The organism is Streptomyces sp. NPDC001401 (genome assembly GCF_042895385.1).
Classification (GTDB): domain Bacteria; phylum Actinomycetota; class Actinomycetes; order Streptomycetales; family Streptomycetaceae; genus Streptomyces.
On record NZ_JBIAWI010000030.1, the window covers coordinates 1 to 56,029 of the forward strand.

General features: G+C 70.6%; 53 protein-coding genes and 5 pseudogenes (1 of these 58 cut by a window edge). 25 read left to right on the top strand and 33 right to left on the bottom strand.

Annotated elements, in window-relative coordinates; all coding sequences use genetic code 11:
* Positions 1–157: 157 nt before the first annotated feature.
* Complete coding sequence (locus tag ACFY10_RS51655; protein ID WP_390672381.1) at positions 158–511, bottom strand: hypothetical protein; 354 nt, start codon at positions 509–511, stop codon at positions 158–160.
* Positions 512–776: 265 nt separating this feature from the next.
* Positions 777–2,306 (bottom strand): FAD-dependent monooxygenase, encoded by a 1,530-nt coding sequence (locus tag ACFY10_RS51660; RefSeq protein WP_390672382.1) that lies wholly within the window; start codon positions 2,304–2,306, stop codon positions 777–779.
* Positions 2,307–2,701: 395 nt separating this feature from the next.
* Here ACFY10_RS51660 and ACFY10_RS51665 point away from each other — a divergent pair, with 395 nt between their 5' ends.
* On the top strand, positions 2,702–4,075 hold the full coding sequence (locus ACFY10_RS51665) for a pentapeptide repeat-containing protein (RefSeq protein ID WP_390672383.1): 1,374 nt from the start codon (positions 2,702–2,704) through the stop codon (positions 4,073–4,075).
* Between the two features lie 52 nt (positions 4,076–4,127).
* Positions 4,128–5,402 carry an IS701 family transposase gene (locus ACFY10_RS51670; protein WP_390672384.1) on the top strand — a complete coding sequence of 425 codons (1,275 nt, stop codon included), beginning with the start codon at positions 4,128–4,130 and terminating at the stop codon, positions 5,400–5,402.
* 99 nt (positions 5,403–5,501) lie between these two features.
* On the opposite strand, the gene ACFY10_RS51675 is transcribed toward ACFY10_RS51670, so the two are convergent.
* The 4 genes from ACFY10_RS51675 to ACFY10_RS51690 all read right to left on the bottom strand — a co-directional run bounded on the left by ACFY10_RS51675 (position 5,502) and on the right by ACFY10_RS51690 (position 8,016).
* The gene (locus ACFY10_RS51675) at positions 5,502–6,383 is read right to left on the bottom strand and encodes an NmrA/HSCARG family protein (RefSeq protein WP_390672385.1); all 882 of its coding nucleotides are present in this window, start codon (positions 6,381–6,383) and stop codon (positions 5,502–5,504) included.
* A gap of 347 nt (positions 6,384–6,730) precedes the next feature.
* A complete protein-coding gene (locus tag ACFY10_RS51680) occupies positions 6,731–7,183 on the bottom strand; it encodes a hypothetical protein (protein WP_390672386.1) in 453 nt (150 codons plus the stop codon).
* A gap of 48 nt (positions 7,184–7,231) precedes the next feature.
* On the bottom strand, positions 7,232–7,438 hold the full coding sequence (locus ACFY10_RS51685) for a hypothetical protein (RefSeq protein WP_390672387.1): 207 nt from the start codon (positions 7,436–7,438) through the stop codon (positions 7,232–7,234).
* 254 nt (positions 7,439–7,692) lie between these two features.
* Positions 7,693–8,016 (bottom strand): hypothetical protein, encoded by a 324-nt coding sequence (locus tag ACFY10_RS51690; RefSeq protein ID WP_390672388.1) that lies wholly within the window; start codon positions 8,014–8,016, stop codon positions 7,693–7,695.
* 421 nt (positions 8,017–8,437) lie between these two features.
* Between ACFY10_RS51690 and ACFY10_RS51695 the strand changes: the two genes are divergently transcribed.
* The 3 genes from ACFY10_RS51695 (at position 8,438) to ACFY10_RS51705 (ending at position 10,739) form a co-directional block, all read left to right on the top strand.
* Positions 8,438–8,677: a hypothetical protein gene (locus tag ACFY10_RS51695; RefSeq protein WP_390672389.1), complete on the top strand. Its 240-nt coding sequence runs from the start codon at positions 8,438–8,440 to the stop codon at positions 8,675–8,677.
* A gap of 153 nt (positions 8,678–8,830) precedes the next feature.
* Entirely contained in the window at positions 8,831–9,778 is a 948-nt protein-coding gene (locus ACFY10_RS51700) for an NAD-dependent epimerase/dehydratase family protein (protein WP_390672390.1), read from the top strand.
* Between the two features lie 67 nt (positions 9,779–9,845).
* Complete coding sequence (locus ACFY10_RS51705) at positions 9,846–10,739, top strand: RNA polymerase sigma-70 factor (protein WP_390672391.1); 894 nt, start codon at positions 9,846–9,848, stop codon at positions 10,737–10,739.
* A 17-nt stretch (positions 10,740–10,756) separates the two neighbouring features.
* Here the strand turns inward: ACFY10_RS51705 and ACFY10_RS51710 are convergent, their stop codons facing one another.
* From ACFY10_RS51710 to ACFY10_RS51740, 7 genes and pseudogenes are all read right to left on the bottom strand, one after another.
* Complete coding sequence (locus ACFY10_RS51710; RefSeq protein WP_390672392.1) at positions 10,757–11,785, bottom strand: aldo/keto reductase; 1,029 nt, start codon at positions 11,783–11,785, stop codon at positions 10,757–10,759.
* The gene (locus ACFY10_RS51715) at positions 11,785–12,678 is read right to left on the bottom strand and encodes an alpha/beta hydrolase (RefSeq protein WP_390672393.1); all 894 of its coding nucleotides are present in this window, start codon (positions 12,676–12,678) and stop codon (positions 11,785–11,787) included. The genes ACFY10_RS51710 and ACFY10_RS51715 overlap by 1 nt, the downstream gene beginning before the upstream one ends.
* A 101-nt stretch (positions 12,679–12,779) precedes the next feature.
* Positions 12,780–13,631 (bottom strand): AraC family transcriptional regulator, encoded by an 852-nt coding sequence (locus tag ACFY10_RS51720; protein ID WP_390672394.1) that lies wholly within the window; start codon positions 13,629–13,631, stop codon positions 12,780–12,782.
* Positions 13,632–13,819: 188 nt separating this feature from the next.
* Positions 13,820–13,954 (bottom strand): annotated as a pseudogene (locus tag ACFY10_RS51725) (MerR family DNA-binding transcriptional regulator); the annotation flags it as partial.
* A 33-nt stretch (positions 13,955–13,987) separates the two neighbouring features.
* Positions 13,988–14,446, bottom strand: coding sequence for a DUF6192 family protein (locus tag ACFY10_RS51730; protein ID WP_390672455.1), 459 nt, complete (start codon positions 14,444–14,446; stop codon positions 13,988–13,990).
* Positions 14,401–14,679 carry a hypothetical protein gene (locus tag ACFY10_RS51735; protein ID WP_390672458.1) on the bottom strand — a complete coding sequence of 93 codons (279 nt, stop codon included), beginning with the start codon at positions 14,677–14,679 and terminating at the stop codon, positions 14,401–14,403. Before ACFY10_RS51735 ends, ACFY10_RS51730 begins: the two co-directional genes overlap by 46 nt.
* A gap of 109 nt (positions 14,680–14,788) precedes the next feature.
* The gene (locus tag ACFY10_RS51740; RefSeq protein WP_390672395.1) at positions 14,789–15,817 is read right to left on the bottom strand and encodes a saccharopine dehydrogenase family protein; all 1,029 of its coding nucleotides are present in this window, start codon (positions 15,815–15,817) and stop codon (positions 14,789–14,791) included.
* Positions 15,818–15,927: 110 nt separating this feature from the next.
* On the opposite strand from ACFY10_RS51740, the gene ACFY10_RS51745 reads away from it, so the two are divergent.
* Together ACFY10_RS51745 and ACFY10_RS51750 are read left to right on the top strand one after the other, a co-directional pair.
* Positions 15,928–16,911, top strand: coding sequence for a helix-turn-helix domain-containing protein (locus tag ACFY10_RS51745; RefSeq protein ID WP_390672396.1), 984 nt, complete (start codon positions 15,928–15,930; stop codon positions 16,909–16,911).
* Between the two features lie 293 nt (positions 16,912–17,204).
* On the top strand, positions 17,205–18,443 hold the full coding sequence (locus ACFY10_RS51750) for a GNAT family N-acetyltransferase (RefSeq protein WP_390672397.1): 1,239 nt from the start codon (positions 17,205–17,207) through the stop codon (positions 18,441–18,443).
* A gap of 11 nt (positions 18,444–18,454) precedes the next feature.
* Here ACFY10_RS51750 and ACFY10_RS51755 read toward each other — a convergent pair whose 3' ends face one another.
* On the bottom strand, positions 18,455–18,670 hold the full coding sequence (locus ACFY10_RS51755; RefSeq protein WP_390672398.1) for a hypothetical protein: 216 nt from the start codon (positions 18,668–18,670) through the stop codon (positions 18,455–18,457).
* Positions 18,671–18,980: 310 nt separating this feature from the next.
* Between ACFY10_RS51755 and ACFY10_RS51760 the strand changes: the two genes are divergently transcribed.
* The 6 genes from ACFY10_RS51760 to ACFY10_RS51785 all read left to right on the top strand — a co-directional run bounded on the left by ACFY10_RS51760 (position 18,981) and on the right by ACFY10_RS51785 (position 29,452).
* Positions 18,981–20,555, top strand: coding sequence for an acyl-CoA carboxylase subunit beta (locus ACFY10_RS51760; RefSeq protein ID WP_390672456.1), 1,575 nt, complete (start codon positions 18,981–18,983; stop codon positions 20,553–20,555).
* Between the two features lie 82 nt (positions 20,556–20,637).
* A complete protein-coding gene (locus tag ACFY10_RS51765; protein WP_390672399.1) occupies positions 20,638–22,377 on the top strand; it encodes a fatty acyl-AMP ligase in 1,740 nt (579 codons plus the stop codon).
* Positions 22,374–26,348 carry an acyltransferase domain-containing protein gene (locus ACFY10_RS51770; RefSeq protein WP_390672400.1) on the top strand — a complete coding sequence of 1,325 codons (3,975 nt, stop codon included), beginning with the start codon at positions 22,374–22,376 and terminating at the stop codon, positions 26,346–26,348. The genes ACFY10_RS51765 and ACFY10_RS51770 overlap by 4 nt, the downstream gene beginning before the upstream one ends.
* A gap of 19 nt (positions 26,349–26,367) precedes the next feature.
* Positions 26,368–27,312, top strand: a complete 945-nt coding sequence (locus tag ACFY10_RS51775) for an alpha/beta hydrolase (RefSeq protein ID WP_390672401.1) — start codon at positions 26,368–26,370, stop codon at positions 27,310–27,312.
* A gap of 122 nt (positions 27,313–27,434) precedes the next feature.
* A complete protein-coding gene (locus ACFY10_RS51780) occupies positions 27,435–28,664 on the top strand; it encodes a PucR family transcriptional regulator (RefSeq protein ID WP_390672402.1) in 1,230 nt (409 codons plus the stop codon).
* Between the two features lie 143 nt (positions 28,665–28,807).
* On the top strand, positions 28,808–29,452 hold the full coding sequence (locus ACFY10_RS51785; RefSeq protein ID WP_390672403.1) for a cutinase family protein: 645 nt from the start codon (positions 28,808–28,810) through the stop codon (positions 29,450–29,452).
* 69 nt (positions 29,453–29,521) lie between these two features.
* Here ACFY10_RS51785 and ACFY10_RS51790 read toward each other — a convergent pair whose 3' ends face one another.
* The 4 genes from ACFY10_RS51790 to ACFY10_RS51805 form a co-directional block, all read right to left on the bottom strand.
* Positions 29,522–31,252 (bottom strand): hypothetical protein, encoded by a 1,731-nt coding sequence (locus tag ACFY10_RS51790; protein ID WP_390672404.1) that lies wholly within the window; start codon positions 31,250–31,252, stop codon positions 29,522–29,524.
* A gap of 550 nt (positions 31,253–31,802) precedes the next feature.
* Entirely contained in the window at positions 31,803–32,030 is a 228-nt protein-coding gene (locus ACFY10_RS51795; RefSeq protein WP_390672405.1) for a hypothetical protein, read from the bottom strand.
* 75 nt (positions 32,031–32,105) lie between these two features.
* Complete coding sequence (locus tag ACFY10_RS51800) at positions 32,106–32,402, bottom strand: hypothetical protein (protein ID WP_390672406.1); 297 nt, start codon at positions 32,400–32,402, stop codon at positions 32,106–32,108.
* Between the two features lie 34 nt (positions 32,403–32,436).
* Positions 32,437–32,835 carry a VOC family protein gene (locus ACFY10_RS51805; protein ID WP_390672407.1) on the bottom strand — a complete coding sequence of 133 codons (399 nt, stop codon included), beginning with the start codon at positions 32,833–32,835 and terminating at the stop codon, positions 32,437–32,439.
* Positions 32,836–32,927: 92 nt separating this feature from the next.
* On the opposite strand from ACFY10_RS51805, the gene ACFY10_RS51810 reads away from it, so the two are divergent.
* Entirely contained in the window at positions 32,928–33,917 is a 990-nt protein-coding gene (locus tag ACFY10_RS51810) for a helix-turn-helix transcriptional regulator (RefSeq protein WP_390672408.1), read from the top strand.
* A 19-nt stretch (positions 33,918–33,936) separates the two neighbouring features.
* On the opposite strand, the pseudogene ACFY10_RS51815 reads toward ACFY10_RS51810, so the two are convergent.
* From ACFY10_RS51815 to ACFY10_RS51825, 3 genes and pseudogenes are all read right to left on the bottom strand, one after another.
* Positions 33,937–34,200, bottom strand: a pseudogene (locus ACFY10_RS51815) (CoA-transferase); the annotation flags it as partial.
* Positions 34,200–34,953: pseudogene (locus tag ACFY10_RS51820) on the bottom strand (CoA transferase subunit A). The pseudogenes ACFY10_RS51820 and ACFY10_RS51815, both read right to left, overlap by 1 nt.
* 238 nt (positions 34,954–35,191) lie before the next feature.
* On the bottom strand, positions 35,192–35,587 hold the full coding sequence (locus tag ACFY10_RS51825; protein ID WP_390672409.1) for a VOC family protein: 396 nt from the start codon (positions 35,585–35,587) through the stop codon (positions 35,192–35,194).
* A 183-nt stretch (positions 35,588–35,770) separates the two neighbouring features.
* Here ACFY10_RS51825 and ACFY10_RS51830 point away from each other — a divergent pair.
* Positions 35,771–36,550, top strand: a pseudogene (locus tag ACFY10_RS51830) (transposase family protein); the annotation flags it as partial.
* Positions 36,551–36,686: 136 nt separating this feature from the next.
* Here the strand turns inward: ACFY10_RS51830 and ACFY10_RS51835 are convergent.
* Positions 36,687–37,100, bottom strand: a pseudogene (locus ACFY10_RS51835) (tetratricopeptide repeat protein); the annotation flags it as partial.
* A gap of 31 nt (positions 37,101–37,131) precedes the next feature.
* On the bottom strand, positions 37,132–37,293 hold the full coding sequence (locus ACFY10_RS51840; protein ID WP_390672411.1) for a hypothetical protein: 162 nt from the start codon (positions 37,291–37,293) through the stop codon (positions 37,132–37,134).
* A gap of 82 nt (positions 37,294–37,375) precedes the next feature.
* On the opposite strand from ACFY10_RS51840, the gene ACFY10_RS51845 reads away from it, so the two are divergent.
* Positions 37,376–38,221: a hypothetical protein gene (locus tag ACFY10_RS51845; protein WP_390672412.1), complete on the top strand. Its 846-nt coding sequence runs from the start codon at positions 37,376–37,378 to the stop codon at positions 38,219–38,221.
* A 375-nt stretch (positions 38,222–38,596) separates the two neighbouring features.
* Here ACFY10_RS51845 and ACFY10_RS51850 read toward each other — a convergent pair whose 3' ends face one another.
* Positions 38,597–38,860 carry a hypothetical protein gene (locus ACFY10_RS51850; protein ID WP_390672413.1) on the bottom strand — a complete coding sequence of 88 codons (264 nt, stop codon included), beginning with the start codon at positions 38,858–38,860 and terminating at the stop codon, positions 38,597–38,599.
* A gap of 439 nt (positions 38,861–39,299) precedes the next feature.
* On the opposite strand from ACFY10_RS51850, the gene ACFY10_RS51855 reads away from it, so the two are divergent.
* Positions 39,300–39,464 carry a hypothetical protein gene (locus ACFY10_RS51855; protein ID WP_390672415.1) on the top strand — a complete coding sequence of 55 codons (165 nt, stop codon included), beginning with the start codon at positions 39,300–39,302 and terminating at the stop codon, positions 39,462–39,464.
* 249 nt (positions 39,465–39,713) lie between these two features.
* Here ACFY10_RS51855 and ACFY10_RS51860 read toward each other — a convergent pair whose 3' ends face one another.
* The 3 genes from ACFY10_RS51860 to ACFY10_RS51870 all read right to left on the bottom strand — a co-directional run bounded on the left by ACFY10_RS51860 (position 39,714) and on the right by ACFY10_RS51870 (position 42,234).
* Positions 39,714–40,766, bottom strand: coding sequence for a threonine aldolase family protein (locus tag ACFY10_RS51860; RefSeq protein ID WP_390672416.1), 1,053 nt, complete (start codon positions 40,764–40,766; stop codon positions 39,714–39,716).
* Between the two features lie 2 nt (positions 40,767–40,768).
* Positions 40,769–41,455, bottom strand: coding sequence for a TetR/AcrR family transcriptional regulator (locus tag ACFY10_RS51865; protein ID WP_390672417.1), 687 nt, complete (start codon positions 41,453–41,455; stop codon positions 40,769–40,771).
* A 524-nt stretch (positions 41,456–41,979) separates the two neighbouring features.
* Complete coding sequence (locus ACFY10_RS51870) at positions 41,980–42,234, bottom strand: hypothetical protein (protein ID WP_390672418.1); 255 nt, start codon at positions 42,232–42,234, stop codon at positions 41,980–41,982.
* Between the two features lie 256 nt (positions 42,235–42,490).
* On the opposite strand from ACFY10_RS51870, the gene ACFY10_RS51875 reads away from it, so the two are divergent.
* Positions 42,491–43,099 (top strand): hypothetical protein, encoded by a 609-nt coding sequence (locus ACFY10_RS51875; protein ID WP_390672419.1) that lies wholly within the window; start codon positions 42,491–42,493, stop codon positions 43,097–43,099.
* A gap of 135 nt (positions 43,100–43,234) precedes the next feature.
* Here ACFY10_RS51875 and ACFY10_RS51880 read toward each other — a convergent pair whose 3' ends face one another.
* Positions 43,235–43,648, bottom strand: coding sequence for a VOC family protein (locus ACFY10_RS51880; RefSeq protein WP_390672420.1), 414 nt, complete (start codon positions 43,646–43,648; stop codon positions 43,235–43,237).
* Positions 43,645–44,229: a dihydrofolate reductase family protein gene (locus tag ACFY10_RS51885; protein ID WP_390672457.1), complete on the bottom strand. Its 585-nt coding sequence runs from the start codon at positions 44,227–44,229 to the stop codon at positions 43,645–43,647. The genes ACFY10_RS51880 and ACFY10_RS51885 overlap by 4 nt, the downstream gene beginning before the upstream one ends.
* Positions 44,230–44,385: 156 nt before the next feature.
* On the opposite strand from ACFY10_RS51885, the gene ACFY10_RS51890 reads away from it, so the two are divergent.
* The 6 genes from ACFY10_RS51890 to ACFY10_RS51915 all read left to right on the top strand — a co-directional run bounded on the left by ACFY10_RS51890 (position 44,386) and on the right by ACFY10_RS51915 (position 50,093).
* Entirely contained in the window at positions 44,386–44,712 is a 327-nt protein-coding gene (locus ACFY10_RS51890; RefSeq protein ID WP_390672421.1) for a hypothetical protein, read from the top strand.
* A gap of 225 nt (positions 44,713–44,937) precedes the next feature.
* On the top strand, positions 44,938–46,026 hold the full coding sequence (locus tag ACFY10_RS51895) for a sugar ABC transporter substrate-binding protein (protein ID WP_390672422.1): 1,089 nt from the start codon (positions 44,938–44,940) through the stop codon (positions 46,024–46,026).
* Between the two features lie 99 nt (positions 46,027–46,125).
* Positions 46,126–47,187: an ABC transporter permease gene (locus ACFY10_RS51900; RefSeq protein ID WP_390672423.1), complete on the top strand. Its 1,062-nt coding sequence runs from the start codon at positions 46,126–46,128 to the stop codon at positions 47,185–47,187.
* A 2-nt stretch (positions 47,188–47,189) separates the two neighbouring features.
* Complete coding sequence (locus ACFY10_RS51905; RefSeq protein WP_390672424.1) at positions 47,190–48,011, top strand: ATP-binding cassette domain-containing protein; 822 nt, start codon at positions 47,190–47,192, stop codon at positions 48,009–48,011.
* A gap of 92 nt (positions 48,012–48,103) precedes the next feature.
* Positions 48,104–48,913, top strand: a complete 810-nt coding sequence (locus ACFY10_RS51910; RefSeq protein WP_390672425.1) for a GntR family transcriptional regulator — start codon at positions 48,104–48,106, stop codon at positions 48,911–48,913.
* Positions 48,914–49,184: 271 nt separating this feature from the next.
* A complete protein-coding gene (locus tag ACFY10_RS51915; RefSeq protein ID WP_390672426.1) occupies positions 49,185–50,093 on the top strand; it encodes a class I SAM-dependent methyltransferase in 909 nt (302 codons plus the stop codon).
* Positions 50,094–50,591: 498 nt separating this feature from the next.
* Here ACFY10_RS51915 and lysA read toward each other — a convergent pair whose 3' ends face one another.
* Positions 50,592–51,926, bottom strand: coding sequence for a diaminopimelate decarboxylase (lysA, locus tag ACFY10_RS51920; protein ID WP_390672427.1), 1,335 nt, complete (start codon positions 51,924–51,926; stop codon positions 50,592–50,594).
* Positions 51,927–51,939: 13 nt separating this feature from the next.
* Entirely contained in the window at positions 51,940–52,275 is a 336-nt protein-coding gene (locus tag ACFY10_RS51925) for an SAV_915 family protein (protein WP_390672428.1), read from the bottom strand.
* A gap of 275 nt (positions 52,276–52,550) precedes the next feature.
* Between ACFY10_RS51925 and ACFY10_RS51930 the strand changes: the two genes are divergently transcribed.
* Positions 52,551–53,117, top strand: a complete 567-nt coding sequence (locus tag ACFY10_RS51930; protein ID WP_390672429.1) for a universal stress protein — start codon at positions 52,551–52,553, stop codon at positions 53,115–53,117.
* A gap of 5 nt (positions 53,118–53,122) precedes the next feature.
* Here the strand turns inward: ACFY10_RS51930 and ACFY10_RS51935 are convergent, their stop codons facing one another.
* On the bottom strand, positions 53,123–55,666 hold the full coding sequence (locus tag ACFY10_RS51935) for a DUF4118 domain-containing protein (protein ID WP_390672430.1): 2,544 nt from the start codon (positions 55,664–55,666) through the stop codon (positions 53,123–53,125).
* Position 55,667: 1 nt separating this feature from the next.
* Positions 55,668–56,029, bottom strand: the 3' portion of a protein-coding gene (locus ACFY10_RS51940; protein WP_390672431.1) for a response regulator. Its footprint extends 322 nt past the window's final position; only the last 362 of its 684 coding nucleotides appear in the window; its start codon lies off the right edge, out of view; its stop codon occupies positions 55,668–55,670.

Below are 56,029 nucleotides of genomic sequence, written 5' to 3' on the forward strand. Positions count from 1 at the left end.
ATCCAGGGCCGCGACTGACGTTTCCCCACGACCAGACCAACGAGCGGACAAGCCAACAGTCACATGATCAACCGCTTCTGTTAGGACCTCTAAGACCCGTCGGACTCGACTCCTGGGGCTGAAATGGGGTTGAAATGGTGCTGCGTGTCACTGCCCGTCAGGCCCGATTGAGCCGGGCTGCGATTCCGTGACCGATCAGCAAATACAAAACCGCCGGGAGTCCATAATTAAGGATGACGCGTAGACCCTCCGTGTCCATCGTGAAAATGTCCTGCGACCACCAGGCCAGCCAGTCCGCCGCTCCCTGCACGAATTTAACGAACACGTTTGCTTGATTCGCGTCGAGCAGAAACAGCAGGATCCACAGGCCCAGCAGACCTGCCGCGGTGTCGGCAATCATGCAGAGAGTCAGCGCCGTCCGGCGTCCGGTGGCCTGGCGGCGCACGGCGCGGTCTGGTCCCGAGGGCTGGTTGTAAGCGGGGTATCCGGAAACGGGGTCTGTGTTGCTCACAAGAAATTCCGATCTGCCGAGGTGCCGTGTCGGCGCGGTCGCCCGGGGCGCAGGAATTCAATCCGGGGCGTTTACCCGCTCCTCCCTCCTTCTGCGTATTGCCGGTGCGGTCGCGTTACACCTCGTTCCGCAACATCCCATATACGGTCGCCTATTCGGGAACTTACCCAAATATTCGGGTGGCGCAGCACATTTGGGGATGGAGGACCTCGACTGGGGATGGAGGACCTCGACGTCCCGGCTCGGCGCTGACCGCTCGCTGCCTTCATCGCTGCTGTGCGGGCAGCCACCTGTCGAGGTACGAGCGCAGGCCCTCCAGGTGGGTGCCGCGAGCGACGTAGCCGAGGTAGCCGTCGGGGCGCACGAGTGCGTGGGTCGCCACCGTCCACGGGCTGTCGTCGCCGAGCCGGTGCACGTCGATCAGGTCGTCCCGTCCCTTCAGCAGCGAGACGAGGTGTTCGTCGCCCCAGAGCGCCGGGGGCCCGGACAGGAGCAGGTGCCGCCCGGGCCCGGAGGTCCGCGCCTGGAGTCCGCGCGGCAGGTCGGGCAGCCGGTCGCCCGCGCGCGGACCGCGCCTCGGAGACCGTGGGCCCGCGCTGGTGGCGAGGCTGTGCCGGTAGTGGATTCCGAGCTCCGACACCGTACGGAAGACGAGGCCGCGTGGCCCGGTGGCCCGCAGCGCCAGCGGCGCCAGGCGCGGCGCGAGCCGTGTGCGGGCGAAGCGGATGACCGGGTTGCCGCTGGTGCCGATGGTGAATGCCCGGTCGGTGAAGCGCAGCACGCGGCGGCCGACCGGAGCGCGCTCGGCCTCGTATGTCTCCAACCATTCCTCCGAAGCCCTGCCCCGGCTTATCAGGGCGAGCTTCCAACCCAGGTTGAGAGCGTCCTGGATACCGGTGTTCATGCCCTGGGCGCCGGCCGGGCTGTGGATGTGGGCCGCGTCCCCGGCCAGGAAGAACGGCCCCGACCGGTAGTGGGCGGCACCCCGGTTGTGGAGGCGGAAGTCGGTCATCCACACCGGGTCACGCAACGCCGGCCGGTCGTCGGCGTACCGGTCGGTGATCTCCTGCAGCAGCCCCAGGGTCACCTGGGTGTCCGGGGCGTCCGGTGGCCGCATGGTGAGCAGCCGCCAGGTGGCCGGCGAGCCGAGGGGGAAGAAGAACAGCACACCGTCCCCGCTCATGTACGTGTGCACAGCCCCGGGCTCCAGCCCGTCGACCTCCAGGTCGGCCAGCAGGAAGGTCTGCGGATAGGCGTATCCCTCGAAGCCGATGCCCGCCTGGTCGCGCACCGTGCTGTGCGCACCGTCGCAGCCCACGACGTACGTCGCCGCTACGGCCTCCTCGGTGCCGTCGCCGTGTCGGAGCCGACAGGTGACGGACGAGCCCGTGCGCTCCAGACGGACCAGCTCGGTGCCTCGCTCCGCCTCCACGCCCTGATCCAGCAGATGCTCGGAGAGGACGCTTTCGGTCTCCGCCTGCGAGAGGAACAGGAGGAAGGGGTACGCGGTGTCGGTCAGCCCGATGTCGAACAGCGGCAGCTGCACCACCCGCCTCGGCAGATGCATCCTGACCTGCATCGCGGGATTGCCGCGTCCGATCAGTTCGTCGGTCACCCCGAACGGGGCCAGTGCTTCCAGGGTGCGTGGCTGGATGGCCAACGCGCGCGACTCACGGACCCGGTCGACAGAGCGGTCGACGATCCGGAACGACGCTCCGTAGGCACGCAGCTGTGCGGCCAGCGCAAGCCCGGTGGGCCCCGCGCCCACCACCAGCACATCCAGGGGTGCCGCCATGAATCCACGATAGTGCGCGAACGCCTCGCAACGAGCCCTACGTGGAGCCGGCGCCTGACGGCTGGGCGAGGATCTTGCCGTACTGCGGGGACACAGTCGGCGCTGATCCTTGTTCATGGGCGGCCTGCCGCACCTGCTCTCCCCCGAACCGGCCCGGAGCGTGCAGCACAGCCGGTGCGAGGGTTTCCCAACGGCTTCAGGCTGATTCGTCAGGGCCTTGGTTGTCGTTCCTGATCCCGGCGCTGCCGGTGGTCCTTGAGAGGTGTGGAATGCTGCGATCCCAGGCACTGTCTCCAGCGGAGAGAGCACGCCTGCCGGACGGACCGCCTGGAGCCTGATGAACACCGCAAACCGACCGCAACACACCGCCCCCGCCGCCGAGTTCGTCACCAGCCGTGTCGACCGACGCTGACCGCACGGTCGACGCGGAAGGCGTCAGGCGGGAGATCCTCGACGAGGCCGCGGGAGCCCAGCCGTACATACTGCGAGGTGCCCACGTCACAGGGGCGTTGCTGCTGGACGGGGCCGAGATCAGGCGGTCCGTGCGGTTCGAGGGGTGCCGGTTCGACGAGGCCGTCGGCCTGGAGGGGGCGACGACGCTCGGGGTGAGCGTCGTCGACTGCACGCTGCCCGGCTTCTGGGCGCCAACGGCACGGTTCGGTGGGCGACTTGACCTGCGCCGGTCGACCATCGGCGGGGACGGGCGCAACGCTCTCAAACTGGTGCACGCGGACATCGCGGGAGGGCTGCGGCTCGACGGGGCACGGCTGATCGCGCCGGGACGGATGGCGGTGGATGCCGGTGGCCTGGTGATGCGGGGCGGTGTGTTCTGCGAGGACGGGTTCGTCGCCGAAGGCGAAGTCAGCTTCCCCGGGGCCGAGTTGCCGGGCGGGCTGTGGATGCGCGGGGCGCGGATCACGGTGGGCGAACCGGACGCGGTCGCCTTCCAGGGGGACAACCTCAAGGCGTCGACCGTACGGCTGTCACGGGGGTTCACCACCGACGGCAGGGTGCGGCTGCGCGGCGTACGGATAGAGGACCTGCTGACCTTCGACGATGCCGAACTGCTCGGCACCGGCACCTCGTTGATGTGCGTGGGGATGCAGGCCGGGGCACTCGACCTGCGGTTCAGGCGCAGGCCCGCGGGCGGCGTGAATCTGCGCACCGCGCACGCGGACCGTATCCAGGACCACCCGTCGACCTGGCCGATGACGCTGGGCCTGGACGGGCTGACGTACGGCTGGCTCGGCGAGACGGCGTCCACACGGCGCGAGGACGTCGAGAACCGGCTGGCGTGGCTGCGTCACCAGCCGGTCTACGTCCCGCAGCCGTACGAGCAACTCGCCTCCCACTACCGCAGGTGCGGCCACGAGGACGAGGCACGGCGGGTGCTGCTCGTACGGGAGCGGTGCCGGCGGGCGACGCTGGGCCCGACGGGCAGAGCCTGGGGCTGGCTCCTCGACTCCACGGTCGGATACGGCTACCGCCCGTGGCTCGCCGGGATCTGGCTGGCGCTGCTCACGCTGGCCGGATCGCTCGTGTTCGCGGCACAGCACCCCGTGGCGAACACGAAGGACGAGGGCACGCCGTTCAACCCGGTCGCCTACACCCTTGACCTGCTGATACCGATCGGCGGCCTCGGCCAGCGCGACGGCTGGCACTGGGCGCAGGGCAGCGTGCAGGGTCTTGCGTACGCGCTGATCGCGATCGGCTGGGTCCTGACGACTGCGGTCGTGGCGGGGGTGACACGGACTCTCAGCAGGAACTAGCAGGACTCCGTTAGGTCTTTTCGTCGGTCGAGTTCAGCGGCATGGTGGGTGTGTGGACGCACATGAAGTGAGCCGTGCTCGGGCGAAGTTGGTGTTATTCGTGGCGGATGTGTTCGCGTCGGTGCCGCGTAAGGACCAGCGGGCGAAGGGCGACTGCTATCTGCGGGGGCTGATGGTGGACGGGCGCCGCAAGTCCATCCAGGCCATGGCGGAGCGGCTGCCGGACGGCAACGAGCAGAACCTGCAGCAGTTCGTGAACCAGTCGACCTGGGATCCGGTGCCAGTGCGGCGGCGGATCGCGGAGCGGATGGTGCCGCTGATCGGCCCGGATGCCTGGGCGGTCGATGACGTGTCGTTCCCGAAGGACGGGAAGATGTCGGTGGCGGTCGCGCCCCAGTACTGCGGAGCCTTGGGCAAGCAGGCCAACTGCCAGGTCGCGGTGAGCGTGCACGCGGTCTCCGACACCGCGTCCTGTCCGCTGCAGTGGCGGTTGTTCGTGCCCCGGGAGTGGGCGGACGATCCGGTCCGCCGACGCAAGACGGGAGTCCCTGAGGAGATCGGGCACCGGGAGAAGTGGCGCCTGGCCTTGGACGTCCTGGACGAGCTGGCCGGCTGGGGTCTCATCTCGCCGGTGGTGGTGGCCGACGCCGGCTACGGGCAGAACGCCGACTTCCGCGACGGGCTGGAACGTCGGAGCATCGGCTACGTGGTGGCGATCCGCTCGGACGTGACCGTTTACCCGCACGATGCGGTGCCCACTGCCCCGCCCTGGTTCGGCAACGGCCGCAAGCCTCAGCCCCGCTACCGCGACAAACCGTCCCCGGTGGCCGCGCTCGCGGCGGACCAGGAGCGGCAGGCCTTCACCGAGGTGACCTGGCGGGAAGGCTTCCGCGGGCCGATGCGTTCGCATTTCCTGTCCCTGCGGGTGCGGCCGGCCGGGGTCAAGTCCCGACGCCTCGCCCAGGCCGCCGCCACAGACGAAAACTGCTGGGACGGCGTCCTGCCCGAGGTCACGCTGCTGGCCGAATGGCCCGCCGGCGCCGAGGCGCCCACCGGCTACTGGCTGTCCAACCTGCCCGACACGCTCTCTCTCGCCGAACTGGTCCGCCTGGCCAAGATCCGCTGGCGCATCGAGCACGACTACCGCGAACTCAAACACGGCCTCGGCCTGGACCACTTCGAAGGACGTTCCTGGACGGGGTGGCATCACCACGTCACCCTGGTCACCGCCGCCCACGCGTTCCTCACCGAACAGCGCCTGGCCCCAAAAGCCGATACACCGGACTCACCCTCTACCAGATCCTCGACGCCATCCAAGACCTGCTGAAGTGCTGGACCGGCACCTGCACCACCTGCCACCGCCCCCTGCCCAGAACATCCACGACCAGCCAGAGCCCAAGAGCCAGAGCAACCTAACGGAGTCCTACTAGGCGGCACCCTCCGACCCCGCCGGCACGGACCAGTGCTCGCTCGCCCATACCTGCAGAGTCGTCAGGTGCGGGTGGCGTGTGCGCAGTGCGGGCAGGTCGGCTCTGAAGCCCACGGTGTTGAACCAGTCGAACATGGCAGCCATCTCCTCGCTGAGGGCGCGGACCTGCTCGATCGGCTGGGCGACGAAGCGCACCGCGCGGCCTGAGACACCGGCGAAGACCTCGGCCATCTGCGGGCCAGTCAGCTCGTCCGCGGCGATCTCGATGGTGCGTCCCAGGTAGTCGGCCGGGGCGTCGAAGGCGTCCGCGGCGATGGCCCCGATGTCGCCCGGGGTGATCATCTGCAGCTTCGCCTGCGGGTCGAGCGCCAGCGTGAACACCAGCTCGCCGTCCTCCCACTTCGGGCCGAGGTGCTCGAAGTTGGTGATGAAGAACGTGGGCCGCAGGATCGTTGCCGGCAGGCCGAGTGCGGCGACGTGCCGCTCGACCTCGCCCTTGCTCGCAAAGTGCTGCACCTGGCCGGGGCGGTCGGCGCCGTCGACGGAGCTGTAGACGAAGTGCGCAACGCCCGCGCGGGCGGCCGCCTCCGAGACGGCCTTTCCCTGCCGCACCTCGCCGGCGAAGCCGTCCGGCCCGGTGAAGGTCTGCACGCTGAACACGCCGTACGCGCCGCGCAACGCCCCGTCCAAGGAGGCCGCGTCATCCAGATCGCCACGGACCAGGATCGCGCCGGCCTCCTTCAACGCCAGCGCCTCGGGCTTGTCCGGGTCGCGCACCAGCGCCTGCACCGTCCAGCCGCGGGAGAGCAAGGCGCGGGCGGTGGCACCGCCCTGCCGCCCGGTCGCCCCAGTGATCACGATGACGCGGTTCTCAGACATCAGCAGACTCCTCGATTGCGCAGGTCCCGGGCTGCCGCAGGCGGCCGCCCTTCGATGCACAGAAGCCTGCTTCCTGAACCATGCTTGAGGTCCAGCCTGTGTGATCTACTTCACTGTCCCCTGTCAGACGTGACGGCGCCATCGAGTTCCCGCCCGGAGGGGAGCGTGAGCCTGGCCACGGTAGTTGGAACCAGCAAAGTGTCGTGACCTGGCGGCCTTGACCCTGCGGGACACGCTGGTTGGAACCGTTTGGTCACTCTTCCTGCAACCTGCGGTGAATGGTCACTTATGTTGGCCTCAGTTCCGTACATCCCGAGCTCGCGACGCCCGTGGCCACTACAAGCGTGTCAAAAACTCCAGCAGTACAGGCCGCTGCCTGAGCTCGCGGCGGACGCCGCGAGTCGGGCAACCCCCTGCAGGATCGCCAGCGGATCGTCGTCGGTCATGTCGTCTCCATCGGCGCGCTTGAGCCTCGTGGTCCAGCGAGCGGCAAGCTCAAGCAGCTCGCTGGAGCTGGCGTTGGCCAACGCCCGGGTCAACCGTCCCGGCAGAACAAACACCTCGATGCCATCGTTCAAGACGGGCGTGACCCAGCTCGGCCACTCCCACGCATGAAGCTGCTCGAGCGGTGGGAGCTCAGCGGACGGCGCCTCGAAATACATGTCCCACTCGACGACAGCACTATCAGGCTCGATGAAGTGGCAGGTCACAGACTCAAAGGCTCGGCCAGGGCCTCTCGGACGCGTCGCAGCAGCAGTCTGGTCATCAGGGGCGAGGAAGAACGCTATATCGGCAGCCACGCCGGCATCATGGCAGTTCACCGGCCTCTCACTTCCGCAAGCTGGCGTTCAGGTCGGCTCCTGGTCCGGATGCGGATAGCCGACCTCGGAGATGTCTTGGGCCAGGTCGGTCAAGCTGACCTCAGGGTTCAGCAACGACACGAGCTCTTGACTCAGCGGCCGCAAGGCATACACCTGGCGCACGGCCTCCAGGTCCACGGCGACCTCGTGGGTGATGGTCACCGTGGCGCCGCGGATGGGGAGGTCGCCGTCCATGACGAGCCATGTGCGGTGCGGTCCAGCTCGTCCCACAGCCGACGCGGCCCGCCCTGGTGCACGGTCGGGGAGTCCCTGCGTTCGGCAGCTGTGGCGCGGACCCAAGAGCCGTCCGCGTGGAGCATGTAGACGGTGCGGGTGCCGTCGTCCGCCTTGTGCTGGCGGTGGTCGATGCCGGGCACGAGGAGTTCGAGGGTGGAGCGGCCGCCTGGTCGACTTCGCCCGCGACAGGCTCCGCATCACTCTCCAGGTCGTCAAGCGGAGCGCAGGCGTTTCGCCTTGCACCGCACTCCCTCGATCTTCGCCGGCACCAGTTCCAGCCCCAGCCGGTGCGTCAACTCCTTCGCCGCCAAGCCCTCCTCGCCGGCCCTCGCGTCGGACTCCAGCACCTCCAGGATCCGCCGGTAGTCCGGCGCGAGCGCCTCCCCGCTCATCCCCTCGTGCCGACGCGGCACCTGCGATCCGGCAACCGGGACCGCCTTCACCACCGGCACAGACAAGGCGTCCTGCGGGCCGCCGGCGAGCATGCCGCCGGTCTCAGCGGGAGCGGACAGGGGCGCACGGCCGCGCCCATCCACTTTGACCAGTGCGCCGGTGACGACGGGATCAGGAAGACGGGTGAGCAGGTCCTGCAGCTCAGCGGGGTCGAATGGCGCATCAGCGGATGGTCACTCCGGCCGATGTCACCGACCGCGGCGCCGCCCGCACCATGCTGCCCCAACTGGCCGCCCGCTACCGCAAGATCAGGCGGCGGAGGAAGGCTGCGTGGCCGTCGTGGCCTGGCGTCCGGAGGGAGGCGCAGGCCCCGCTGGGGCGGTTTCTTCCGCGCCCAGGTGCACCTGCACAAGGACATCCGGTAACGGAGCATCGCTGACGATGCCGAGTCCGTGACAGGCAGAACCTCGCTGGAGTGCGCCCTCGGGCTGCTGCTCGATGACACTTTCCCCGGCCTGGACTCCGTGCTGCGCGGCTGCGCGTGGTGGACCGTCTGCTCGCCGGGTGCCGTATCGGAACTCGGAGGTATCGGGACCCTCCTGGACAGCAGCGCCTTCCACGAGGCGGAGCCGCTGCCCGTCGGCGGGGTATCGCTGCGCCGCCGAGGACATCTGGGACTACGACGAGGAACGCGTACGGGCGGTCTTCCGGACGCCGGCAACCGACCTGCCCGAGGGCGAACTGGTCGAGGGGATCTCCTCGGACACTCCCCTGCTGGTCTTCGAGGACCCGGCGGGGAGATGAGACCGGGTATGCCGGGCCCCACCGACCACACTGTGACCCGCATCACTCCAGTCGACTGTCACGGGATGGTTCGGTCCCCCGTCCTGAGGTCATCAGTGCGCGGCCCCGGCACCCTGCCGGGCCGCCGGGCCACAACTTCAGGAGTTCGTCATCATGCGTGTTCTCGTTGCCGGAGCGAGCGGTGTCATCGGCAGTCGTCTCGTCCCGTTGCTGACGGCCGTCGGCCATGACGTGGTCGCTCTCTCCCGCGGCCCGCGGCGCACCGCCGTGCTCGAAGCGTCCGGCGCGCGGGTTGTCGTCGCCGACGCGCTCGACCGCGATCACCTGGTCGCCGCGGTACGGCAGTCGGCGCCCGACGCGGTCGTCAACCTGCTCACCGCCATTCCCGCCGACGTCAACCCGCGCCGCCTGGCCAGGGACTTCGCGCTCACCAACCGGCTGCGCACCGAAGGCACCTGCAACCTGATGGAGGCCGCCCGTGCAGCGGGGGTGCGGCGGATCGTCGCGCAGGGGCTCTCGTACGGCTATCAGCCGGGCCCCGGACTCGCCAACGAGGACGCCCCGCTGTGGCACGACGCGACCCCGCGCCAGTTCGTGCCGGTGCTCGCCGCGCTGGAGTCGTTGGAGGAGCAGACCGTCGCAGCGGGCGGCATGATCCTGCGGTTCGGGCATCTGTACGGCCCCGGTTCCGCGTACGCCGCCGACGGCGCCTTCACCAGGCAGGTGCGGGCGGGCAAGGTCCCGCTGGTCGGCGGCGGCCACGCGGTGTTCTCCTTCACGCACGCCGATGACGCGGCCACCGCGATCGTCGCCGCGCTCGACCGGGATGCCGCCGGGGTGCTCAACGTCGTCGACGACGACCCGGCCCCGCTGCACAGCTGGCTGCCGGTGTTCGCCGCCGGGCTCGGCGCGCCCGCACCCAAGGGCGCTCCGGCCGTGCTGGCCCGGCTCGCGGTCGGCGGCTGGGGCGTCGCGTTCATGAACGAGCTGCGCGGCGCAGACAACGCCCGCGCCCGCCTCGCCCTCAACTGGCGTCCGCGGTATGCCTCTTGGCGCGAGGCCCTGCCCGCGACGGACACCGCCGCCGCCGAAGCGGCATGATGCGGCTCAGCCTTTGCCGTACGTCCCTGTCCCCGCATCGCACGGAATCCCGACGAAGGGCCCACCGATGACCACCACGCCCCCGACGGCCGCGGACACCCCCGATGCCGTCTTCGAGGAGTACCGGCCGCTGCTCCTCGGCCTCGCCTACCGGCTGCTGGGCAGCATGTGGGACGCCGAGGACGTGGTACAGGAGGCGTATCTGCGCTGGGCCGCGGCGGACCGCGCCGAGATACGAGTCCCGCGCGCCTTCCTGGTCACCGTTGTCACGCGCCTGGCCCTGGACCAACTGCGGTCGGCGCGTGTGACGCGGGAGGCATACACCGGGCCCTGGCTGCCCGAACCGGTGGCGTCTGACGCGTTCGGTCCGGCGCAGACCGCCGAGCTGCGGGACTCGCTCGCCTACGCGACGCTGCACCTGATGGAGCGTCTGACTCCACCGGAGCGCGCGGTGTTCGTGTTGCGCGAGGCGTTCGAGCTGTCGTATGAGGAGATCGCCGAGATCGTCGGCACGACCCTCGCGAACTGCCGTCAGCTGCACAGCCGCGCGGCCCGCCACCTCGCCGCCGACCGCGAACGCTTCCACCCAGACGAGGACGCGCACGGTGAGCTGCTGCGGCGCTTCCTGGATGCGGCGCAGCGCGGCGATCTGGCCGCCCTGACCGACCTGCTCAGCGAGGACGTGGTGGTCTGGAACGACGGCGGCGGCAAGGTCCGTGCCGCGCTGCGGCCGGTCGAGGGACGGGCGAACGTCCTGGCGTTCCTGGCGGGCCTCATCGCCCGCTACGGCCTGGGCAAGACAGAGCTGGTCGGGGTGAACGACGGCTCGCCCGCGGTGTGGACCGAGGTGGACGGCAACCGTCAGCTTGTCGCGCTCGACATCCGGGAGGACGGCCTGATCCACGGCATCTTCGCCGTCCTCAACCCCGACAAGCTCACGCACGTGGCCCCCCGGTCATAACAACCGGGGGGCGGTGGTCAGTACTGTGCCGGGCGGCCATCGGTCAGCCGCCCGCTGGGCCCGTACACGAAGTCACCGGTCGTGTCGAGGATGAAGTCCATCGGGAAGCCGAGCTCGATCGCGCTCGCTTTGTCGAGCCGGACGACGGCGTCGTCCGACAGCATCAGGTCGATCGCGGCCAGGTTGTCGGCCAGTTGGTCGGGGTTGCGGGCGCCGAGGATCGGGTGGATCCACGGCCGGTGCGCCCTGGTCCAGGCGAGGGCGACCTGCGCGGAGGACACCCCGAGCTCGTCGGCGACCGCGTCCACGCTCCGCGCGATCGTCAGGTCGCGTTCGGAGACGGTGGCGCGGTCGACCCGCGAGGGGCCGTCGCCGCCGGTCCGGGTGAACTTGCCGGACAGGACCCCGGCGGCCAGCGGCGACCACGCGGCCACCGACAGATCCAAGTTCGCTGCCATGGGCAGGAGTTCCCGCTCGATGTCGCGCTTGAGCAGGCTGTAGGGGAGTTGCAGCCCGGCGAACGGCGTCCAGCCGCGCAGTTCGGCCATGGTCTGGGCGCGGGAGATCAGCCACGCGGGGGCGTCCGAGATGCCGACGTAGAGCACCTTGCCCGCTCGTACGAGGTCGTCGAGGGCCCGCATCGTCTCCTCGACAGGCGTATTGGGGTCCCAGATATGCACCCACAGCAGGTCAATGTAGTCGGTGCCCAGGCGCCGCAGGCTTGCTTCCACCGAACGGGCCAGATTCTTGCGGTGGTTGCCGCTCGCGTTGGGGTCGGTGCCGTCCATGGTCAACGTGTACTTCGTGGACAGCACGAAGCGGTCGCGGTCGGGGCCGAGCAGGTCACCGACGATGCGTTCGCTGCTGCCCTCCGTGTACCGGTTGGCCGTGTCGATGACGTTCCCGCCGGCCTCCGCGTACGCGGTGAACATCGCCCGGCACGCCTCCTTGTCGGCGCCCCACCCCCAGTCCTCGCCGAACGTCATCGCGCCCAGGAACGCTTCGGAGACCCGCAGCCCGGTGCGGCCAAGCAGTCGGTACCGCATCACAGGCTCCCGTCGAAGAAGGCGACGGCACGGTCGACGGCCGGCAGGACATAGGTGTCGTCGTCGTACAGGTCGATGTGGTTGCTCGTGTCCAGCACGAGTAGTTCCTTGGGCTCGGGCGCCTTGGCAAACGCGCCCTCCGCGTCGGCCACCGGGATGGCCTGGTCGCCGCGCCCGTGCACGATCAGCAGCGGCTGAGTGACCAGCGGCAGATACGCGTCCACGTCCAACGTCAGCTCCTGCAGCACCGAAAGCGCGGTGCAGCGGTTCTCCCAGCCGAGGCGGGCGCCGCGCTCGGTGCCGTAGTACGCGAACGGTTCCGGCCCCGGATTGCCCGCGGGCATGCCCTCCGGGTTGACCGCGGGCCAGTAGGTCACCTCACCGGTGTCCGCCTGCTGCTGCGCGATCTGGGCGAACTGCCCTGTCAGAGCGGCGAAGTTGTCCGCCCCGAACCGGTCGCGGATCAGCGTCGGGTTGTTGTACGCGGCGGCGATCAGCGCCACCGCCTTGATCCGGGGGTCGAACGCGGCGAGCTGTGCGGAGTAGATCCCGCCCAGGCACACCCCCACCATTGCGATCCTCTCGGCGTCGACGTCGGGCCGCCCGGCCAGGAACCCGACGGCGGCCCGCAGGTCGGCGACCTTCGCGGTGGCGTCCTCGTGCTGGCGCGGTGTGCCCTCGCTGCCGCCCCAGTTGCGGTGGTCGAAAGCCAGCGCCACGTACCCGCGCTCGGCGAACCGCGCCGCGTAGTACCCGACCACCTGGTCCTTCACCCCAGAGAACGGACCCGTCAGCACGACCGCGCCGCGCGCCTGGGTGCCCAGATCGGGCAGATACAGGTCACCCACGAGCCGGTGACCGTCGCTGTCGAACTCGACCTTCTCGATCGGCACGCGCGTTCCCTTCGATCTTGGGCTGAGGCAGGTCCTCGGCCCTGGAAGAAAGCTAGGAGCGGCGGTCGTCCGCCGTATTGCACGTTCTTGCCCCGCCCGCGTCAGCCCAGAGCCGGGCCCGCCCACGCCCTGCCGTTGAACGTCCCCTGGTACACGGCCGGGGTCATGCCGTACGCCGAGGCGAACACTCGCGTCAGATGCGACTGGTCATGAAACCCCGTCGCGTACGCGGCCTCAGCGATCGCGCTGCCGCGCCGCAGCAACTCCCGTGCCCGGTCGAGCCGGAGCCGCAGATGCAGCTTGTGCGGCGGCAGCCCGAACCACGCCGTGCACACGCGCACGAGCCGGTACTTGCTCACTCCGGCCACCGCGCTCAACTCGTCCAGCGTCACATTGCGGGTGAGGTGGGTCCGCAGATACTCGCGTACGGTCTCGGGGGCACGCCGCGCCGCCCCCGTCGCCTCGTCGCCTCCCGCCGCGTCGGGAGCGTGCCGGGCCAGCGCCGCGACGAAGTCCAGTACCCCCGTCTCCCGCGTCAGCGCGGCACCGGGCCGCCCGGCGGGCTCGTACAGGGACCCGTGCACGGCCCGGAAACGGTCCGCGAGACCTCCGTCGTCCCGGATCACCGGATCCCCGAACCGCACCGCGTCAGGCGCGGCGACCTCGGCGATCAGCGACGGTGCCACGCACATGATGAGCCAGCGCGCGGGATCGTCGCCGACGTCCGGGCCGCCGGAATGCGCGTCATCGGCGTGCAAGGCGACCAACTGGCCCGGCGCCACCCGGAACGTCGTACCGCGCCGTCGCACGGTGAACCCAGAGTCGAGCACGAGGACGACCTTGAGCTCCTCATGAACATTGCCTCGGTAGGACTGGGCGTGCCCCTCCACCACGACGACGTCCGGGACGTCGTCAGGTACCTGCGGAGCCGCTCTGTCATCCTCCCCCGACATGCCCGCAACCCTAGCCGCCCAGGGCCGGCCCCGGTCGAGGAACCACGCACACTCCCAGCGTGAACTACCGCTGCTCTTACGGGCGTTGACTCAATGAGACGCACGGCCTCCACCACGGACAGCCCTTCCACAGGTCGGGAGCTCTGAGGAGCTCCGGGTCGAGGGCGACCTCCCCGGACGGGCGCCGGATGTAGCCGGTAGCCCGCGGGACTCCGGTCGGTTGGCGGGACGATGCCTTTGTCGGAGTAGAACCGGATGGTCTTCACCGTCAGGCCGGTCCTGCGGGACAACTCTCCGATGGAATAGAGCGCGTCGCGGTCCATGCCCCCAGCTTGCTGTCTCCCCCCACAGGAGACTCAACCGGGGCCAGGACTTCCTGCGGGGTCAAGGCTCTGTGCACCTTGTTGACCATGCGCCGGGCGGTGTGCGACCACTTTGGCCGCGACCTCCGGATGGCCCGGCACGTCCGTGGCGACCTGCGCCGCGACCTCGTCGTCGGCCAGCCGGTGAATGGCCGCTGCTTTCCGGGCAGGCGTCTCGGGACGGTCCGGGCGCTGCCCGAACCCGCTTTTCAGCCAGGTCCGTCGCCGGCGCCGCACCCTGGCACGCACGTCCAGCGGAGAGGCGTCGATCGCCTCGAAGCGTTCGGCATCGTCCGGTATGGAGGCGAGGACGCAGTGGACCCTTGTGGGAGACGCCCTCACACCGCCGGCGGCGGGCCAGCGGTGGGCGGCGAACCGGTAGCTGCGGACCCCGCTCAGCGACAGCCTCAGGTCATCGGCATGGATCTGTAACGAGACATCGACGCCGAACAGGTCCTCGCCGGGGCCGGATGGGCGCCGCCCATCCGCTGCATCGGCTCGATCGAGTCGGCACCGCCGGGCGACAACAGGGCGAACGTTGCCTGATACGGCACTAGCGTCCGTGTTCCACGGGACCGCCCGGGTTCGCGGGCCACGATCGACAGCTTCGGCGTGACGTCCTTCGTGCCGAGGTTGCGGTACGTCAGCGTCTTGGTGACCGGGGTGTTGTCGTCGTGCGGCGGCACCCGCGACATTCGGCGTCGCCATCGACGTACTCGAAATCGACCGGTACTCCGGAGCACCTGTCAACTCCCTCGTCGTCCCGGTCCGACGCGCAGCGTGACCGTGTGCCCGCTACTGACGCAGGTCGAGAGAAATGTGTGGGGACAGTGCGCGGAGGAAGTCGGGCGCGTCGAAGATCTCGCCGGCCGAGGCGACGCCGACCGTCCTGGTCCGTCCCGTGACGATGCGGTCGACCGCCTCCACCACGAGCGGCGCAGTGACGGCGTAGATGTCCTGGCCCTTCGCCACGGCGCGTCGTTCGCTGCCGCCGGAGCGTACGACGACGTCGACGAGGAAGCTCTGCTCGGACCGCCCGCTCTCGTCGGCCGCGGTCGGTGTCGGTGTGTCCGGGGCCGACACGTCCCTGGCCGCCTCGAGCGTCATGTAGGTGCGCACTTCGGGGATGGGCAGGTGGCTGGGAACGGTGACGACGTCGGTCATCGTGAACTCGCCGATGACGGCCCGGCGGCCCATCGGTTCGGGGAAGAGCCACTCCAGGGTCGGCGGGTTGTCGTGGCGGTGCTCCAGCCGCCCGTTCCTGTACACGACGCGTCCGCCGCCCCGCCGCTGCCGGGAGACCGCGCCCGCGGTGCGCGTCCCGGGGGTGGGGTGCCAACTGCTCAGCCCGTAGGCGATGTGCGCCTCGTCGGCAGCCGTCCAGTCGCCCATCGCAGCGGTGGTCAGCAGGTCGCCGAGGCCACCGTAGAAGGCCATCGCGGGGACGATCACCGCTCCTGCGGCGCGGGCGCGGTCCGCGAAGTGCGTGAACGTGTCGACGTTGGCCTCGATCTCGGCCGCCACATCCACATAGGGGATCCCGGCGCGCAGTGCCGCCTCGATCAGGGGGGCGGCCGTCGTGGCGAACGGCCCGGCGCAGTTGATCACGGCCGCCGCGCCGGCCAGTGCGCGATCGAGCGAGGCCGGGTCGTCGACCGACGCCGGGCGGTCGTCCAGTCCGGATTCGGACGCCAGCACCTTCAGCTTGTCGGCATCCCGCCCGGAGAGAACCGGGACGAACCCGCGCTCCCTCAGCTGTGCCACCACAAAGCGCCCGGTGTGCCCGTACGCACCGAACACCGCCACCTCGAGTCCCGATCCCATGGGTTCTCCCCCGTACTCAAATGATCTGTTGCGATCTGTCGTGGACATCCTGTCCGGGGCGAGCGCCCTGTGCGAGTGTCCGGAACGCCATGGCCCGTACAATTCCGGACGTGAACACTGTCGCGCTGGCCGTCACCGACGGGATGCTGCACTTCGAACTGTCCATGGCGTACGAGGTCTTCGGCTCCGCCCCGGCCGGCCTGGCAGGGCCCTGGTACAACCTCGTCGTCTGCGGGCCGGGTGCCGTGCGGGCCGGCAGGTTCGGGCTGGAGCCAGATCACGGCCTCGACCGGCTCCCGCGCGCCGACACCGTCATCGTCCCGGGCTGGGCCGACGTCGACGAGGAGCCGCCCGCCGACCTGGTCGACGCGGTGCGCACGGCCCACGAGGCGGGCGCACGCGTGGCCTCCCTCTGCACGGGAGCTTTCGTGCTGGCCGCCGCCGGCCTCCTGGACGGGCGGCGCGCGACCACGCACTGGGCGCACACTCGAGACCTGGCCGCCCGCTACCCCAAGGTGGAGGTGGACCCGGATGTCCTCTACGTGGACAACGGCAGCGTGCTCACCTCGGCCGGTAAAGCCGCCGCCATGGACCTGTGCCTGCACCTCGTCCGCCTCGACCGCGGCTCGTCGATCGCCAACGCGGTCGCCCGCCGCCTGGTCGTGCCGCCGCATCGGGACGGCGGCCAGGCCCAGTTCGTCACCGCCCCGGTGCCCGCCCCGGACAACCACCCGCTAGCCGAGCTGTTCCCCTGGGTGATCAAACGGCTGAACCATCCGCTGACCGTGGAGGACCTGGCCCGCCGGGCGCGGATGAGCTCGCGCCACCTGGGCCGCCACTTCAGGTCGGCGACCGGCACCACCCCTCTGCAATGGCTGCTGACACAGCGGATCCGCCACGCCCAGGAGCTGCTGGAGACAACCGACGACAGTGTCGAGACCATCGCGGCGGCCTCCGGTATGGGCACCGCCACGACACTGCGTCGCCATTTCAACCGCACGGTCGGCGTGCCCCCGGACACCTACCGTCGCACCTTCCGCTCCCGCACCCGCTCCGACCCGAACGCCGGCCTGCAACACCATCAACGCCCCTGAGCCATGGGACGCAGGTCAGCACAAGTACGGCGACTCCACCGGCGTCGCCGGGCAGAGCTCTTCGGCGCCAATGCCGTCGTCACAGCCCAGTACAGGGTGGATTTCGGTCCAATGCCCCTTCTCTGTAAGGCAGTTGAACACAGCGAGCCCTGTCTCGGACGGGTCCCGTCCTGTGCGGTGACAGGCCGTCGAACCCGGCGGTAATTCGATTGACCCGGGCCACGGACCAACGCTGCACTGTGGCGAGGCGCCACCAGTGGTGGTGCCGGTTTCCCGGGGAGGCAGTAGCAGCAATGGAGATCCGTCCCACGACCGACCAGGACCACGACGTCTTCGTCGACACCCTCTTTGCCGCGTTCGGGCGCTTCCCGGAAACCCCCGACGAGGACGGTGGCGGGGTCTGGTGGGCGGCACTCGAGATGGACCGCTGCCTGCTCGCCGTGACGGCGGAGGGGCGGCCCGTCGGCACCGCCGGTGCGTACGCCTTCGAGCTCACGCTGCCCGGTGAGATCCTCGCCCCGGCCGCCGGGGTGACCGCCGTCGGCGTCCTGCCCTCGCACCGACGTCAGGGCGTGCTCAGTGCGATGATGCGGCATCAGCTCACCGAGCTGCGGGCCCGCGGGGAGTTCCTCTCCGTACTGCTGGCCTCCGAGGCCCTGATCTACCGCAGGTTCGGCTATGGACCGGCCGCCTATACGCAGCGGCTGACGGTGCCGCGCCACCGGGCAGCGCTCGCCGTCCCCCGGGCGCACGGAACGGCCGATGCGCCGCCGACCGCCTCGGACACCGGCACGATCGAGGTGCTGCGGCGCGCAGAGTGCCGCGAGATCCTGGAAGAGGTCTACGACCGCTACCGCCGCGCCCAGCCCGGCGCGCTGTCCCGCCCGCACCGCTGGTGGGCCCTGAGCGCGGGGCAGCCCCCGATCGCTCCGGCGCCGCGCTACGTCGCCGTCCACCGGGACTCCGACGGCGTCCCGGACGGTTACGCCAGCTATGCGACCGGCGAGCCCGACTACACCTTGACCGTCGACGAGACCATCGCCACCGACGACGGCGTCTTCACGGCCCTGGCCCGGTTCGTGCTCGAACACGACCTGGTCGCTCAGGTCGTGTTCAAGCACTTCCCGCCCGATCACCCGCTGCGCTGGCAGTTCGCGGACTTCCGCGCCGGCGAGGTGAGCAACCACACCGACTGGCTCTGGGTGCGGCTGCTGGATGTCCCGCGCGCGCTGACGGCGCGCGGCTGGTTCATGGACGGCGAGCTCGTCCTCGACGTCACCGACCCGTTCCTCGGCGAGCACGGCCGCTACCTGCTGACCGTCCGCGACAGCAAGGCCGACTGCGTCCCCACGGACCGGGAGCCCGACCTGTCCCTGGACGTGAGCGACCTCGGTTCGATCTACCTCGGCGGTACCGCCCCAAGCACGCTCGTGCGTGCCGGCCACATCAGGGCCCACCACCCGGGCGCGGCCCCCCTCGCCGACGCCCTCTTCCGCGCCGAGCGCTCCCCGCACTGCCTGCACTGGTTCTGACCGCGTCGCGTTCAGCGCTTCCACACGTCCGGGCCGCCGCCCCGCCACTCGATCAGCCCGGATTGCTGCACCCACGCCTCGTCGACGTCCTCCAGACCCGCGAGGCGCAGGAACTCGACGACGTCCAGCAGCCCGTACGCCATCCCGCGGAAATGGTCGCCCACACGCACCCGCCGGCCTCCGTCCTCGGCTGGCGGGTAGATCACGATGGGCTGTGCGTCGGCCATAGCACCAGGGTGCGCTGTGTGTCGGCTGCGCGCATGCGGGGCGGTGGTGGCGCCGGCCTCCGCCCACCCGCCCGCGGAGGCGATCGACCTGATCTTCGAGACGATCGCCGAGTACCCGACCCACAAGACCCCGCTGGACGCCGTCCGGCCGAGTGACCCTCCATACGTGCTGCCTCCCGGTTTCACCATGTGCTTGTCACGCACGGAGCAACACCCGCACCGCGGGACTCATCTCCCGCAAATAGAACAGTGATTCCCCTGTGCCGGCCCTGTGTCGCTGCCATATTCGAAAGCCACTTCGGAGGTGGCTGTGACGCGAGAGGCGACAACATCCTGCGCCGGGGAGACGGCGACGCGCGTTCCCGACCGCACCGCCGGGCGCATCGCCGAGCTGGAGGGCCGTCGGGCGCAGGCCGTGTCTTCGGGCGGGCCGAGACGGCGTGGCGAGTTCGGTGCCCGGGAGCGGATCGAGCGGCTGCTGGACGCGGGCTCCTTCACCGAGACCGGCCTGTTCGTGCGGGCCCGGCCCGCCGGGGACGCGGCCCCTCGCGCGTACGGCGACGGGGTGGTGACCGGGCACGGCACGGTCGACGGCCGTGCCGTCTGCGTGTTCGCGCAGGACTCGACGGTCTTCGGCGGCAGCATGGGCGAGGCCTTCGGTGAGAAGACCGTCGCGCTGATGGATCTTGCCCTGAGGATCGGCTGTCCGGTCGTCGGGCTCAACGACGGGGGCGGCGCCCGCATCCAGGAGGGCGTCGCCTCGCTCGCGCTCTACGCCGAGCTGGTGCGCCGCAATGTGCGGGCGTCCGGGGTGATCCCACAGCTCTCGGTCGTCCTCGGGCCGTGCGCCGGCGGGGCCGCCTACTCCCCCGCCATCACCGACTTCACCGTGATGGTGGACGGCGCCTCGCACATGTTCGTCACCGGGCCCGACGTCATCGAGGCGGTCACCGGCGAGCGCACCAGCGCCGAGGAGTTGGGCGGCGCCCGCACCAGCAACGCCGTCAACGGCAACGCGCACTTCCTCGCCGCCGACGAGCAGGAAGCCTTCGACACCGTACGGGATCTGCTGTCGTATCTGCCCGCCAACAACCTCGAGCGGCCGCCGGAGTACGCCCCGGGGCCGGCGGCGGGCGGGGCGTGGCTGGACGAGGTGGTGCCCGATCGGCTGGGGCAGACCTACGACATGCGGGACGTTCTGCGCGCGGTGGTCGACGAGGGTGAACTCCTCGAAGTGCAGGAGCTGTTCGCGCCCAACATCATCTGTGCGCTGGCCCGGGTCGAGGGCCGGTCCGTCGGTGTCGTCGCCAATCAGCCGTTGCACTCCGCCGGTGTTCTGGACATCGACGCCTCCGAGAAGGCGGCGCGGTTCGTGCGGTTCTGCGATGCGTTCGGCGTCCCGCTGCTGACCTTCGCCGACGTGCCGGGCTATCTCTCCGGGGTCCGCCAGGAGCAGGCCGGGATCATCCGGCGCGGCGCGAAACTGCTGTACGCCTACGCGGAGGCAACCGTGCCGAAGGTGACGGTGGTGGTGCGCAAGGCGTACGGCGGCGGGTATGCGGTGATGGGCTCCAAGCATCTGGGCGCCGACATCAACCTCGCCTGGCCCACCGCCCGGATCGCCGTGATGGGCGCCGAGGGTGCGGTGGGCGTGCTGCACCGGCGCGAGCTCGCCGCCGCCGCCGATCCCGAGGCGCTGCGGGCCCGTCTGGTCGCCGCGTACGAGAGCACCTACGGGACGCCCTATCTGGCCGCCGAGCGCGGTTACGTCGACGACGTCATCGCCCCGCGCGACACGCGCGCCCATGTCTGCCGCGCCCTGCGCGCGCTGCGCGGCAAGCGTGCCGCGATGCCGGAGCGCCGGCACGGCAACATCCCGCTCTGACCGGTGCCTTCCCCGCCCGGATCGCCCACTGCGACTGCTGTGATCCGCAAGCCGTACCCCGCGACGTTTGGAGCCATGCCCCATGGACAGCCGCCGCCCCCCGCTCGCGCCCGCGTTCCGGAGTCTGCCGGAGTACGTGCGGCACTGGGCCGACACCACCCCCGACCGCCGGGCGTTCACCTTCGTCGACCATCCCGCCCCGGGTTCGCGCGGCGTGCACCGCACCCTGACCTGGCGGCGCCTCGACCTGCGGGTGCGGGCGCTGGCCGCCCGGCTCGCCGAGGAGGCCGAGCCCGGAGCACGGGTGGCGCTGCTGTGCCCGCAGGGCACGGAGTACGTCACCGCGTTCCTGGCGGTCCTCGCCGCCGGCCTGGTCGCCGTACCGCTGTATCCGCCCGGCCTGCCGGGGCACGGCGACCGGCTCGCGGCCGTGTTCGCCGACGCGCGCCCGGCGGTCGCCGTGACGACGAGCCGCGCCCTGGACGAGGTCCGGGACTTCTGCGAGGGCACGGCGGTGCGGATCGTCGCCGCGGACCGGGTGCCCGACGCCGCCGCCGGGGACTGGCGGCCCGTGATGCCGGACGCCGCGGAGATCGCCTATCTGCAGTACACCTCCGGTTCGACCCGCACCCCGGCGGGCGTGGAGATCACCCATGCCAACGTCGTCGCCAACGCCCGTCAGGCGCTGGCCGCCTACGGCGCGGACGCCCACCCGGTGACCTGTGTGGGCTGGCTGCCGCTGTACCACGACATGGGGCTCGTGCTGAGCGTCGCCGCCCCGGTGGTGCGTGGTCTGTTGTCGGTGCTCATGGAGCCGGTGGCGTTCCTGCACGAGCCCGTGCGCTGGCTGCGGCTGCTCGCCACGCATCCGCGCGCGCTGAGCGCCGCGCCGAATTTCGCCTACGACTACTGCGCCTCCGTCGTCACCGAGGCGCAGAAGGCGGATCTGCGGCTGGACCAGGTCGCCGCGCTGATCAACGGCAGTGAGCCGGTCCGTCCGGGCACGGTGGACCGCTTCCACGCCGCCTTCGCCGGGCAGGGGCTGTCGCCGGACGTCCACTGCCCGTCGTACGGGCTGGCCGAGGCCACCGTGTTCGTCAGCGCGGCCCGGCCCGGCCGGCCGCTGTGCCGGTTCGCGCTCGACCGCGACGCCCTCGCCTCCGGGAAAGCTCTGCCCGCGCGGGCGGAGGATCCGCGAGCGGTGCTGCTGGCGGGTTGTGGCGCTCCGGCGGGCCAGCGGGTCCGCATCGTCGATCCCGTGTCCGGGGCCGTCCTGTCCGAGGGTGAGGTCGGGGAGATCCGGGTGCAGGGCCCCAACGTCGGCCGCGGCTACTGGAATCAGGAGCGGCAGACCCGGCTCGTCTTCGGCGCCGAGTCGGACGCCGGGCCGGGCGGCTGGCTGCGCACGGGTGATCTGGGGACGGTGCTGGACGGGCAGTTGATCGTCACCGGCCGGCTCAAGGACCTCATCGTCGTCGACGGCCGCAACCACTATCCGCAGGATGTGGAGGCCACGGCCCAGGACGCGCATCCGACCGTGCGGCGGGACCGGCTGGCCGCCTTCGGCGTGCCGGGCGGCGCGGGTGAGCGGGTGGTCGTCGTGGCCGAGCATGTGCGGGCCACGAGCCTCGCCGAGATGGACGTGCCGGCCGTCGTGGGCGCCGTGCGCGCCGCCGTCTCCGGCCGGCATGGGCTGCGGCTGGCCGAGGTCGTCCTCGTCGCGCCGGGCGTCGTGCCCCGCACCTCCAGCGGCAAGGTGTCGCGGGCGCTGACCCGTCAGCGGTATCTGGAGGGCGCGTACGCGGCGGAGCGTGCGCGGTGAGAGCGGTCGACGAGGGCGCGGTGCAGCGGCTGATCGCGCAGCGGGTGGCGGCGTGGAACGGGTCCGCCGCCGAGGCCGTCCCGATGGACCGGCCGCTGGCCGACCTCGGCATGTCCTCGCGGGACGCGGTGATCCTGGCCGGGGAGCTGTCCCGGCTCGCGGGGCGTGAGCTGCCGGCGACGCTGCTGTGGGAGGCGCCGACCGGCGATGCGCTGGTGGCCCGTCTGTGCGCCGCCGAGGCGGAGGCCTCGCCGGTGACCCAACCGGCTTCTGCATCGGCCGACTTGGGCGAGCCCGTCGCCGTCATCGGGGTCGGCTGCCGGCTGCCCGGGGGCGTGCACGGCCCGGGCGACTACTGGCGGCTGCTGAGCGAGGGCGTGGACGCGATCCGGCGGGTCCCCGAGGACCGGTGGCGGGACTTCACCGCGTTTCCGCCCGCCGACGCTCCCTCCTACGGCGGCTATCTCGACGACATCGCGGGCTTCGACGCCGACTTCTTCCGGATCACTCCGCGTGAGGCCGCGCTGATGGACCCGCAGCAGCGGATCCTGCTGGAGGTCGTCCTCGAGACGCTCGGCCATGCCGCCGTCCCGGCCGCTTCGCTCGCCGGCAGCGACACCGGGGTCTTCGTCGGTGTCTCGGCCCCCGAGTACGGCCGGCTCACCGGCGCCGATGCGGGCGCCGTCGACCCGTGGGCCCCGGCGGGTGCGGCGCTGAGTGTGACCGCTGGCCGGGTGGCGTATGTGCTGGACACCCGGGGGCCGAGCATGGCCGTCGACACCGCGTGTTCCTCCTCGCTGGTGGCCGTGCACCAGGCGTGCGTCAGCCTGCGCACGGGCGAGAGCGGCATGGCGATCGCCGCGGGCGTCAATGTGCTGCTCTCGCCGACGATCGGCGTGGCGTTCGGGCGGGCCGGGGCGCTTGCGCCGGACGGGCGGTGCAAGCCGTTCTCGGCGGCGGCCGACGGCATCGGACGCGGCGAGGGATGCGCGGTGGTGCTCCTGAAACGGCTGTCCGACGCCGAACGCGACGGCGACCGGATCCTGGCCGTCATCCGCGCCACGGCCGTCAACTCCGACGGCCGCTCCAACGGCCTCCTGGCACCCAACCCGACAAGCCAGCAAGCCCTGTTGGCGACCGCCTACGCCCGGGCCGGACTCGACCCGTCCGGTGTCGACTACGTCGAGGCGCACGGCACCGGCACCCCGCTGGGCGACCCGATCGAGGCGGGCGCGCTCGGCGCCGTCCTCGCTGCGGGCCGGGATCCCGACCAGCCGCTGCTGCTGGGCTCGGTCAAGGGCAACCTGGGTCATCTGGAGTCGGCCGCGGGTGTCGCCGGGCTGGTCAAGACGGTGCTGGCGCTGCACCACGACGTCGTTCCGCCCTCGCTGCACTGCGCGGACGGCAGCGCCCTGGACGACGAGCGGCTGCGGGTGGTGACCGAGCCCGAGCCGTGGCCGCGGTACCGCGGCACGGCCACCGCCGGGGTCTCCGGGTTCGGCTTCGGCGGCACCAACGCCCATGCGGTGCTGGAGGAATGGCGGCCCGCCGTCCAGTCGCCGCCGTCCGCCGAGGAACCGGCCGCCCGCCTCCACCTCCTCTCCGACGTCGACACCGAACGCCTCCGGGACACCGCGGCCCGGCTCGCCGACTGGCTCCGTACACCCCCGGCAGGTGAGGCGCGCCTGGCCGACGTGGCCCGCACCCTCGCCGGACGGGCCGGCCGCGGACCCGTGCGGGCTGCCGTCGCCGCCGGTGACCGTGGTGAACTCGCCGATGCGCTGGGGGTGTTGGCGCAGGGCCGGCCCCACGCCCGGGCCCTGACCGGCGAGGGTGATCGCATCGGGCGCGGCCCGGTGTGGGTGTTCTCCGGGTACGGCAGCCAGTGGGCCGGCATGGGCCGCCGGCTGCTGGCCGAGGAACCCGCCTTCGCCTCCGCCGTGGAGAAGCTCGACGCCCAACTCGCCCCGGAATGCGGGCTCTCCCTCTACGACCACCTGGCCTCCGGCGACGGCTTCGACCGGCTGGAGGTCGCCCAGCCCGTCCTGTTCGGCCTCCAGGTCGCGCTCGCCGAGCTGTGGCGCTCCTACGGCGTCGAACCCGCCGCCGTCATCGGCCACTCCATGGGCGAGGTCGCCGCCGCGGTGTGCGCGGGCGCCCTGGACGTGCCGGACGCGGCGCGCGTCGTCGCCGTACGGGCCCGGCTGCTCGCTCGGCTGCGGGGCGGCGCCATGGCCGTCGTCGATGTCGACGACGCCGAACTCGCCGCCCTGCAAAGGGACTTCCCCGGTGTCCACGTCGCCGTCCACTCCTCCCCCGGGCAGAAGGTGGTCACCGGCGAGGAGCCTGCGGTGGCCCGGCTGGTGCGGCGGCTGGAGGAGGAGGGGCGGGCCGCCCGCGCCATGCGGGTCGTCGGCGCCGGGCACTCACCCCAAGTCGACACCTTGTTACCGGAGTTGACCCATGCCTTGGCCGACGTCGAGGGCGGACAAGCGCACATCCCCGTCTACTCCACCGTCCTCGACGACCCCCGCGGCGAGGCCAACTTCGACGGCGCCCACTGGGCCGCGAACCTGCGGCGGCCCGTACACCTCGAGCGAGCGGTGGCGGCCGCCGCAGCCGACGGCCACACCGCCTTCGTCGAGATCTCGCCCCACCCGGTACTGCTGCGGGCCGTCGCCGACACCGTGCCCGGCGCCCTCACCGTCGGCACGCTGCGCCGCGACGGCGACGACCTGGCCGCGTTCCTGGGCGAGTTGGGGGCCCTGTACACGGCGGGGCATCGTCTGCCGTTGCCGTCCGGTCGCGTCATCGACCTGCCCGCGCCGCGCTGGCGGCACGTGCGGCACTGGTGGACGGACGGGGGGCGTACGGCGAGCACCGCCGCCGCCCCGGCGGAACCGGTCACCGCGCCGCCTGATGCCTCCGTCACCGCCCGGCTGTGTCACCACATCGCCGCCGTCACTGGCCATACCCCGACCCGGATCACCCCCTCCACCGCCCTGGCCGACCTCGGCCTGGACTCCCTGATGGCCGTCCGCATTCGCACCGCCCTGGAGCGCGAGTTCGGCATCGAACTCCAGCTGCGCGAGCTGCTCGGCACCCCCACGGTCGAGCAACTCGCCGAGCGCATCGGGCAAGCGCTCCCGGCCGGGGACGGCACACCTCTGCGTACTGTGCGCGCCGGCGGCTCCCGCCCGCCGCTGTTCCTCGTGCACGCCGCCGGCGGAACCACCGACGTCTACCGGGCGCTGGCGGACCGGCTCGCAGACGACCGGCCGGTGTACGGGCTGGAAAGGGTCGAACAGGCCCGTACGGTGACCGAGAAGGCAAGCCGCTACGCCGAGGTCATCGCCGCCGCCCACCCCAACGGGCCCTGTCTGCTGGGTGGTTGGTCCTTCGGCGGCTTCGTCGCCCAGGAGACCGCGCGGCAGCTGACCGCCGCCGGGCGGGAGGTGGAGCTGGTGGTGCTCATCGACTCCGTACGGCCCCTGGCCCGGCCCGGGCACACGCCGGACGACCGGATCCGCGCGCACTTCACGGGCTTCGCCCGCCACGTCGCCGACACCTACGGGGTCCGGCTGGAGCTGCCGTACGACGAGCTCGTGGCGGCGGACGACGACGGTGAGCGCATCGACACCGTGCTGCGGGCCCTGCGCGAGGCCGCCGACGTGCCCGCTGCCGTCCTGGAGCACCAGCGCTCCTCCTACCTGGACCTGAGGATCGGCGAGGCCCACCGGCCGGGCCGCTACGACGGGCGCGTGGTCCTGTACCGGGCCGTCGAGCCCGCTCCGCACACCGTGCGCGACCCGGCCTACGAGCGGGACGACGAGACGCTGGGCTGGGACGAGGTGTGCCCGCGGCTGACCGTCGTACGGGTCGGCGGCCACCATCTCTCCCTTCTCGACCCGCCGCACGTCGACGAGATCGCCGCCCGGCTGCGGCGGGAGCTCGCCGAGCAGACCCGCTGAACCCATCCCAGGAGCCGCCATGCCCCACCCCCACCGCACCACCGGAGTGTCCCGGCGCGCCGTCACCAAGGCCGCGGCTGTCGCCGGTCTGGCCACCCTGTTCGGCGCCGTCGCCGGCACCGCGCGGGCCGCGACGCAGCTCGGGCCGCGCACCTTTGATGTGTCCGTGGCCTCCGCCGCCCTGGGCCGCAGCGCCCCGGTGCGGCTGATCCTGCCGTCGAACTTCGACACGCAGACGGGCCGCACCTACCCCGTGCTGTATCTGCTGCACGGCGCCCACGACGACTACACGTCCTGGACCCGGGAGACCGACATCGAGCCCTTCACCGCGGGCAGGGACCTGATCGTGGCGATGCCGGACGGGGGCCCCACCGGCATCCCCACCGCCTGGCTCAGCGGCCCCGACTACGAGACGTTCCAGCTCACCGAGGTGCAGGCGATGCTGAAGCGGGACTACCGGGCCTCGGGGGTGCGGGCGGTCGCCGGGGTCTCCACCGGCGGCTACGGCGCCATGGCGCACGCGGCCCGCCATCCGGGCGCCTTCGCCGCCGCGGCCTCCTACAGCGGCATCCTCGACACCACCGCGCCCGGCGTGCCCACCCTGGTCGCCGCCATCGTGGCCCGCGAGAACCTGGCGCCCCTGTCCCTGTGGGGCAACCCGGTCCTGAACCTCCTCACCTGGCGCGACTTCAACCCGCGGGCCCGCGCCGCGGGGCTGCGCAGCACTTCCCTGTACGTCTCCAACGGCAGCGGAGTGGTCGGCGGGAGCGGCGACTGGCTGCCCGAGGCACTGGAGAGCGCCCTGTGGCCCTCCGCCCACAGCTTCACCGACGCCCTCACCCGCCTGGGGATCGCTGTCACCACCCACTTCTACGCAGGCGGAGGACACAGCTGGGCGTACTGGAAACCGGAGTTCACCGCGTCGTGGCCGATGCTCGCCGGTGCACTGGGACTGCCGGAGTGATGTCGGTGCCGTCGGGGCACGGAACGGAGCGCAGGGACCGTCCGTCCAACACAGGACTTGTCCCTCGTCCCACGGGAAACACTCCGCGGGTGAGCCGCCTCCGGCTGGAAGGAGTGTCCGCGATGGCCGTCCCCACCCCGCACGGCGGGCCCGCCGGTCCGGCATCCCCCTCGATGCCGGCCGACCTCGCCGAGTTGCTCCGTGCCCAGCTCGAAGCGGTCGCCGACGAGGTCGAGGACGAGGTCCGCAGCCAGGTTCCCGAGTACGCGGGCCCCGCGGACGGGATGTACGCCAGGAACCTGCGGGCCGGGGTGGTGCAGGCGCTGACCCTGTTCGTCGACCACATCGCCGACCCGCGCGGGCGGGGCGACGCGATCGCGTCGACGTACTACGAACTCGGGCGCGCCGTGGCCCTGGAGGACCGCAGTCTGGACGCCCTGCAGTCCGCGCTGCGGATCGGGGGGATGCACGCCTGGCGGCTGATGGGCCGTACGGCGGAGGAGTTGGGACTGGACTCGGCGGTGGTGGCCGCGCTGGGCGAGCTCGCGTTCCGTACCGTGCACGAGGTGGCCGAGGCGGCCGCGGCCGGCTATGCGGAGGGCAGGCTGCGCAGCACGGGCGAGCTGGAGCGGCGGCGCAGGCGCCTGCTCGATCTGCTGCTGGGCGAGGGGCCGGTGCCGTTGGAGGCCGTACAGGATCTGGCGCACGGCGCCCGCTGGTCGGTGCCCCGGCAGGTGGCGGTCGTCGCGCTCGCGGCCTGCCCGGACCGGGGCGAGGAGGAGCGGCCGCTGGCGGCCGCCGGGGCGCTGGTGGACGTGGAGTCCCGGCCGCCGCGGATGCTGCTGCCCGATCCGGACGGTTCGGGCCGCTTCGGCGGCCGCGCGTTCGCTCTCGCGCTGCGCGGCCGCCCGGCCGCGATCGGCCCGACGGTGCCCCTTGCCGAGGCCGCGCAGTCGCTGCGCTGGGCCGCCCGGGCACTGCGGCTGATGGGACGCGGGATCCTGCCCCGGCAGGGCGTGGTGCGGTGCGCCGACCACCTCTCGACCCTGCTGCTGCACGGGGACGAGCCGCTGCTCGCCCAGTTGGAGACGCGCGCCCTCGCACCGCTGGAGACAGCCTCCGAGGGGCAGCGGCCCCGGCTCGCCGAGACGCTGCTGGCCTGGCTGCTCAGCGGCAGCAACGTGCCCGACGTCGCCGCCCGCCTGCACATCCACCCGCAGACGGTCCGCTACCGCCTGCGCCAGCTGGAGAAGCTCTTCGGGGACGCCCTGCACGACCCCGGCACCCGCCTGGACCTCATCCTGGCACTGCGCGCCGAGGAACTACGGGACCAGGAAACGCCCTCCGCGTAGGCAATTCCCGCCGACTCACCTCAGCTCAAGAAACCGCGAAACTTCTGAATTCCCATACATAACACCCCGTCAGAAAAAGCGAATACGTTCGGGACGTCCTTTTCCGCAGGCGCACAGCGCGCCCGACCCTCCAAAGGATCCCCATGCGTATTCGCTTGTGCCTCGCCGCGCTCTCGCTGGCCGGCGGGGCGGCCGGACTGGCCACCGTCTCGACACCCACGGCATCCGCCGCCACCTGCCCGGACATCGACGTCGTCGCAGCTCGTGGCACCTTCGAGCCGGGCACCCTCGGTGCGATCGTCGGCGACCCGGTGTATTCCGCCCTGCAGAAGAAGCTGACGGGCAAGAACCTCACCAGCTACAAGGTGAATTACCCCGCGGACCTTTCCCTCACCTCGGCCGCCCAGGGCAATGCCGACCTCGTGAACCACGTCAACAGCCAGGCCGCGGCCTGCCCGAATCAGCGTTTCGTGCTCGTCGGCTATTCGCAGGGCGCGAACGTCGTCGACAACTCCATCGGAATCAGCAGCGACGGCGCGGTGGTCGGCAGCCCCATCGTGGCCACCATTCCCGCCGCACTCGAACCGAAGGTCGCCGCGGTGCTGCTGTTCGGCAATCCGATCCGGGCCCTCGGCAAGAGCGTCACCGGCAGCTACCAGAGCCGCACCATCGACTTCTGCGCCAAGGGCGACCCCATCTGCGAGAACGGCGGCAACGACGTCCTCGCGCACCTCGGCTACACCTCCGACGCGGACGCGGCGGCCGCCTTCGCCGCGGGCAAGATCTGAGTGCGGCAGGCCATGAGCGTTGGGCCCGGGAGGATCTCCTTCCCGGGCCCAACAGCTGTGCGGGCAGCGCTACTTGGGATCCTCTGCGAATTGCGCGAGGTGGGTGGAGACGGGTTCGGGCCGCCCGTTGTTCTGCACGGGCGCCGCGGTGAGCACGTCGAGGTGCTGGTAGCCGTCGGCGACCACCGGGTGGAGGCCGGCCGGGATGCGGCCCGCCAGCAGCCCGTCGCCCGCGAGCACGGTGAGCGTCGGGTTGGCGGTGAGCCCCTCGGGGTGCACGACCAGCTGCTTCACCTGCGGGTAGGTGGCCAGTTCGAGGTCGGTGACCAGTTTGGTGGGGAAGTACTGCTCGGTGAAGTCCAGCGGCTGCTCGGCCAGGCTGCGGGCCAACTCCCCGATGTCGGTGACCTCCTTGCCTGCATTGGTGAACGGCCTGCCGTCGGCCGACCGGTAGCCGGGGTCGTCGGCGGCGCCGACACGGTCGTAATTGCGCCATGTGTAGAGCGGGCCGTGCGGCTGGGCCGGGATCGCCTTGTACTCGACGCCGAACAGTCCCGGCTGCTGTGAACTGCCGTTGGCGGCTGGGAAGTTCTTGTCGGTGATGGGCCCGCCGTCGAAGAAGCCGACGCTGCTCTGCAGGAAGGCCAGCGGTACGGAGTTGTCGTCCAGCAGCGCCCCGAGCACGGCCGCGTTGGTGAGCCGGAAGTCCTTCACCGCGGGAGAGCCGGTGAGGAAGGTGGCGGTGTCCTTGGAGAACAGGAAGCGGTTGGTGGCCTCGATGTTGGTGTTGGCGGGCAGATAGGACGGCAGGTCGGCCTCGGCGCCCGGAGCCTGTACGGCGCCCACGCCGGCGATGGCCAGCAGGGTCATGGTCTCGGGGTTGAGCAGCACCGGCGCGGACAGCGAGCGGGGCAGCACCCCGCTGTCGAGACCCGTCTGTACGGCGCCGTAACCGAGGCCCACGTCCGGCAGGTTGGTGTCGTCCGGCGTGCTGCCGCTCAGGTCGCCCAGGGAGGTGGAGACGGTGGTGTCGAGGGCGAAGTAGCCGGCGCACTGGTTGTATCCCGCGTCGCTCGTGGTGCCCGGGTCGCCGTCGAAGTCGGCGGCGGCGAAGTAGCCGGTGATCACGCCGCCGAGCGAGTGTCCTCCGCACAGCACCTTGCGCTTGCGCAGCGCCTGGCCGGGCAACTCGGCGGCGAGCAGGTCGTATTGGTCGCGCACGGTCTGCTCGATGCCGAGCTTGGCCATCCAGCCCAGCCGGTCGTTGCCCACGAACCCGGCGAAGGTGCGGCCGTCGACCCGTTTGCCGCGGTAGTAGTAGTCGACGGCCGTGTGCTGGTCGCCGGAGGCGATGCCGGTGCGGTCCTCCAGGCAGTTGGAGCGCCGGTCCAGGGCCCAGAACTCGATGTGCCGCCCCTGCTCGGCGGCGCGCGCCACGGTGTCGCGGGCGACGCTGTCGAACGCTCCCGCCCCCTCCAGGATGCCCGGCTGGGCGACGAGGATCCGGTCGGCGTCGGCGGACGCCCGCGGCCCGTCGGAGGAGCGGTACCGCAGATACGACAGCCAGTCGCACGCGGCCGGGCGGGCGCCGAAGGACGCCGGCAGCGGGATCTTCACCCGCACCACCGACTCGCTCACTCCGGCGACCGGACTCGTCGACGCCACGGGCATCTCGGTCCGCGCACTGTCCCCCTGCGCGTCCGGGGCGGTCACGGTGATCGCCCCCGTGGTCAGCAGCACCGCCAGCACGGCGCTGCGCAGGGTCTTCGCGGTTGTTCCTCTGCTGCGGCTCGTGTCCATGGCCGGACCGTAGGACCGCGAGGACCGCGCGTTCGGGCAGTGCTCACAAAGACTCAGCTCCTGGGGGCTTCTTTGTCACCTCGGTGCGGTGGCCGGTTCGGTCCGCGCATTGGTCACGCGGGGGCTTGTGGCAGCGATTCGGGAGAGCAGGCGGATGCCGCCGGTGTTGCCGGAGACGCCGGCCGCGGGCACGTTGGCGGAGGTCTTGTCTTTGGCCGCGCACCACACCCGAGGAGCAGCAGGAGATCATCCGGTGCTACGACGCCCTGCGCTCCGCCCGCGCCGACGAGGTCGCCGCGGCCATCTCCGTCGAGAACGGCTCGGCCGACTGGTTCACCAAAGCCGGCCAGCTCTTCCTGACCCGCCAGGTCAACGCCTACCTCAAGGCGGCCGAGGAGTTCGGCTGGGAGGAGGCCCATTCCGGGCCAGCGTGCCGTTGTAGCGCTCGGCCTTCCCGTTCGTCCGCGGGGTGTAGGGCGTCGTGCGTTTGTGCTTCGTGCCCGCCGCGGCGAGCGCGTCGGCCCATGTCCGGGAGCGGTAGCAGGAGCCGTTATCGGTCAGGACGCGGCGTATCTGCGTGATGTCGTGGGCGGCGAAGAAGGCGACGGCCCGGTACCAAGGCGACTGCGGTCACGGCCTTCTCGTCCTCCAGGGCCTCGGCGTAGGCCAGCCGGGAGTGGTCGTCGAGCGCGGGGTGCAGGTACGTATAGCCGACTTTCCCGGTGCCCGGCCCGGTGCGTTTGGAGGCGCGGGCGGCGCCGGTTCCGACGCCGTGCATGCGCCAGCCGCCGTGTGGGATGCGTCCGAGCTTCTTGATGTCGACGTGGACCAGGTCGCCGACCCGGTTGTGGCCCTAGCGGATGACCTCGCGCAGCTGCTCGCCGGTCGGTGGGTCGAGGTCCCGGAGCCGGTTGAGTCCTCGCCTCACCAGGATGCGGTGGACGGTCGCGGGCGCGCGTGTGAGGCCGTGCAGCCGCTGCAGGTCGGCGGCGAGCCGGGCCGGCCCGTGCTTGGTGTGCGCTGTCGGACGTCCGGCGTCGATCCGCAGACACAGGCGCAGACGTCCTTCGGGGGTCAGCGGTGCGTTCCGATGTCCCCTGCCGGTGGCGCTCCCGGACTCGGCGGGCGCGTTCACCGGGAGCCCTGGCATCTCAGGGCTCCCGCGTGAGCGGCTGTGCGTGGCGTCAGCGTGCGAGCTTTTCGATGGCCGCCGGGGTGACGGGGGTGAAGAAGTTGACGAGGTTGCCGTCGGGGTCGCGGAACAGCAGCGACCGGTTGCCCCAGGGCATCGTGGTGGGCCCGGTGACGAAGTCGGTGACGAAGCCGGTCAGGTTCTGGTGTACGCGGTCCACGTCGTCGACGAGGAACTCGGTGATCACGCTGTGGTTGTCCGCCGGGCGGGCAGAGCCCGGGGCGAAAAGCGGGACGGTGCGGGTGCCGGCGATCGCGAGAGTGGCGCCCGCGGTCTTGAGTTCGGCGAAGTCCTCGGTGGCCCACGTCGCCTGCGCCCCGGTGGCTCGCTCGTAGAACTCGACGAGGCGCGCGACGTCGCTGGTGATGATGCGGATCGAGACGAAGTCCATGGAATCCCCTTGGCTGTGCTGGAGGCGTGCACTGCGCAGGCTAGGGGAAATAGTGGACAGAATCGGTCCTGTATTCGCGTTAGGCTGCGAACATGCCTCGACCCACCGGCCGCGTGCTGACACTCCTGGAGCTGCTGCAGTCGGGCGGCACCCGCACTGTGGCGGAACTCGCCGAGCGGCTCGCCGTCGAAGGGCGCACCGTGCGGCGGTATGTGGACCAGCTGATCGACCTGGACGTGCCCGTGGAATCGGTGCGCGGCCGCTACGGCGGGTACCGGCTCGCCCCCGGGTACCGCTTGCCTCCGCTCATGCTCAGCGACGACGAGGCGCTGGCCGTGCTGCTCGGCCTGATCGCCGGTCGCCGAGCGGGGTTGACGACGACGGAGCGCACGGCGAGCGAGACGGCATCGGCGAAGATCCGGCGGGTGCTGCCCAAGCACATCGCCCGCAGGCTCGACACACTCCTGGAGGCCGTCGCCTTCACGGATCAGCCCAGTGATTTCGACACCCCGAACGCCGAGGTCCTGCTCACCATCGCCGATGCGGCGCGCCACCGCCGACCGGTCTCGATCCGCTACACCGACCGTGACGGACGGCGCAGCGAACGCACGCTGCACGCGTACGGGATCGTCGCCCATGCGGGCCGGTGGTACGTCACGGGCCAGGACGCCCGGATCGGCGAGGACCGAACCTTCCGGCTCGACCGCATCACAGACGCACGAACCCTGCCCGGCTCGTTCGAAGCGCCCGCGGGTCCCGATCCGGCACATCGCCTGTTGTCAGCCTTCGCCACGGCCGAGTACCGGCACAAGGTGACCTTGCGGATCCACGGGACGGCTGAGCAGATCCGCGCCCGCCTTCCCGTCAGCGTCGCGAGCCTGGAGGAGTACGCGCCCGTGGCAGGCGAGGACCGGGCGACCGAGCGCTGGCTGCGCGTCGAGCTGCGGGCGGAGCGGCTCGACTGGTTGCCTCCGGTACTCGCCTCACTCGACCGGCCGTTCGTCATCGAGCGCCCCGATGAACTGCGCAACCTCGTCATCGCGCTCGCCGATCGCCTCGCGTCCTACGCCCGCCAAGCCTGAACGCGAGGAACCAATGTCAGGAGAGCGCGGAATCGAAGAACGAGGCGCCGGGCAGCACCGTGACGGTTTCCTTGCCGGCGTTGATGAGGTCGGGATCCACAGCATCGGGAGACGGGTAGGGGCCGGTACCCAGGATGCCGTTCTCGCAGTGCAGCACCACGTGCACGCTTTCGGGTATGAAGCCGGGGACGAGGGTGGGCAGTCCGATGCCGAGATTCACGTAGTCGCCATCGTGCAGCTCGGCCGCCCCGCGGGCGGCCATCTCGTTCCTGTTCCAGACCATCAGCCGGCCACCGTCCTCTTCTCGAACTGCTTGTCGGACGCCTGCTGTTCGGTGAGCGGTACGACGCGCTCACGAACACTCCGGGCAGATGAATCTCGTCCGCGCGCAGGGCTCCCGGCTCGACCAGTTCTTCGACCTCGGCGATGGTCACGCTGCCCGCCAAGACGGCAAGGGGGTTGCAGCTGCGGGCGGACTTGTCGAAGACGAGGTGGCCGTGCCGGCCTCCGCGAGCGGCCCGTACCAGTGCGAAGTCGCAGGTGATTGCTTCCTCGATGACGAAGGTGCGGTGCCGAAGGCCCGAGTCTCCTTCGCCGACGAAGCGATGACGATGCTGCCGTCGGCGTGGTGGCGCCTGGGGATGCCGCCGTCGGCGAGCGGGGTGCCGACGCCGGCGTGGGTGTAGAAAGCGGGGATGCCGCATCCGCCGGCACGCAGGCGCTCGGCGAGGGTGCCCTGTGGCACCAGTTCGACCTCGAGTTCGCCGATAGAGGTACTGACGGGCGAACTCCTTGTTCTCGCCGACGTAGGAGCCGCTGACCCGGGCGATACGGCCGGCCCCCAGCAGGATGCCGAGTCCGTGGTCGTCGGCACCGCAGCTGTTGGACACCACCCGCAGCGAGTGGGCTCCTTGCTCATGGAGTGCGGCGAGCCGGGTGCTGGGTATGCCGCTCAGACCGAATCCGCCGACGGCCACAGAGGCACCGTCGCCGATATCGGCGACGGCCGGGCTGCAGAGGGTGCTGTCTTGTCCATCGAGGTCCTTTGTTGTTCGGCTGATCTGCTGTGCGGCGTCCGGGTGGTGCGGCAGCGGAAGGGCCCAGGTGTCGGGGCGATCCCGGTGGAGCGTTCCCCGGCCTGGGCCCGGCGCAGACGGGCGTGCGCCAGCCTGCGCACCGCGATCAGTGGTGCTGCTACGAGTGAGCGGGCGTCAGTGAGGTCTTCTCGGCAACGTAGCGGTTGCGGTGTGTGACGGGGTGCGGGTGTCCGCGGCCTAGGTCTGCGGTGCCAGGGTGCGTAGGACGTCGAACTCGTTGCCCTCGGGGTCTGCCATGACTACCCAGTTTCGGTCTGGGCCCTGGCCCACGTCCGTCTTGGTGGCGCCGAGGCCGAGCAATCTGGTCACCTCGTCCTCGGTGCTGCCGTCGATCGGGCTGACGTCGAGGTGAAGCCGGTTTTTCACAGTCTTGTCCTCGGGCACCTGGATGAACACCAAGGTGGGCGGCATCTGGCGGGCCCGAACATCCTCGATAGTCGGCACCCAGGAGCCGATCTCGACCTTGCCCTCGCTCCGGTCGATCACCTTGAAGTCCAGGACCTCGCACCAGAAGGCCGCGAGCCTCTCCGGATCGTGGCAGTCAACGACCAACTCGGTGAACCTACTTGTCATGACTCTCCCAGATAGTGCGGACGGGACTCAGAGTATTGGCCCGTGCCGCCCGTCCGACAGATCCGCGATCTTCCTGGCTGGCCAGGCCATCAGACGGGCTTGATCCGGCATCAGATACGCGAGAAGCCCCTGGTAGGAACAGGTCTGCGAAGATCACGTTCCGGAACCCAGAGGCTTCACGCGTTGACCGGTATCACCTACACCGCAACACTCGACGTCGGCAGGGCGACCGCCGAGACTCTCGCCCAACTCTTGCGCGAGCACCGCGAACGGCTCGGCACCCGCAGGGGGACCCGCGCTCTGGGCGTCTTCAAGCAGGTTGTCCTGGTGCTGCGGTGGTTCGTCGACGGGACCCGGCTGGCCCAACTCGCCCGGGACAACGGGGTTTCGGTGCCCACCGCGTACCGCTACTTGCACGAAGGGCTGACGGTGCTCGCCGACCACGCCCCGGATCTGTCCGCCGCGCTGGAACGGGCGGCGGCCGCCGGCTACACCCATCTCAACCTGGACGGCACCGTCATCCGTACTGACCGCGTCGCCGCCCCCGGCCCCAAAGGCGCCGACCTCTGGTGGTCCGGGAAGCACAAGCACCACGGCGGCAACGTCCAGGTCATCTCCGCGCCCGACGGCTGGCCGATCTGGGTCTCCCCGGTCCGCCCCGGCCGCGAGCATGACACCACCTGCGCCCGCGCCCACGGCCTGGTCGACGCCCTCAACCGGCTCGCATCCACTCTGGACATTCCCACCCTGACCGACCTCGGCTACGAGAACGCCGGCGACGGCTTCTGTCACCCGGTCAAGAAGCCCAAGAGCAGCGAACTCGACGACGAGCAGCAGGCGTTCAACCGGGTCATCCGAGGCGTCCATGCGGTCGCCGAGCGGGCCAACGCCCTGCTCAAGGTCACCTTCAAGGCCCTGCGCCGGGTCAGCCTCGACCCCAGCGGCATCACCCGGATCGGTGCGACTATTTCCCCGCATCTCGATGGCCTTGGTACCCGCAGCGCCGAGATCGATTGGCGAAGGGGCGCTCTGGCAACCAGTCAGGTCGCAGTTGGCGCTTCTATTGCCAGCCGTCGAGAGAGACCTCCGGGCCTTCCCCGCGGGCCGCTGCGGGCTTCTCTCCGGTGGCGGCGTAGGCGCGGGCGTGGGTGATGTGCAGCAGCGCCTCGGTCTGGCCGTCGACGTGGCCCAGGCCGCGCGTGAGGGCGCCTTCGACGAGGTCGACGCAGTGGTGGGGCTGCTTGAGGCTGAGGGCTTGGTGGGCGAGGACGCGCATCATCCAGGCGGCGTGACCGCGCGGGTCGGCTTCGCAGGCGAGTTGGTAGCCGACCTGGTAGTAGCGCTGGGCGGCGCCTTCTTGGCCGAGGTCGTGATGCTTCCAGCCGGCGAGGTAGGCGAGTTCGGCGACGGCGCCGAAGGCCGCTTGCCGTAAGGCTTCGTTCGGGAAGCGGCCGCGGAGCATGGGAGCGGCGGTGTCGGCGAGGTAGGCGGTGACGGTGGTCAGGCCGTGGCCGCAGGCGCACGGCGAGGGCATCTGACCGGGATCAATGGCAGTGGTCTCCGCCCTGCGCGCGACGGACTGGAACGAAGAGGCGCACCGAATCCTCTTCCACGCGGCCACCGCGCGACCGGCGGGCGCCCTCCCGCGTATAGTTGAACGGCTTCGCCGCGAGCACCGGAAGACCGACGCCGATCACGGCGCTCATGACCCGTCCCGTCGAGAGCCTCATCGCCCCGCAGACAGCTGAACCGTCGCTTCCGGTCGCCGGGTTCGCCTACGGTGCCCGCGTGACCTCGACCGACACATCGCCGCTGGTACTGCACGGCCGCCGAAGATCCGTTGCCCGGCTGGGTTCCGGCGAACTGCTGCTCGACACGGCCGCGGTGCGCCGCCGTATACCCGTGACAGCGATTGAACGGGTGGACGTCAACGGCCCGAAGGGCCGCAGGCTCACCATCGTGCTGACCTCCACCGGCGCCCCCGTGACCTACACCCTCCTCTCCCACAGCGCACCGGCCGTCCGGGAGTTCGCCGAGGCCGTCCGCCGGGCGCTGCCCGTGCGGGACGCCGACGAGTCACAGGCGGACGGCGTGCGGCTGGTGTCCCAGGAACCGCTGGAGCGGCCGGCACCGGACAACCGCCGCCGCGCCCGCCGGACCGCAGGGGCCGTCTACATACTGATGCCCGTCGCGCTGCTGGCGACCGGCGCGGGCCCGGTCCCCGTGATCCTGTGGATGGTGAGCCCCGGCCCGATCGCCTGCGGGTGGCTGGCCGCCCAGGGCGGCTGGAGGGCGCTCCGGGAGGGCTGGGCGCTGCGCACCAGGGGAATCGTGGTGGAAGGCCGGCTGAAGGACTCCTGGGTCTACGACGGCACCTACGGACCCGTCACGCAGTACGTCTACGAGTACGTCGACACTCACGGCGCACCCCATGAACACACCGGCTCGGACGGCGGCGGAGCAGAACGAGTCGAGATCCTCTACGACTCCGCGGACCCGGCCAGCAGCCAGGTCGGGCGCCGTACCGCCGGGTGGCTGGTCTTCGGCACGCTGCTCTTCCTGGTGCTGGGAGTACCGATGCTGCTGGTCGGCGGAGTACTCGCTGCGGTCGCCGTCTACACGCTGCTCGTCTGAGCGCTCCGATGGAAGGACGGTGATGAACCTGCGGGCCACCACCAACCGGACTTCGGCCGGTACTCCGACGGCACCCGGGTGAACACGTCCGAATTCGGGACCGGGTCCAGCTCCGGATCAGCCGGGAAGCCCGCTGCATGGGCACTGCCGGGGGCGATCCAGGTCGACTGGGCGAAGACGGCGGCCGTGGCCGCCGCCTAGATGGGACCAGTGCGAGTTTGAATCAATTCAACAAGAGTCGCACCTAAGCTCCGTCAAACGTGAGCCGACGACGTCGACAGTGACCGTGTGTCAGCAACTGGGCCCCGTGCGGTGTTGCCAACGGCGACACGACGTTCGCCAAAGCCGGTTCCATCGACCGCACTTCGGATCCTGTCAGGCGCCGAGCCGGAGGGGAGTGCCACTCTCGCCGGACTCGCGCAGGGCCTCAATGACTCGTGCCTGGCCGACGGAGTCCGCCTGCCCGAAGACCGGTTCCGCACCGTCGGCCAACGCCCGTGAGAGGGCGTCGAATTCGACGCGGTAGACGGCGTCCTCGTCCTGGAGGCCGTGCCGGCCCTCCGGGTCGACGGGTACGTGTTCGCGGCTGCCGTCGAGGCGGACGACTTCGATGGTCTTCTCGCGGCACAGCCAGGGCACACCAGCATCGAGCTGACCGGACTGTTCGGCATCCGCAACGTCGCCACCATGTCCGGGCAGCCCGCCGCGGACCCGGGCGGCCGCGCGCCCGCCTGGAGCGTGGAACCGTGGAACAGCGCAGCGAGCGAGGTCCTCGAATACCAGTGGACGGAGGCCGCCGCCCCCTTCCGGAAGGACACCGAGCAGCGCGCCCGGCGTGCCCACGTTCGGATCTGCATCGAGATGCACCCGCACAACCTCGTCTACAACCCCGCCACCCTGCTCCGCCTCATCGAGCGCACCGGCTCCACCCACATCGGCGCCGCGATGGACCCCAGGCACCCCCGGCCCCGACGGCCCCCACGGCCCCCACGGCCCCCACGGCCCCAACACCCTGAATCTGGGCGGGCGTTACGTTCTCAACCGCCTCCCCGAGGACGCTCCCTGGAACTTCGTCGCCGTGGGCCGCGGCCACGACACCGCGTACTGGGCCGAGTTCCTCGCGGCGCTCACAAAGGTCGACCCGGACATGGCCGTCAACATCGAGCAAGCGGACGCGGAACTCGGCCAGCTGGAGGGCCTTGAGACGGCAGCCGCCACGCCGCTCTCGGCCGCGGGACGCTGAGGACGCTCTGCCCCGGCTGCGGTCGGGGCCTCAGCCGACTTGGACACCTGCATCACGTCGTTGAAGCACGGCAGCCAGGCCGACAGTCGCGGCGGTGCGGTCCGCACGCGCACGGCCATGTGTACGCCATGTGTGCGGGACAGGTGGGCATCGAACGCTGCCTGTGTATGGCGGTCACCTCGCGCCTGCTACGGCAAGAGGATAACGCCATGCGCGACCTGCCCTCGTCGCTGCTCACCCGACGAACCGTCAGGCGGCGTGCCTGCGGACGGCTTGAAGGAGGTGGTCGATCTCCTTTGGCGCGGTGGCGAAGGAAGTGACGAAACGGGCCACCCCCGGCTCCCAGCGGTCGTGGTAGAAGGCGTAGCCGTCGGCCAGGAGCCCTTCGGTAACGCGCTGGGGCAGGCGGCAGAAGAGGATGTTCGCGTCGGCTGCGCCGAGCAGTCCGACTTCGGGTATCGCCTTCAAGCCCTCCTGGAGGCGCGCGGCCATGGCGTTGGCGTGATGTGCATTGCGCAACCACAGGTCGTCAGTGAGGTAGGCCTCGAACTGGGCTGCGTGGAAGCGCATCTTGGAGGCGAGCTGGCCGGCGCGTTTGGCGCGGAAGGCCAGTTCGGCGGTGAGGGAACGGTCGAAGACGACGATCGCGTCGGCGGTCATCGTGCCGTTCTTGGTGGCTCCGAAGGACAGCAGGTCGACGCCGGCCCGCCAGGTCAGCTCGGCGGGGGCACAACCCAACGAGGCGACGGCTCCGGCGAACCGGGCACCGTCCATGTGCATCCGCAGTCCCGCCTCCTTGGCGATCGCGCCCAGAACGCGAACCTCGTCGAGGGTGTAGACCGCCCCGGTCTCCGTGGCCTGGGTGAGGCTGACCGCCGAGGGCTCCACGCTGTGCACGTCTCCGGCCTTGTGCCGTCCGGCCGCCCGCAGTTCGTCGGGGGAGATCTTGGCGTCGTCGCCACCGAGCGGAACGAGTTTGGCGCCTGCGGTGTAGAACTCGGGCGCGCCACACTCGTCGTTGTTGATGTGGCTGTCGCGGTGGCACAGCACGCTGCCCCAGGGCGGAGTCAACGCGGCCAGGCTCAGTGCGTTCGCGGCAGATCCCGTGGAGACCAGCAGCACGTCGACTTCGCGCTCGAATACGTCACTCAGACGCCGTCGGACCGCGGCCGTGCTGTCGTCGGCCCCGTAGGGCAGGGCCTGGCCGGAGATCTCCCGAGCCACGGCTTCGAGGATCTCCGGGCAGGTGCCGGCGGCGTTGTCGCTGCTGAAGATGCGCGCCGTGGAAACCGTGGCGTTCATGGTCAGGGTCCTTCCTGTGCTTTGACGCCGACCGAGGGCGAGACACGTGACGTGGCCGGGTCGGCGGCCTCAATGAGTTGACGCAGGGCGCCGTGGTAGACCTCGTCGTCGGTGACGGCGGGCACGATTTCGGCCAGATGGCCGGTCAGCACGGGGAAGTCCTCCGGGTCGAGCGCGGCAAGCGCGGTACGAGTCGCGGCCAGAGCGGACTTCGGATCGCGGTGGTCGACAAAGCCCGCGCTGCCAAGGGTGAGCAGGTACATCCGCCGGTAGGCGGTGATCGCCTCCCTGGGGGTCATCCCGGCCTCGATGCTGTCGGCGAGCTGCGGTTCCACGAGGCGAGCCAGCAGGTTCGGGCCCATCCAGGGGCGCGCCCCGCGCAGCGTCACCAGGCCCGGATGGGCGGCGAGCAGCCGGTACAGGGCGGTGAACCGTGCCTCGGAGGCCGTCGCCCAGTTCGCGTCCGGCACGGGCATGGGGAGCCGGGCGGCCAGGTGATCGAGGCAGAGGTCCAGGAGTCCGGCCAGGTCCGTGCACCGGCGCTGGACGGACGCCAGGGAGATGCCGAGTCTCGCGGCCAACGCCCGGAACGTCAGTGCTTCGGGGCCGCCCTCGTCGACCAGCTGAAGGGCGGTCTCGGCGATGCGGTCCGGGGTCGCACGGTCGAGTGAAGGGGAGTGGCGAGGCATACGAGTCATTGTACGATACGCCGTATCGAACCGAGCTCGGTCGTGGAAGGCGCCGTCGACCACCAGCTGTTCGCATTCCACGCCTGCCGCCGTCAGCCGGTTCGCGAAAGGCGATGTCCTCCTCATGGAACAGGTCCAGCGAACCGACACCGATCCAGGCCGGTGGCAGTCCGGACAGGTCCTCACACCGCGCCGGTGCGGCGAGGGCGCCGCTCAAGAGCCGGCCGGCGCTATGGGCAAGGAAGTCACCCGCAACGGCGGCGCCGGCCGCAACGGCACCGGCGCATCCTCAACCGACTGGCCATGGGCCGTCTGCCGGCATTCCAGCGGCACAAGCGCGACGACCGCAGATGGAAGCGGTACGAGAAGCAGCTGCCCGGCCGGCAGGTGCCGTCAGAGACCACGGCCCAGGCGCAACCGAAGATCGCCAATGGCACACCGACAACTGATCTTGGGTGGCAAACCGCGAGACAGCCAGACACCCGCAGGTCGGACAAGATCGACATGCTGTGCGCGATGAGACCCTACACTTCGGGATCCAGCTCGAACGTGAAATAGACGCTCAGACAGTACGGCTCGTCCTCGTCGTGGAAGAAATCCCAGGACACGTCTGTCAGGCGGATTTTCTGTTCCCGCACCCACTCATGGGCTTTCTTGAAGGCTTCCGCGGCAGTTGTGGCGGGGAACAGCTTCCTGGCCATGGGGTGTACCCCAGTTTCAGCGTCCGAGTCGTCGAAACCCTCCGGAACGTCCAGGCAGAAGTCCGGATTCAGCACCATGGAGCGCGCCCCTTCCAATCGGTTTGCCGTGACGAATCGACAGAGGCTGATCCTCTGAGCACGACGCCCGTTAAGACTTCCGAATCCCCGGGAAGGGTTGCTTCTGCCGGCCATGCGGCGAGGCGCCGCAGCCGGTGGAGCCTCCCCCGCGGTGATCCAACGGGTGCTCTCAGCTACCGTGCGCGGGTGCCCGTCGCGATGGAGCTGCCGAGATCACAGGAAGCACTTCGACGGTCGCCTGTGGCCCGTCGACGGGATGATCGTCGATGTGGAAGTTCACCATCCCGGCATCGGCAAGCCGGTGCAAAGCGGTGCGCACCAACACGGGCTGGACGCCCAGGGCCTGGGCGGCAGGGCGGAGTGGGAACTGAACGGTGCGAACGGCAGCGGCCTGACGCCCATCAACTGCGAGATCGACAAGGAGTCCCGCCACGATCGCGCCGTGGGGGACCTGCCGCGCTCTGAGCACCCAAGGCAACGTCCAGTCACCCAAGGAGACATGTTTCATTCACCCTCCCTTCACTTTTTCGTCACCTTGCTGTCCCTGATCAGCTTCTGTGGCCGCTGCCCCTCAGGCCACTCGGGCAGGCTGAACGGGCCAGACACGCCTCAGCACCCCCAAGCCAGCGCTGTCGGTAGCGCCACGTCGGGCGTCAGGCTGCCCGATTCCGTGCCGCAGGCGGCCGGCCTCCTGATCCCGCTTCTCCGGAATCACATGCCGGACACCGCGCCCGCGGCGGCTGTAAGCCGTGTTTCGCCGCCGACGCTCCTCGAACCGATGGCGCGTGGAGGGAGCCCGTCAGTCCAGGGGGAGGCCGACGCGCTTGGCGGAGCCCGCTGGACCAAACAACCCCTGGCCCGCTGAACTGAACCGCGTTTACACACTCCCTGCGGGACCAGGAGTAATCGTCAAGACCTGTGGATGGGGTGGGATGTCGCCTCGCGTTGCGCCGCGGTCGCGCCGAGGGGAAGCTTCGTCACTCCGCAGACCGTGGCCGCCTCAGGCGAAGTCTGCTGCGGTGATGCCGTCGGGATGTCCGGACGGCCACTCCACCAACTCGATCCGGTAATCGTCCGGGTCCGTGAGCCACGACGTCTTCGGGCCGTGAGGGCCGCCCGGGTACTGGAGGGGTTCGGGCCGCAGGCCGGCTTCGGTGAGCGTCTCCAGGGTGGTGGCGAGCCTCTTCACCTGGATCGCGAGGTGGTCGAAACCGCTGCCCACGTCGACCGGTCCGTCGCCGGGGCGGTAGACCAGTTCGAGCGAGGCCGCCGGTTCCTCGGGGAACTTGAGGATGACGAGGCGAGCCCCGTCGCCGACCTCGACCCTGCCCAGTTCGGCGTAGCCCAAGGCGGTGTAGAAACCGAGCGAGCGGTCCAGGTCGGTGACGCGGTAGGAGACGAAGAGAGTCTTCACGCGGCCGCCCCGGGGCGGCGCACCCGGTAGCGGAGATGCGTAACGTCTCGATCCTCGAGCCGTCGGACGAGGTCGAGTTCGATGTGATCGCTACCCAGGTGGTCGAACAGCCGTCGACCGTCCCCGAGGAGGACCGGAACCAGGTGGATCTCCATCTCGTCCACCTGCCGGGCGCGGAGAAGTGCTTGGGCCGCGCCCGCCCCATGGACCATGACCGGCCGGTCCCCTGCGGCTGCGCGAGCCTGACGGGCGCAGTCCTCGACATCGGTGCCGAAACGCGCGTGGCCGGGTGGCACGTCCCCGTCATCCACCTGGTGAGTGAGGACGAAGATCGGCACGCCGTCGTGGTGATCGCCCTGCCAGCGCCCGGCGAGTTCGAAGGTCCGACGGCCGGAGATCACCGCGCCGGTCGCCAGCGCTTCGCTGTAGACCTGGCCGCTCGGACCATCGCCCTCCCGGTCGTCGAGCCAGTTGAAGAGCCGTCCACCGTCGCGTCCGAGCTCCTGCCCTGGCCGATCGTCCGGGCCGGCGATATAGCCGTCGAGCGACATCGACATGTACAGCCGAATCGGGATGTTCATCCTGGCCTCCATCTCCCCTCCATGACACCGGGATCCGGCGTTTCCTGATCCGCCGACGGGGCGGGCTTTTCACAAGGAAGACTTCAGGCAACCAGCAAACTCATCGGCTCGACGCGCCGGCCTACTGCCGGGCTGAGGAGGCAGGAGTGATGACCCGTGGATCAATTGCGGTCGCTCAGGCCGCGTGCGTTCCTGGACGCCGCTGACCAGCAGCAGCTGTGCGGTGATGCCGAGCAGCAGGGCAGCGAGGCTCAGGCCCACGAGGCGAACCTGTTGCGTCGGCAGGCCTCGACCAGCCTCTTCGGGATGACCGGCGAGAAGACGAGGTTGTGCGGGTGCATCTCGATGGCGACCCGGACGTCGCCCTCCCGGGCCGGCAAGTCGATCGGCCCGCCCTTCCAGCAGCCCGGACGGTACGTCCACATGTCTGCACAAAGTCTTGACACGCCCCCGAAACACAAGCATGCTCTGCGCACCGTCTAAAGCGCTTTAAAAAGTCATCACATCCCTCGCATTCCGCCACCTGTGGATGCCTGGCCCCCTTCCGCCCAACGCCCCCATCCGGGTTGGCGGCAGTCCGGCCCCATCGCCTCCGCACGCCCAGGGCCGCCCTTGGTGTGCGCGGGACAAATCGCCACATGTAATCCGATGTCCTCCAGGCCCCGCCCCACGCTCGCGCCAGGTTTCACATGAAGGAGCACCCCGCACATGGAACGCACGCAAACCCGGCGCCGGTTGCCCGGCCGGCTTCCCCGACGAGTCCTCACCGCGGTGGGCCTGCTCGCCGCGACGGCTACCACCCTGGCCGGGTGCAGCAGCGGCGCCGCCAAGAGCGGTTCCTCGGACGAGACTGCGGCGAGCGGCGGTGCGGCGACGGCCGCGGCCAACGGTGGCGGCAAGATCTCCATCTACGTCATCGGCGGCAAGTCCGACGACCCGTTCTGGTCCGCGGTCAAGCGCGGCGGCGAGGACGCGGCGAAAGTGGTGCAGGCGGCCGGCGGCAAGGTGACCTTCCTGGGCCCGCAGAACTACGACAACCTCGGCCCGGACGCCGCCAAGCTGACGCTCACCGCGCTGTCGCAGAACCCGTCGGCGATCGTCGGCCCGGACTGGGTGCCCGACAACCAGGACTCCGCGTTCAAGCAGGCCACGGGCAAGGGAGTCCCCGTCTTCATCTACAACTCCGGCGGCTCCGCGGCGGCCAAGAAGGTCGGCGGTCTGAAGTACATCGGCTCCGACGACTACGAGGCCGGCAAGGCGGGCGGCGTCAAGTTCGCCGAGTCGGGCGCCAAGAACATCCTCTGCGTCAATACCCTGCCCGGCGGGGCCAATTCCGAGGCCCGGTGCAAGGGCATCAAGGACGGTGCCAAGAGCAAGGGGGCCACGTCCAAGCAACTGGCCCTGCCCTCCTCCAACTTCGGCAACCCGTCCGCCGTCACCCAGGCCATCAAGGGGGCGCTGCTGAAGGACAGCAGCATCGACGCCCTCGTGACGATCGGTGTCGCCGACGCGGACAGCGCCGCCTCCGCGATCAAGCAGGCGAACGCCGGTGACAAGGTGAAGCTGGGCACCTTCGACGTCTCGCAGACCCAACTCGACCGCATCAAGGCCGGCTCCCAGCTGTTCGCCATCGACCAACAGCCGTACCTGCAGGGCTTCTACGCCGTATCGATGGCCTACCAGTACCTGGCCTACGGCCTGTTCCCGCCGCAGGACCCGCTGCTGACCGGACCGCTCCTGATCACCAAGGACAACGTCTCCCAGGCCATCGCGGGCACCAAGTCCGGCGTCCGCTGACCCCCCTCCCACAGGTGCCGGGCCCCGCGGGGCCCGGCACCGCATCCGCGCACACCCGCCGCGCACCGGAACCAGATCCACGAAGGTGACAGAAGACCGATGACAACCCAACTCCCCGACACGACGGCCGAGAAAGAGCCCGCCGTCGCCACTCCGAAGCCGCCCGAGAGCAAGCTGGGGCAACTGCGACACCGTCCCGAGGTCGGCGCGCTCATCGGGACAATCAGTGTGTTCGTCTTCTTCGCGATCTTCGGCGGCGAGAAGTTCCTCGCCCCGGCGGGCGCGGCGAGCTGGCTGAACATCGCCGCCGAGCTCGGCATCATCGCCATCCCCGTCGGCCTGCTGATGATCGCCGGAGAACTCGACGTGTCGGTGGGCTCGGTACTGGCCGCCAGCTCGATGACCCTGGCGATCGTGTCCGGCTACTGGGGTGCCCCGATGATCGTCGGCATCCTGTGCGCGCTGGGCCTCGGCCTGCTGACCGGCCTGCTCAACGGGATCATCGTGACCCGCACCAATGTCCCGTCCCTGGTCGTCACCCTCGCCACCCTCTCCGGCCTTGCGGGCCTCACCCTCGGCCTCTCCCGCGTCACCACCGGCACCACCAGCGTCGCCATCCAGCCCGACCCGCTGTCGAAGTCGCTGTTCGGCCAGCTGATCGGCGGCCAGTTCGAGGTGGCGATCTTCTGGTGGCTCGGCCTCGCCGCCGTCGTCACGGTGGTGCTGCAGGGGATGAAGTACGGCAACTGGATCTTCGCCATCGGCGGCGACAAGGAGAGCGCCCGCGCCCAGGGCATCCCGGTCGCCAAGGTGAAGATCGCCCTGTACATGGCCAGTGGCTTCGGCGCCGCTCTGGTGGGCGTGATCCAGACCATCCTCTACAACGGCGCGCAGGTCGCCAACGGCCAGTCCTTCGTCTTCAACTCCATCATCGCCGTGGTCGTCGGCGGCGTCCTGCTGACCGGCGGCTACGGCTCCGTTCTCGGCGTGCTCCTGGGCACCCTGACCTTCGCCATCGTCAACCAGGGCATCTACTACACCGGTTGGAACTCCGACTGGGCCAGCCTGATCCTCGGCGTCCTCATCCTCACGGCCGTGCTCATGAACAACACCTTCCGCCGGCTCGCCCTGTCCGCCTCCCGACCCGCGAAGAAGGCCTGACCATGACCGCACCCCTTCTCCGTCTGACCGGTATCAGCAAGTCGTTCCTCGGTACCAACGCGCTGCAGGACATCTCCCTGGAGGTGGACGCCGGCAAGGTGCTGTGCCTGCTCGGCGACAACGGCGCCGGCAAGTCGACCCTCATCAAGATCCTCTCCGGGTTCCACAAGCCGACCACCGGCGCCATCGAGGTCAACGGCCGGTCGGTCGTCTTCGACAGCCCACGCGACGCCAGTGACCAGGGCATCGCCACGGTGCATCAGTTCGGCGGCACGTTCCCGCTGATGGGTGTCGGCCGCTGCTTCTTCGTCGGGGCCGAACCCACCAAGGGCTTCGGCCCGTTCAAGCTGTTCGACAAGAAACTGGCCGGCGAGATCGCCGTACGCGAGATGCAGTCCCTCGGCATCACCCGCGTCACCGACGGCGGCCGTCTGGTGGGCAGTCTGTCCGGCGGTGAGCGCCAGGCCCTGGCCATCGCCCGCGCCGTCTACTTCGGCGCCAACGTCCTCATCCTCGACGAGCCCACCGCGGCCCTCGGCGTCAAGGAGGCCGCGCACGTCCTGCGGATCATCATGCAGGCCCGCGCCAAGGGCGTCGCGGTCATCCTCGTCACCCACAACGTCCGCCACGCCATGATGGTCGGCGACCACTTCGCCGTACTGATCCGCGGCCAGAAGGCCGACGACTTCCGCAAGGGCGAACGCACCCGGGAGCAGATCACCGACCTCATGGCCGGCGGCGAGGCCATGGCCGACCTCGAAGCCGAACTGGCCCAGATGCAGCTCGAGATGGAAATGGAAATGGAGACGGACTCCGAGAGCTGATCGCGCACATCACGACGGGGCCGCGGGGGCGTTGGAGGACCGCGCCCCCGCACTGTCGACCGTACTTGCACCCAACACGTCAGGACGACGCCATGCGGGATGCACCTCCCGATGTCCTTGCGCGCGGCTCCACGCTCCCCGGCATCGTCCTGGACCGCACGAGCCGGACACCGCTGCACCGGCAACTCGCCGAGCAGCTCCGACGCGCCATCGAGTGCGGCCGGTTGGCGCCCGGCGCGGTGCTCAGCAGCGAGCCCAGGATGGCCGAGGAGATGGGCCTGTCGCGGATCACGGTCCGCCATGCGATCCGGTCGCTGACGGAGCAGGGGTTCCTCGTACGCCGCCGGGGCATCGGCACCCATGTGGCGCACGGCCGGCCGCCACTGACCGTCGATCTCGCCGCCGTCCACGAGGACCTGCGCGAGGCCGGACGCGCTCCCGCGGCCGAAGTCCTGTTCTGCAGGACCGAACCCGCCGCGCCCGAGGTGGCGGCCGCCCTCGCCATCCCGGAGGGCGGCCAGGTCACCGTCCTGGAACGGTTGCAGTACGCGGACGGCCTGTGCATCGGCCGTCTGCGCAACCATCTGCCCTCCGACCTGTTGCATCCGGAGGCGCTCAGCAGGCTCGACGGGCGGCTGGCAGCCGTCGGTCTGTACGGCCTGATGCGGGCGGCCGGAGTCCTCGTGTACACCGCCCAGCACGCCATCGGGGCCCGCGTCGCCACGGCCGAGGAGTGCGAGCTGCTCGACGTGGCCGAGGGCAGCGCCCTGCTCACCCTGACCCGCATCATGATCGACCAGACCGGCCGCCCCGTCGAATACGGCAGCCACTCCTACCCACCCGCGCGACGTGGCTTCGAGTTCCGGCTCAGTGCCGGGAAGACGCCCCTGAGCCCCGGCTGACCCCGTGGAGCTGCCGGCGGCGCGAATGCAAGGAGCAGGCTGACGTAGATCACCAGCGGCAGCCGCAGCCAAGTCCTTCAGCCTGGTCTCGGCCGGGGGGGCTCCCCCTAGGACCGTATTCGGGCGAGAAGACGCGCCCGATGGGCACACCCGCCTCGCACCCCACACCGGGCGGCCTGCTCTGTCACAGATCTTGGAGACCGGTCGCGGAGGGGCACCGCACCGCAAAACCAGTAGAGCCATCGGAGCATGTGTCCGTACCGTCCGCGGGGTGACCTATCTGAGCCCCCTGGGATATCTGCTGGGAATCGAGGGGGCCGCTCTGCTGCGCGGCCTCCGGGAGGGAAGCGCCGACCAGGCGTTCGTCGAGGCCCGGATCGCCGAGATCCGCACCTTGCTGGACACACCCGCCCTCGCGCACGCCGAAGGGGTCACGGCGAATCCGGGCACGATCAGCGCGGCCGACGTCTACCAGGACTGGGCGCCGCACTATGACGCCCCCGGCAACCAGATGATCGACATTGAACAGCCCGTTGTCCGACGCATCCTGGACGGCCTACCTGTCGGCACGGCGCTGGACGCAGCCTGCGGCACCGGCCGCCACACCACCTACCTGCAGGAACTGGGCCACCACGTGATCGGCGTGGACGCATCACCGGACATGCTCGCCCAGGCCCGCAAGCGCCTGCCGGACGTCGACCTCCGCGAGGCCGACCTGTACCGGCTCCCGCTCCCCGACAACGCGGTCGACACCGTCGTCTGCGCGCTCGCTCTGACACACGTCCCCGACCTGGCCCCCGTGCTGGCGGAGTTCGCGCGCGTCCTGCGCCCAGGCGGAAACCTCGTGATCTCGGATGCCCACCTGCTGGTGTCCTACCTCCGGCCGACCCTGGCCCGCCGCCCCGGCCCGGACGGCCTCCCCTCCCTCCTCGCCGAGTACCACCGCCCGCTCAGCGCCTATCTCGCAGAAGCCCTCCCACTGGGCTTCCAGGTACGACACTGCGAGGAACCCCGCCGCCCGCACCACTCCCTCAACCCCGACACCGCCCCGGACCCACTCCCGGCCTACCCGTCCTGGGACCTGCTGCACTGGTGCCCAGAAGCGTCCGCTGCGGCCCTGGACGATTCGCCGATCGTGGTCATCTGGCACTTCCAACTCGAAGGCACCCGGAAGGGCTGAGTCACCGGACCAGATCGCTTGAGACGGGACAGCAGTGTTCGATTGCGGTGGGTCGCTCTTTCAGCGCACCGCGCAGTCCTGGCTCTTTGCCGGGGCGCGACAGCCTGGGCGGTTCAAACCGTGCGAGGGGCTCGCACCACGGCATGTTCTGCCGATTTCGGTGTGTCGGTGTAGCGGGGGGGGTGTTCGGCTGCCAGTCGTAGAAGCCGGCCAGCCACAGGTGGGCCGCTTCCCCTCCGCGCAGCGCAGCTTCACGGCGCGGGGGGCGCGGCGGCGCTGGATCCGGAGCAGCGCGGGATCGACGGTCGCCGAATGTCCGATCCCCCGGCCTCGGCCCCAATCCACCGCCGCCAGGGCTCTTGGTCCTCCGCGTCCCCACAGCCATGCCATACGCCATCGGATTTCGTCGGGGCGGGTCGGTCGGCGTGGGTGAGGGAAGGCCGACCCGCCCGGGAGTTCGCGTCGCTGGAGCAACTCTGACGATCAAGCCCGCGCGGGCTACACGCCCACGTCGCGGCTGCAGATGTCGTCCAGGGACTCGCGGCGTACGAGGAGGCGGACGCAGCCGTCACGTACGGCGGCCACCGGTGGACGGCCGACCAGGTTGTAGCCGGACGCCAGGGACAGGTGGTACGCACCCGCCACGGGCACACCGAGCAGATCCCCTGGGCGTACGTCGCCGGGGAGTTCGACGTCCGCGGCGAGGATGTCTCCGGCCTCGCAGTGCCGGCCCACCACGGTCACCCGGGTCGGGTCGGCGACGCTGTGCCGGCCGATGAGGCGTGGCGCGTACCGCACGCCGTACAGTGCCGGCCGCGGGTTGTCGCTCATGCCGCCGTCCACCGCCACGAACACCTTCTCGCCCGCGTGCTTAGCGGACAGCACGTGGTAGAGCGCGATGCCGGCCGGGCCGACGATCGCCCGCCCCGGTTCGATGGCCAGGTGCGGCACGGGGAGTCCGGCCGCGGCGCACGCCTCGGCGAGTTCTTTACGCACCCGGTGGGCCAGTGCGGTCAGATCGAGGCCCTGCTCGCCGGGGCGGTAGGCGATCCCGTGACCGCCGCCCAGGTCGAGTTCGGGCAGGACGAGGCCGTGTTGCTCGTGCAGCCGGGCCATGAGGCCGACCATGCGGCGTACGGCGGCGAGGTACGGCTTGACGCTCGTGATCTGCGAGCCCAAGTGGCAGTGCAGGCCGGTGAGTTCGAGTTGCGGCTGGTCGAGTATCCGGGCGATGGCGTGCTGGGCGTAGCCGTCGGAGATGGACAGGCCGAACTTCTGGTCGTCCGTGCCGGTGCGGATCTTCTCGTGGCCGCCCGCGCTGATCCCGGGAACCACCCGGACCATCACCTTCTGATGGCCGCCGGGGCCGACGGACGCGGCCAGGCGGGCGATCTCCGAGGGACTGTCGATGACGATGCGGCCGACTCCGAGCCGGAGGGCGGTGTCCAGGTCCCGTGGGGACTTGGCGTTGCCGTGCAGCACGATCCGCTCCGGCGGGAAGCCGGTGGTGACCGCGAGTTCCAGCTCGCCGGCGGAGCAGACGTCCAGGCCCAGGCCCTCCTCGTCCATCCAGCGGATCATGGCCCGGCACAGGAACGCCTTGGCCGCGTACAGGACTTCGGCGTCGGGGAAGGCGTGCCGGTAGGTGCGGCAGCGGTCGCGGACCTCGTTCTCGTCGAGGACGTAGACGGGGGTGCCGAACCGGTCGGCGATCTCCGCGAGCGGTACGCCGCCCACGGCCAGGTCGCCCGGACGGGGCTCGGTGGTCGACGCGGGCCACACCGACAGTTCGGCGGAGGCGGAAGGGGCGGCGGGTTCGTGAAGGGTGGTCATGTGTCTGCTCCTCTCAGGCGATCCGCAGCGCGGGAACAGCAATGGCGGGCTCGACCGGTGCGGGCGCCGGTGCCGAGAACTGCGGGTCCAGCGTGACGGTGGTGATGCCGAGGGGGGCGGTCAGTGCGCGCAGGGCCGGTTCGGCGAGGCGGATCCACGCCTGGTCGGGGCCGAGCGTGGCGGTCAGTCGTTGTGCGGAGGTGAAGCCGACGGCCGTTCGGTCGCCGAGCGGGGTGCGGAAGAGCCGGGCCGCACATCCGGAGGGGCCCGGCCGGACCGGGACGTACAGCAGTCCGGCCGGGAATCGATCGGAGGGCTCGGGGTCGTCGTCGTAGAGAAGTTCTGTCATGGAGTGCCTCCGAAGGGGCAGGGAGCGCGTGGTCTTGGAGGCCCCGGACGCGGGGAGGCGGACCGGGGCTCGCCTTCGACGTTATGCCCGGTGCCCCGGGCACCCGGACGTGCCCTGACGGGACGCTGACGTCGATCCGGTCGACCTTGACGAAGCGCTGACACTGCTGGTGAGAGGGGGTGGAAAGGGCGTCAGGAGGGCGCCAAGAACTGGCGTGAGGGGTGGTCTGAAGCCTCGGGACAGGGGTGAGATGGAAGCGTTCCGAGGAGGATCAGATGTCCGAGTCCCACCTGCCCCCGACCGCTCGCCTCGTCGTTGGAGTGAGCGGCTCGGCGGGCAGTGTCACCGCCCTGGTCCGGGCCGCAGACGAGGCCCGGCGTCGAGGCGCCGAGCTGTGGCCGGTGCTGGCCTGGGAGCCTCCCGGCGGAGACCTCGCGGCCCGCAGGTCCCCGGCCGCGGCCGTCCTGGTCCCGGAATGGGAGCGGCTGGCGCGGGAGCGGCTGCTCAAGGCGTTGCGTGACGTGTTCGGCAGTACGGACTCCGGGCTGCCCGGACAGGCCCTCGTCGCCCGGGGCGCCCCGGGACGGGCGCTGGTGCAGATCGCCGACCGGGAGCGCGATGTGATCGTGGTCGGCGCCGGACGGCGGGGCCGTCTGTACCGCGCGCTGTGGCCGTCGGTCGGCCGCTACTGCCTCGCCCACGCCGGCTGCCCCGTCCTCGCGGTGCCGCCGTCCCCGCTGCAGGCCGCGCTGGAGGCCGCGCACCGCCGGAACGTGCTGCGGCTGCGGCTGGACACCGGGCGGCTCGAGCGGGAGTTCGACACCGTGCCGCCCGGCGCCTGAGCGCATCAGGACGTGGTCGCGGCCGGCAGTTCCGACTGCTGCGGCAGCCGCTCGGGGGCCGTCCGTACGGCGAGCACCATGGTGAGGCCGCCCCCGGGCGTGTCCTCGGCGTGGAGCGTGCCGCCGACGGCCTCGGTGAAACCGCGCGCGACCGCCAGGCCGAGGCCGACGCCGGCGCCGCGGGGTGAGTCGCCGTAGCGCTGGAAGGGTTCGAAGATGCGGTCCTTGGCCTCGTCGGGGACACCGGGTCCGCGGTCGACGACCCGTACCTCGACCCGGTCGGCGATGGCGCTCGCCGAGACCAGGACCTTCTCGCCGGGCGGGCTGTACTTGACGGCGTTTTCTACGACGTTGGCGACGGCCCGCTCCAGCAGCCCCCGGTCGACGTGGACCATGGGCAGCGTCTCGGGGATGTCCAGCTCCACGCTGTCCTCGGGCACCCCGCCCAGCGCCATCGGCACCACCTCGTCGAGGTCTGTCTCACGGATGATCGGGGTGACCGTGCCGGTTTGGAGACGGGACATGTCGAGCAGGTTGCCCACCAGGAGATCGAGCCGGTCGGCGCCCTCCTCGATGGCCTGGAGCAGTTCCATCTGGTCCTCTTCGGACCACTCGACGTCGTCGGAGCGCAGTGAGCTCACGGCGGCCTTGATGCCCGCGAGCGGGGTGCGCAGGTCGTGGCTGACGGCGGCGAGCAGCGCGGTGCGGATGCGGTTGCCCTCGGCCAGCTCCTTGGCGCGGTCGGCCTCGTGCTGGAGGCGCTGGCGGTCCAGGACGACGGCGGCCTGCGCGGCGAACGCGGCGAGCACCCGGCGGTCCGCGGCCGGCAGCACACGGCCGCGCAGGGACAGGGCCATGTGGTCGCCGACCGGTACGTCGACGTCGGCGTCCTCCGGGTTCTCGGCGGGCTGGGGTCCCACACTGCCGGCGCAGGTCCAGGGAGCCGTCTCGCCGGTCCGCTCCAGCAGGGCCACGGACCCCATGCCGAAGGTCTCGCGGACCCGTTCCAGCAACGCCTCCAACGTGGTTTCCCCGCGCAGGACGTTGCCGGCGAGGAAGGACAGGATCTCCGACTCGGCCCGCAGCCGCGCCGCTTGGTGGGTGCGGCGGGCCGCGAGGTCCACCACCGAGGCCACCGACACGGCGACCCCGACGAAGATCGCGATGGCGACGATGTTCTTCGGGTCGGCGATCGTCAGGGTGTGGACGGGCGGGGTGAAGTACCAGTTCAGCAGCAGGGAACCCACCACCGCGGAGCCCAGTGCCGGGAAGAGACCGCCCACCAGGGCCGCCGCCACCGTCAGCGTCAGGAACAGCAGCATGTCGTTGGCCAGGCCGACGTCCGGAGTGGCACTGGTGAGCAGCCAGGTGAGCAGGACGGGGCCCAGCACACCGACGAGCCAGCCCCAGATGACCCGGGAGCGTCCCAGGCGGGCACCGCGCGCCGCCGGCAGCCCGCGGCCCTTGCCCGCCTCGTCGTGGGTGATCAGGTGGACGTCGAGGTCGGGCCCCGAGTCCCGGGCGACCGTCGCGCCGACGCCGGGTCCGAAGACGTTCTGCCAGCTCCTGCGCCGGGAGACGCCGAGGACGATCTGGGTGGCGTTGACCCCGCGGGAGAAGTCCAGCAGGGCCACCGGTATGTCGTCGCCCACGACCTGGTGGAACGTGCCGCCGAGGTCCTCCACCAGCGTGCGCTGGACGGCCAGTTCCTTCGGGGAGGCGGCGGTGAGCCCGTCGCTGCGGGAGATGTAGACGGCCAGCACCTCGCCCCCGGCGCCCTTCTCCGCGAGCCGAACGGCCCGGCGGATCAGCGTCCGGCCCTCGGGGCCGCCGGTCAGGCCGACGACGATCCGCTCCCGCGAACCCCAGATGGTCGAGACCTGGTGCTCGCTGCGGTACTCGGTGAGATACGCGTCGACCCGGTCGGCCACCCACAGCAGCGCCAACTCCCGCAGGGCGGTGAGGTTTCCCGGCCGGAAGTAGTTCGAGAGAGCCGCGTCGACCTTGTCCGACTTGTAGATGTTCCCGTGTGCCATACGGCGGCGCAGCGCCTGCGGCGACATGTCGACCAGCTCGATCTGGTCGGCCCGGCGCACCACCTCGTCCGGCACGGTCTCCCGCTGCCGTACGCCGGTGATCGACTCGACGACGTCGCCCAGCGACTCCAGGTGCTGGATGTTGACGGTCGAGATCACGTCGATACCGGCCGCCAGCAGCTCCTCCACGTCCTGCCAGCGCTTGGTGTTGCGGGAGCCGGGGATGTTCGTGTGGGCCAGTTCGTCGACCAGGGCCACCTGGGGGCGGCGGGCCAGGACGGCGTCCACGTCCATCTCGGTGAATACGCTGTCCCGGTACTCCAGTTCCCTGCGCGGAATCTGCTCCAGGCCGTGCAGCATCACCTCGGTGCGCGGCCGGTGGTGGTGTTCCACGAAGGCGACCACACAGTCCGTCCCGCGCTCGATACGGCGGTGTGCCTCGGAGAGCATCGCGTACGTCTTGCCGACGCCGGGTGCCGCACCGAGGTAGATCCGAAGCTTGCCGCGTGCCATGTCATCCCTCGAAGCGGTAGCCCATGCCGGGCTCGGTGATCAGATAGCGGGGGTGGGAGGGGTCCGTCTCCAGTTTGCGGCGCAGCTGGGCCATGTAGACGCGCAGGTAGTTGGTCTTGTTGCTCTGCGAGACGCCCCAGACCTCCTGGAGGAGGTGTTTCTGCGTGATCAGCCGGCCCGGATTGGTCACCAGGATCTCGAGCAGGTGCCACTCGGTCGGAGTCAGCCGCACGTCCCGCCCGCCGAGGACGACCTTCTTGGCGAGAAGGTCGATGCTGAAGTCCGCCGTCTCGACCAACACCGTCTCCGGTACGAGCGGCGTGTCCTCGGTACGGCGGACGGCGGCCCGCAGCCGGGCCAGCA

Excerpts from the sequence above, each read along its gene's own strand:
- ACFY10_RS51660 (WP_390672382.1), bottom strand. The coding sequence starts at position 2,306 with ATGGCGGCACCCCTGGATGTGCTGGTGGTGGGCGCGGGGCCCACCGGG.
- ACFY10_RS51675 (WP_390672385.1), bottom strand. The coding sequence starts at position 6,383 with ATGTCTGAGAACCGCGTCATCGTGATCACTGGGGCGACCGGGCGGCAG.
- ACFY10_RS51685 (WP_390672387.1), bottom strand. The coding sequence starts at position 7,438 with ATGGACGGCGACCTCCCCATCCGCGGCGCCACGGTGACCATCACCCAC.
- ACFY10_RS51700 (WP_390672390.1), top strand. The coding sequence starts at position 8,831 with ATGCGTGTTCTCGTTGCCGGAGCGAGCGGTGTCATCGGCAGTCGTCTC.
- ACFY10_RS51705 (WP_390672391.1), top strand. The coding sequence starts at position 9,846 with ATGACCACCACGCCCCCGACGGCCGCGGACACCCCCGATGCCGTCTTC.
- ACFY10_RS51710 (WP_390672392.1), bottom strand. The coding sequence starts at position 11,785 with ATGCGGTACCGACTGCTTGGCCGCACCGGGCTGCGGGTCTCCGAAGCG.
- ACFY10_RS51720 (WP_390672394.1), bottom strand. The coding sequence starts at position 13,631 with ATGTCGGGGGAGGATGACAGAGCGGCTCCGCAGGTACCTGACGACGTC.
- ACFY10_RS51740 (WP_390672395.1), bottom strand. The coding sequence starts at position 15,817 with ATGGGATCGGGACTCGAGGTGGCGGTGTTCGGTGCGTACGGGCACACC.
- ACFY10_RS51750 (WP_390672397.1), top strand. The coding sequence starts at position 17,205 with ATGGAGATCCGTCCCACGACCGACCAGGACCACGACGTCTTCGTCGAC.
- ACFY10_RS51755 (WP_390672398.1), bottom strand. The coding sequence starts at position 18,670 with ATGGCCGACGCACAGCCCATCGTGATCTACCCGCCAGCCGAGGACGGA.
- ACFY10_RS51765 (WP_390672399.1), top strand. The coding sequence starts at position 20,638 with ATGGACAGCCGCCGCCCCCCGCTCGCGCCCGCGTTCCGGAGTCTGCCG.
- ACFY10_RS51775 (WP_390672401.1), top strand. The coding sequence starts at position 26,368 with ATGCCCCACCCCCACCGCACCACCGGAGTGTCCCGGCGCGCCGTCACC.
- ACFY10_RS51780 (WP_390672402.1), top strand. The coding sequence starts at position 27,435 with ATGGCCGTCCCCACCCCGCACGGCGGGCCCGCCGGTCCGGCATCCCCC.
- ACFY10_RS51785 (WP_390672403.1), top strand. The coding sequence starts at position 28,808 with ATGCGTATTCGCTTGTGCCTCGCCGCGCTCTCGCTGGCCGGCGGGGCG.
- ACFY10_RS51790 (WP_390672404.1), bottom strand. The coding sequence starts at position 31,252 with ATGGACACGAGCCGCAGCAGAGGAACAACCGCGAAGACCCTGCGCAGC.
- ACFY10_RS51795 (WP_390672405.1), bottom strand. The coding sequence starts at position 32,030 with ATGCACGGCGTCGGAACCGGCGCCGCCCGCGCCTCCAAACGCACCGGG.
- ACFY10_RS51800 (WP_390672406.1), bottom strand. The coding sequence starts at position 32,402 with ATGCCAGGGCTCCCGGTGAACGCGCCCGCCGAGTCCGGGAGCGCCACC.
- ACFY10_RS51805 (WP_390672407.1), bottom strand. The coding sequence starts at position 32,835 with ATGGACTTCGTCTCGATCCGCATCATCACCAGCGACGTCGCGCGCCTC.
- ACFY10_RS51810 (WP_390672408.1), top strand. The coding sequence starts at position 32,928 with ATGCCTCGACCCACCGGCCGCGTGCTGACACTCCTGGAGCTGCTGCAG.
- ACFY10_RS51825 (WP_390672409.1), bottom strand. The coding sequence starts at position 35,587 with ATGACAAGTAGGTTCACCGAGTTGGTCGTTGACTGCCACGATCCGGAG.
- ACFY10_RS51840 (WP_390672411.1), bottom strand. The coding sequence starts at position 37,293 with ATGAGCGCCGTGATCGGCGTCGGTCTTCCGGTGCTCGCGGCGAAGCCG.
- ACFY10_RS51860 (WP_390672416.1), bottom strand. The coding sequence starts at position 40,766 with ATGAACGCCACGGTTTCCACGGCGCGCATCTTCAGCAGCGACAACGCC.
- ACFY10_RS51865 (WP_390672417.1), bottom strand. The coding sequence starts at position 41,455 with ATGCCTCGCCACTCCCCTTCACTCGACCGTGCGACCCCGGACCGCATC.
- ACFY10_RS51870 (WP_390672418.1), bottom strand. The coding sequence starts at position 42,234 with ATGGTGCTGAATCCGGACTTCTGCCTGGACGTTCCGGAGGGTTTCGAC.
- ACFY10_RS51875 (WP_390672419.1), top strand. The coding sequence starts at position 42,491 with ATGATCGTCGATGTGGAAGTTCACCATCCCGGCATCGGCAAGCCGGTG.
- ACFY10_RS51885 (WP_390672457.1), bottom strand. The coding sequence starts at position 44,229 with ATGAACATCCCGATTCGGCTGTACATGTCGATGTCGCTCGACGGCTAT.
- ACFY10_RS51895 (WP_390672422.1), top strand. The coding sequence starts at position 44,938 with ATGGAACGCACGCAAACCCGGCGCCGGTTGCCCGGCCGGCTTCCCCGA.
- ACFY10_RS51900 (WP_390672423.1), top strand. The coding sequence starts at position 46,126 with ATGACAACCCAACTCCCCGACACGACGGCCGAGAAAGAGCCCGCCGTC.
- ACFY10_RS51905 (WP_390672424.1), top strand. The coding sequence starts at position 47,190 with ATGACCGCACCCCTTCTCCGTCTGACCGGTATCAGCAAGTCGTTCCTC.
- ACFY10_RS51910 (WP_390672425.1), top strand. The coding sequence starts at position 48,104 with ATGCGGGATGCACCTCCCGATGTCCTTGCGCGCGGCTCCACGCTCCCC.
- lysA (WP_390672427.1), bottom strand. The coding sequence starts at position 51,926 with ATGACCACCCTTCACGAACCCGCCGCCCCTTCCGCCTCCGCCGAACTG.
- ACFY10_RS51925 (WP_390672428.1), bottom strand. The coding sequence starts at position 52,275 with ATGACAGAACTTCTCTACGACGACGACCCCGAGCCCTCCGATCGATTC.
- ACFY10_RS51930 (WP_390672429.1), top strand. The coding sequence starts at position 52,551 with ATGTCCGAGTCCCACCTGCCCCCGACCGCTCGCCTCGTCGTTGGAGTG.
- ACFY10_RS51935 (WP_390672430.1), bottom strand. The coding sequence starts at position 55,666 with ATGGCACGCGGCAAGCTTCGGATCTACCTCGGTGCGGCACCCGGCGTC.